Source organism: Paracoccus aminovorans (genome assembly GCF_001546115.1).
Classification (GTDB): domain Bacteria; phylum Pseudomonadota; class Alphaproteobacteria; order Rhodobacterales; family Rhodobacteraceae; genus Paracoccus; species Paracoccus aminovorans_B.
In genome coordinates, this window is the sequence record NZ_KQ955208.1 from 2,181,030 (window position 1) to 2,238,351 (window position 57,322).

Sequence of the window (57,322 nt, forward strand, 5' to 3'; positions counted from 1 at the left end):
GCCGGAAACGGAGCGAAATCATGCTGGATCTGGACCTGATCGACCGCAAGATCGTGGCGGAGCTGATGCAGGACGCCACTCTGCCCATTGCCCAGATTGCCGAAAAGGTCGGTCTGTCGCAGACGCCGTGCTGGAAGCGCATCCAGAAGCTCGAGGCGCAGGGCGTGCTGACGCGCCGGGTGGCGCTGGCCGATCCCGGCAAGCTGGGCCTGGGCATCACGGTCTTTGTCGAGATCGAGGCGCCGGACCATTCCTCGGAATGGCGCGCGGCCTTTGCCCGGGTCGTCACCGCCCTGCCCGAGATCATGGAAACCTGGCGGATGGCCGGGCGCATGGACTACATGCTTCGGGTCGCGGTGGCGGACATGCCGGACTTCGACCGCTTCTACAAGCGGCTGACGGATGCGGTGCCGATCAAGAACGTCACCTCGCATTTCTCGATGGAGCGGCTGCATTACACCACCGCCTATCCGGTCGACACCCGCAACCGCTAAGCCACCCTTGGACCCCGCGCGCGCCGCGCCCAGCTGCGGACTGCCGGCTTTCCCGAGGCGATGTGCCGGGCGGTCAGAGGAAGTGACTCGGCGCCGAGCCATTCGCGGCCGCGTCGCGAACACGCGCTGCGCGATGAGATTGCTAGCCCGTCGGTGGTGCGGTGGCTCTGGACAGCCGGGACGGCGGCGCCGTGTCCGCGACCGCGCGACCGGGCGCTTCTTCGACCTCCCGACCTTCCCGCGATGCAGCCGAATACGCAGCGGGCGTTCATAGCCTCCCGTGACGGCAACTTCCGCCAGGCCGGGGGCGCCCCAGCCGGCTGGCCGGCGCGCTCGGACGCGCTGGCGCATCACCCGCGCGGGGGCTGGCTTGCCAGCTTGAGCCGCGCCTGGGTGACGATGCTGCCCGGCGCGACCGGGGCGGTCAGCCAGACGCCGCCGCCGATGACCGCGCCCTTGCCGATGGTGATGCGGCCCAGGATGGTGGCGCCGGCATAGATCACCACGTCGTCCTCGATCACCGGATGGCGGGGCTGGCCCTTGACCAGGGCGCCGCCGCTATCGGTCTCGAAGCGCTTGGCGCCCAGCGTGACCTGCTGATACAGCCGCACATTGCGCCCGATCACCGCGGTCTCGCCGATCACCACGCCGGTGCCGTGGTCGATGAAACAGGCCGGGCCGATCTGCGCGCCGGGATGGATGTCGATGCCGGTGACGGCATGGGAATATTCCGCCATGATGCGCGCGATCATGGTCGCGCCCAGCCCGAACAGCGCATGCGCGATGCGGTGGCGCAGGGCGGCCGCGACGCCGGGAAAGCAGAAGACGATCTCGTCCAGGCTTTTCGCCGAAGGATCGCCGGCATAGGCGGCGGCGATATCGGTGTCATGCAGGTCGCGAATGCGGGGCAGGGCGGCCATGAAGCCGTTCGCCGCCTGCCGGGCGGCGCTGTGCGCGGCATCGGGCTGCGCGGTTTCGGCCAGCAGGAACTCCAGCTCGATCTGCCGCGCCAGCCGGTCGCGCAGCTGCGGCAGCATCTTGGCGACAAGGCCATCGCTGCGCTCGGGCTTCAGTCCCGAGGGACCGTAATGGCGCGGATAGAGCAGCGCCACCACGTCGGACAGGATGGCGACGATCTCGGCCTTGGCGGGCAGCCGCGGCACCGGCCGGCCGGCATAGCGGCGCTGCTGCGAGAGGAGCCGCATCAGCCGCAGCTTCTCGGCTACCTCGGCAAGATCGGGGTCGCCGGGCAATTCGGTTGCGTCCGGCAGCAGCGTCCGGCGTCGGGAAATGTCGTTCATCTTTACCAATCGGGGCGAAGGATGGGCCGGGCCGCCGCCTGGGCGGGGACAGGGGACGGGTTCGGACGCAGCGGCAGCACCTTGCGCCCGGGGGCGCCGTCGAAACATCGGTCCCAATCCTCGACGGCCAAGGCGACGGCCGCGCTCTGCGCCGCCAGTTCGTCCAGGAAGGCCCGTCCGGCGGCAAGGCTCAGGACGCGGCGCGCCTCGGGTCGGGCCAGCAGCAGCGCCAGCCGCCGTGCCGCGCCGGGCAGGCCGTCGCCCAGGTGCAGCCCGTGCCGGCGGTCCAGCACGGCCAGCCGCCACAAGAGCGGCGCCAGCGCGATGTCGAGGTTCGAGCACTCGCCTTCAGGCAGCGCCTGCAATTCGGCCTCGATCCCCAGCAGGCGCTGGCGCAGCGCGAAGACCGCGAGGTCGAGATCGCGCAGGTTGCGGGCCGCCAGCACCGCCGCCATCGCCTGCTGCGCCGCATCCGCATCCGCGATCAGCTGGCGGTGGCGGGCGCGCAGCGCCGGTTCGGCCGGGTGCAGGGGCTGGCCGGGATGCAGATCCTCGATCAGCTCCAGCATGGCGACCGGGCTTTCGATGGCCAGCACCAGCCCGGGCGCCTGCCTGATCAGCAGGCGGGTCTTGCCGGGGCTGCGCAGGGGCGCGAAATCCCGGCCGCGCAGGGCCAACGCCAGCCCGGCGCGCTGCGCGACCGGGCACAGGGGCGCGCCGCTGATTCGGAAACGGGGATGGCGTGACATCGGTTGACCCTCCGGGACTGGTCGGCTCCGACGGCCATGATCCTCGCCTATACACGACAAATCAAGACGTGTTTTTACGCGGCTCCGGTGGCATGCTGGCGGGGCGGCGGAACAGGAACCCGCCGCGCCGCCATCCTTGCGTGCCATCGGTCCGCCGCTGCCGCGCCAGGTGGAAAATGGTTTCGGATTGGGCAGCACAGCGCGGAAACCCGCCCTAATCTCGGCAGAGGCATTTAATCACTATATACTCAATCGTGTTTATGTGTATTCTGATTCTCGAAAACAGGCCGCCGCCCCGTCGGCGCGGCCCCGATTTGCGAAAGGACCGGCACATGAGCATCGAAACGCCCGACAAGATCCGGGTTCTGTGGTTTCTGCCCACGCATGGCGACAGCCGCTACCTGGGCACGGCCGAGGGTGGCCGCGCGGTGAACCTGCCCTATCTGCGCCAGATCGCGCAGGCCGCTGATGCACTTGGCTATTACGGCGTGCTGCTGCCCACCGGCCGCAGCTGCGAGGACAGCTGGGTCACCGCCGCCGCGCTGGCCTCGCAGACCGAAAAGCTGCGCTTCCTGGTCGCGGTGCGGCCGGGGCTGCAATCGCCGACGCTGGCGGCGCGGATGACGGCGACGCTGGACCGGCTGTCGAACGGCCGGCTGCTGATCAATGTCGTGACCGGCGGCGACCCGATCGAGAATGCCGGTGACGGCATCCACCTGAGCCATGCCGAACGCTATGAGGTGACCGAGGAATTCCTGAACGTCTACAAGGCTCTCCTGGCCGGCGAGACGGTGAATCACCAAGGCAGGCACCTGCAGATCGAGGACGGCAAGCTGCTGTTCCATCCGCTGCAGGAAAACGGCCCGCCGCTGTTTTTCGGCGGCTCGTCGGATGCCGCCAATGCGGTCGCCGCGCGGCAGATCGACAAATACCTGACCTGGGGCGAGCCTCCGGCGCAGGTCCGCGCCAAGATCGAAAGCGTGCGCCGCCTGGCCGAGGCCGAGGGCCGCGAGGTCAGCTTCGGCATCCGCCTGCATGTCATCGTGCGCGAGACCAATGCCGAGGCCTGGCAGGCCGCCGAGCAGCTGATCAGCAAGCTGGACGACGCCACCATCGCCACCGCCCAGGCGAATTTCGCCCGCATGGATTCGGTCGGCCAGGCGCGCATGGCGGCGCTGCACGGCGGGCGGCGCGACAAGCTGGAAATCAGCCCGAACCTCTGGGCCGGGGTGGGGCTGGTGCGCGGCGGGGCCGGCACGGCGCTGGTCGGCGATGCCGAGACCGTGGCCGAGCGCATCGACGAATACCGCCGCATCGGCATCGATACCTTCATCCTGTCGGGCTATCCGCACCTGGAAGAGGCCTACAGCTTCGGCGAGCGGGTGCTGCCGCTCCTGCCCCTGGACCATCCGCTGCCGCAGCCGCAGGTCTCGGCGCATCTCGGGCCCTTCGGCGAGACGGTGGGCAACGACCATCGCCCGGCGGCGCAGCGGCCGCAACTGGCCCTTGCCGGAGGTTGAGGCGATGAACGCGCCCCATTCCCCGGCCCTGCGCGTGGTCATCGTCGGCGGCGGCTTCACCGGCGCCGCGCTGGCCTGGCAACTGGCGCGGATGCGCCTGCCGCTGCGCCTGACCGTGGTCGAGCCGCGCGCCGAGCTGGGGCGAGGGCTGGCCTATTCCGCCACCGACCCCGCGCATCGCATCAACGTGCCGGCGCATCGCATGTCGCTCGACCCCGAGAACCGGGCGGATTTCGCCGAATGGCTGGCCGAGAATCCCGACGCTCTGGATGTCCGGGCACGGACGGGGAACGGTGACGTCTTCCCGCAGCGCGCGCTTTTCGGCCGCTACATGGCCGAGCGGCTGGCGCCGCATCTGCGCTCGGGCGCGCTGCGCCATGTCCGGGCCAGGGTCAGCGACATCCAGCGCGACGGCGAGGATTCGCTGCTGCTGATGTTGTCGGACGACAGCCGCATCCACGCCGACCTGCTGGTGCTGGCCACCGGCCACCCGGCGCCGGCCCTGCCGCGCGTGCTGTCGACCATCGCCAATGCGCCGGGGCTGATCGCCGATCCGAACGACGCCGCGCGGCTGGCGCAAGTCCCGGCCGAGGCGCGGGTGCTGATCCTGGGCGCCGCGCTCAGCGCCGCCGATGTGGTGACGACGCTGGAACGCCAGGGCCATCGCGGCCCGATCGCCTGCCTGTCGCGGCACGGGCTGCGCTCGCGCGGACACGGGCCGGTCGGCCAGGACAGCGATGCCGATTTCACCGATCCGCCGATCCGCAGCGCATCCGAGCTGCTGCGCCGGGTGCGCCACGCCATCGTCGACGATCAGGCGCGCGGGCAGGGCTGGCACGCGACCTTCGATCGCCTGCGCGAGCAGGGGCCGGTGATCTGGCAGGCCCTGGGTGACGACGGCCGCCGACGGCTGCTGCGCCACCTGCGGACCTGGTGGGACGTGCACCGCTATCGCCTGCCGCCGCAGACCGAGGCGGTGGTCGAGCGCCTGGCCGCCTCGGGCCGGCTGCGCTATCTGGCCGGGCATCTTCTGGCCGCCGAAGAGGTTGCCGCCGGCGAGCTGCGCATCGACTGGCGTCCGCGCGGCGCCCGCTCGGCGCTGAGCCAGAGCTTCGACCGCGTCATCGTCACCACCGGCCCGGCGCAGGACCGATGTATCGGCGCCAACCCGGCGCTTGGCGCGCTCGAGCGGCTGGGGCTGATCGCGCCCTGTCCGCTGGGGCTGGGCCTGGCCGTGACCGATACCTGCGTGGCGCTGTCGGCCCAGGGCCGCCCCGCCGAACAGGTGCTGGTCGCAGGCCCGCTGGCGCGCGGCCATGTCGGCGAACTTATCGGCGTCCCGGAATGCGCCGCCCATGCCCGCGAGGTCGCCCGCCGCATCGCCCGGCACGCGCTGCTGGCCCCCATCCTGCGCAGCCCCGGCCAACCGGCCCCGGCTGTCCATCCGTCCTGATCCCAGGGACCAACCGACAGGAGATCCTCATGTCCACCCTGACCATCGCCGGCTTTGCCGGCAGCTTTTCCGCGCCCTCGCGCAGCCGCGCCCTGGTGCAGGCCGCCGTCGACCTGGCCGCCGACCGCTTCGGTGCCATCGGCCATGTCTTCGACCTGGCCGACCTGGGCCCGTCGCTGGGCCATGCCCGCCGGCTGGGCGATCTGGAGCCCGAGGCGCTGGCCCATGTGACCGAGCTGATCCGCGCCGACGCGCTGGTCATCGCGAGCCCGGTCCACAAGGGCAGCTATGCGGGGCTGTTCAAGCATGTCTTCGACCTGCTCGACCCCGACATGCTGGCCGGCAAGCCGGTCCTGCTGGCCGCGACCGGCGGCGGCGACCGCCACGCGCTGATGATCGAGCACCAGCTGCGCCCGCTTTTCGGCTTCTTCGAGGCGCAGCCGCTGGCCACCGGCGTCTATGTGGCGGATCGCGAATTCGTCGGCGGCAAGCTGGCCGACGATGCCGCCCATGCGCGGCTCAGCCGGGCGGTGAACCAGTTCGCGCCTTTCCTGGCTCCCTATTCCCTGCCCGAACCGGCGGCCGACGCCGCCCCGCTGCTGCAAGCATTCTGAGAGGATCACCATGACCATCACCATCTCGCGCCGCGGCGCCATCGGACTGGGCCTGGCCGCGGCGCTGGCGCCCTTGGCCGCCCCGGGCGTGCTGCGCGCCGCCCCGGCCAAGACCCTGCGCGTCGGCTGGCAAAAGGGCGGGCTCCTGGGCCTCGTCAAGGGCTCGGGCGCCTTCGAGCAGGCGCTGGCCGACCAGGGCATCAGCGTCAGCTGGTCCGAGTTCACCTCGGGCCCGCCGCTGCTCGAGGCCTTGTCGGCCAATGCGCTGGACTTCGGCTATACCGGCAACGTGCCGCCGATCTTCGCCCATGCCGCGCGCGGCAACCTGGTCTTCGTCGGCGCCGGCGAGGGCTCGCGCGAGGGGCACGCCATCCTGGTGCCCAAGGATTCGCCGATCCAAAAGGTCGAGGATCTGAAAGGCCAGACCGTGGCCTTCAAGCGCGGCAGCTCGGCGCATTACGCCACCATCAAGCTGCTGCGCGCCGCCGGGCTGGCGCTGGACGACATCAAGCCGCAGGATCTGGCGCCGCCCGATGCCATCGCCGCCTTCGACGCCGGCGCCATCGGGGCCTGGACGATCTGGGATCCCTATTTCGCCTCGGCCGAGGCGCGCTCGAACACCCGCGTGCTGATCACGACCGAGGGGCTGGAGCCGGACTACAACTTCTATTCCGCCAATGCCGATTACGCCCGCGAAAACCCCGAGCTGATCGGCCGGCTGGTCAAGACCGTGCAGGCGGTGGGCCAGAAGGGCCAGGCCGACCTGCCGGCGACCATCGCCACCTTTTCGAAGGAAACCGGCCTGCCGGCCCCGGTCATCGAGCGCTTCCTGACCCGCAAGGGCAGCGACCTCGGGCTGGTCGGCTTCATCGAGCCGAAGCATGTCGCCTATGAACAGGCCCTGGCCGACGAGTTCCTGAAGCTGGGCATCATCCCTCGGCAGCTGGACATCGCCTCGGTGGTCTGGACGCCGACCGCGGGACAGGGGGCGTGACATGAGCCTGGCCGAAACCCTGAACGTGCAGCGCCTGGCCGGCTGGCGGCCGGGCCTGCCCTCCTCGGCGGCGCTGCTGCCCTGTGCGGTGCCGGCGGCGATCCTTGCGCTGTGGGAGATCGCCGGCGCAACCGGGCTGGTCGCGGATACGGTGCTGCCGCGCCCCTCGACCATCCTTGCGACCGGCGTGCGCATGACTGCCTCGGGCGAGCTTTTCACCCATCTCGGCGTCTCGGCGGCGCGGGCGCTGGCGGGGCTGGCGATCGGCGGCGGCATCGGCTTTGCGCTGGGGGTCGCCAACGGCGTCTCGCGCCTGTCCGAGACGCTGACCGACACCACGCTGCAGATGATCCGCAACATCCCGCACCTGGCGCTGATCCCGCTGGTGATCCTGTGGTTCGGCATCGGCGAAGGCGCCAAGCTGTTCCTGGTGGCGCTCGGGGTATTCTTCCCGATCTACCTGAACACGCTGCACGGCATCCGCAACGTCGATCCGCAGCTGATCGAGATGGGCCGCGCCTATGGCATGAACGGCCGCACCTTGTTCCGCCGCGTGGTGCTGCCCGGCGCGCTGCCCTCGATCTTCGTCGGGCTGCGCTATGGCCTCGGCATCATGTGGCTGACGCTGATCGTGGCGGAAACGCTCTCGGCCTCGTCGGGCCTGGGCTACATGGCGATGCAGGCGCGCGAATTCATGGTGCTGGACGTCGTGGTGCTGTCGATCCTGCTGTATGCGGCGCTCGGCAAGCTCGCCGACACGCTGACCCGCGCGCTGGAGCGCCGCGCCCTGAAATGGAGCCCCGCCTATGCAAGCCGCTAGCATCCTGCCCCGCGACGTCCCGATCCCGCCCATGCTGCGCGACCAGGCGGCCGGCGCCGAGGTGCAGCTGCGCGGCCTGGGCCGCAGCTTCGACGGCCAGCGCGTGCTGGCGAACCTGGACCTGACGGTGCGGCCGGGCGAGTTCCTGTCCATCGTCGGCAAAAGCGGCTGCGGCAAGTCCACGCTGCTGCGGCTGGTCGCCGGGCTGGACCAGCCCACCGCGGGCAGCGTCGCCGTGGACGGGCTGCCGGCCGAAACCGGCGGCGAGCGGGCGCGGATCATGTTCCAGGAGCCGCGCCTGCTGCCCTGGGCCTCGGTGGCCGAGAACGTCGCCCTGGGGCTGCGGCACGGGCGCGACGACCGCGCGGTGGCCGAGGCGCTGGATTCGGTGCAGCTGGCCGACAAGGCCGGGTTCTGGCCGGCGCAGCTGTCGGGTGGCCAGCGTCAGCGCGTGGCGCTGGCGCGGGCGCTGGTCAGCCATCCGGGCCTTCTGCTGCTCGACGAGCCCCTGGGGGCGCTCGATGCGCTGACCCGGCTGACCATGCAGAACCTGATCCGCGACATGCACGACCGCGCGGGCTTCACCGCGATCCTGGTGACCCATGACGTGGCCGAGGCGGTGGCGCTGTCCGACCGGGTGATCGTGCTGGGGCAGGGCGGCATTCTCAGCGAGACCCGCATCCTGCGCGTCGGCCCCGCCAAGCGCGGCAGCGCGGAACTGGCCGCCGTCGAGGCCGAGATCCTGGAGGCGATCTTTGCCGCGTGATTGCGGGCCGCGCTGCAGGGCGCGGCCCGTTCCTGCTCAGGCGTAGAGGTTGATCACCCCGACCTTTTCGTGGATGCCGTTCACGGTCTGCTTGTCGAGGCCCAGGCCCTCTGCCAGCTGGTGCAGGTATTCGGCCTCCTTGCGGTTGTCGAATTCGATCGCCATCAGCGACATCAGATAGACCTGCGGCCCGGCGCCCTCGGGCACCTCGCGCGCCAGCGCCGCGGCATCGACCGGCGCGGCCATCTGCTCGCGGATGAAGGCGCGCTCCTCCTCGTCCAGCTCGCCGAACTGGTCCATCAGCTTGGCCTTCTCGGCCTCGTCGATCTCGCCGTCGGATTTCGCGGCCTGGATCATCGCCTTCAGCATCAGCCCGGCCAGGGCGTTCTGTTCCGGCGTCGGCGCGGTCGCGGGCTCGTCCCCGGTCGCCAGCGCCTCGTTGAAGAGATCGCCGAAGCTGGAATCGTTCTGGGGCTGCGAATCCTTCTGCGCCAGCCCGGTGCTGGCGGGCGTGCCCGCCTGCGCCGCGCCGCGCTGACCCAGGAGGTCGCCCAGGATGCCGCCGAGGCCACCGGCCGCCGCACCGCCCAGAACGCCGCCCAGGCCTCCGCCGGAGCTGCTGCGCGAGCTGCTGCCGGAACCGCCCCGGCCGCCGGTCAGCTGGTCGAGGATGCCGCCAAGGCCGCCCGAGGTGCCGGCTTGCCGCGGCGAATTCGGCCCGCCATAGGCGCTGCCCGAGCCGGCGCCGCCGCGCCCGCCCAGCACCTGGCCCAGCATGTCGCCCAGGCCGCCCGAGCCCGCCCCGCGGCTGCCGCCCTGCCCGGTATTGCTGCCCAGCAGATCGTCGAGCAGCCCGCCCGACCCTTGCCGGCCGCCTTGCTGCGACCGGCTCTGGGCGTTCTTCATCATGGTGCCGATGCCCTTGGCCAGCATGACGCCGGCCGCGACGCGGGCGAGGGATTTCATCAGGCTCATCGTGATCCTCCGGAAGCGTGGCGGGGGCCCCGTGACCGGGCACCCTTCTGTCCGCAACTGCAACGCGGCCGCCCGGTTTCGGTTCCGCCCGGCCACGCCGGCAGGATGGGCGCCCCGAAAGGCCCGGCTGCCCTTGATTTTTCCCCGGCACGATTATAAGTCGCGGCGGATGTTTCACGACGGGGCTGTCGCGCGGGTGGCCCCCCGATAGGAGGCCATGATGGCAAAGGCAAAGTTTGAACGGACGAAACCGCACGTCAACATCGGGACGATCGGCCACGTTGACCACGGCAAGACGACGCTGACGGCTGCGATCACGAAATACTTCGGCGAATTCAAGGCCTACGACCAGATCGACGGCGCGCCGGAAGAGCGTGCCCGCGGCATCACGATCTCGACCGCGCATGTGGAATACGAATCGGACGCGCGCCACTATGCGCATGTGGACTGCCCCGGCCACGCCGACTACGTGAAGAACATGATCACCGGCGCGGCGCAGATGGACGGCGCCATCCTGGTGGTGAACGCCGCCGACGGCCCGATGCCGCAGACGCGCGAGCACATCCTGCTGGGCCGCCAGGTCGGCATCCCCTACATGGTCGTCTACCTGAACAAGGTCGACCAGGTGGACGATCCGGAACTGCTGGAACTGGTCGAGATGGAAGTGCGCGAGCTGCTGTCGTCCTATGACTACCCCGGCGACGACATCCCGATCATCAAGGGCTCGGCGCTGGCGGCGCTGGAAGGCCGCGACAAGGAGATCGGCGAGGATTCGATCCGCGCGCTGATCGCCGCCGTGGACGAATACATCCCGACGCCGGAGCGCGCCGTGGACCAGCCGTTCCTGATGCCGATCGAGGACGTGTTCTCGATCTCGGGCCGCGGCACCGTGGTGACCGGCCGCGTCGAGCGCGGTGCGGTGAACGTGGGCGACGAACTGGAGATCGTCGGCATCCGCGACACCAAGAAGACCACCTGCACCGGCGTCGAGATGTTCCGCAAGCTCTTGGACCGCGGGGAAGCCGGCGACAACATCGGCGCGCTCTTGCGCGGCGTCGACCGTGACGGCGTCGAGCGCGGCCAGGTGCTGTGCAAGCCGGGTTCGGTGAAGCCGCACACCACCTTCGAGGCCGAGGCCTATATCCTGACCAAGGAAGAGGGCGGCCGGCACACGCCGTTCTTCGCCAACTACCGGCCGCAGTTCTATTTCCGGACCACGGACGTGACCGGGACGGTGAAGCTGCCGGAAGGCACCGAGATGGTGATGCCGGGCGACAACCTGAAGTTCGAGGTCGAGCTGATCGCGCCGATCGCGATGGAAGAGAAGCTGCGCTTCGCCATCCGCGAAGGCGGCCGCACGGTTGGTGCCGGCGTGGTGTCGAAGATCATCAAGTGATGCTGCGGGGCGGGGCTCTGGTCCCGCCCGGTCGAGTCATCGCCGCGTGATCCGGTCCGAGAGATCGGCGGGATATCGCGGCGAGACGGGCCTGCTCCGGAGACGGGGCGGGCCTTTTGCTTTTGGCGCCGTTGCTGCCGGGGCGCTGCCCCGGACCCCGGGATATTTCAGCAAGAAAGAAGCCGGGGTGGGGGCGCGAAGCGAGAGCAAGCGCCTCTGAAAGGGGAGAGGACGCCGTCCCCTGGAGCCGGCCGGCCCCTTCTCGGCTGCAAAAGGTCCCCCGGATCTTTCTCGGGCGCCGCGAAGCCCGGGAGAGTGGAACAAGAAAGAACCGGGAAGGGTGAGCCGCAGGGAAAGTGCTGCCGGCGCCCTTGGCAGGACAAAGGGTGGAGCAGGGAAGTCCGCGGCGGCGGCTGCCTCTGTGGTGCGGCCAGGGGCGGGTTTGGCAGAGGCGCGCGTTTCAAGCGGCAGGGAAGCGCGCAAGAATTGCCATTTTCGATGACGCGCCTGTCGGTAAGGCGGCGGTGGTCCAGTTCCTGCGAACTTCCAGAGCATCGCTCCGCGCCAATGACGGCTGACGCGGGACTGGGCCTCGATGGCCGGCGTCTGTAGCGCGGGTCCGTGTCAGGTGGCGCCATGATCGGCAGGACGAGGAGAAGAGGTGGAGCACCTGAGCCTCGGCCCGGTTGGCCCCGCAGCCTGCACCAGCCTGTCCAATGCGGCAGGTCCGGCGGCCGCCGGGACTTGCGCCGTTGACCGGCGTCGGCTTCTGGACCAAACTCCGGCAAAAGCCAGGAAGATGCGATCAAGCCCATGTGCCAGATCTTTGCCGGACAGGACCCGGAACGCTATGAATCCGTGACGCGGCGGCTGCGGCTGAACGGGCAATCCACCTCGATCCGGCTCGAGCGGGCCTTCTGGCGCATCCTCGACGACATCGCCGCGCGCGAGGGCGTCTCGACCCCGGCCTTCATTTCCAAGCTGCATGCCGAGGTGCTGGAGCGCCATGGCGAGGCCCGGAACTTCACCTCGCTGCTGCGCTGCGCCTGCACCATCCACCTGGGCGAGGAGCAGACGCTGTCCCCGCATCGCATCGCCGCGGAATGATTTTCCGCCGCAATCGCGTCCTGTAGTAATCCGCTACTACCCGGCCCGCTTTCGCCGCCCCTAGTCTGGTGCCAAGGCAACCACGAAGGAGGGAAGGCGTGGCGAAATACATCCATTCCATGATCCGTGTCCTGGACGAGGCGCGGTCGGTCGATTTCTATGACCGGGTCTTTGGGCTGAAGGTCGCGGAGCGGCTGGATTTTCCCGATTTCACCCTGGTCTACCTGGCCAATGGCGAGAGCGAGACCGAGCTGGAGCTGACCATCAACAAGGACCGGACCACGCCCTATGACCTGGGCGACGGCTATGGCCATATCGCCTTTTCCGTCGACGACCTGGACGCGACCCATGCCCGGCTGACGGCCGAGGGCTTTGCGCCGCGCAAGCTGGTCGATTTCGCCCCGGGCGGCGCGGTCATCGCCCGCTTCTTCTTCATCGCGGATCCGGACGGATACCAGATCGAAGTGCTTCAGCGCGGAGGCCGCTACCTCTGACGCGACCGCATCTTGGGAGGGGTGCGGATGAAACAAACGGGAGGAGAGAATGACGAAACTGAGCAAGCAAGGCCTGAGCCGCCGCCAGCTTCTGGGTCGGGCCCTGGCCGCCGGGACGCTGTCGGTGGTGGGCGCGGGCTTCATCGCCGCGCCGGATGCGGCCTGGGCGGTCGAGGTCACGGCGATCGGCGAGACCGAGATGGCGACGCTGTTGCAGATGGCGCGCGACATCTATCCGCATGACCGGCTGGGCGACCGCTTCTATGCCGTCGCGGTCAAGTCCTATGACGCCGAGGACAAGAAGGCCCTGGTGGCCGAGGGCATCGCCGCGCTGAACGCGGCCGCGAAACAGGCGGGCTTCGCCAGCTATCTCGACGCCGGATGGGAGGCGGATCGCGTCGCCATCCTGCGCAGCATCGAGGACACGGCCTTTTTCCAGACGGTGCGCGGCGGGCTGGTGACAGGCCTCTATAACCAGAAGGAGATCTGGCCGCTGTTCGGCTATGAGGGCGAGTCCTTCTCGCACGGCGGCTACATCGACCGCGGCTTCGACGACATCGACTGGCTGTGAGGGAGGAACGATCATGGCACAGGCAGGCAAATTCGATCTGAACGACGACAGCGTCGTGGTCATCGTCGGCACCGGAGCGGGCGGCGGGGTGCTGGCCAACGAGCTGGCGCAGAAGGGCGTCAAGGTGGTGGCTCTGGAGGCCGGCGGGCGCTATCTGCCCGAGGATTACGTCAACGACGAATGGGACAGTTTCGGCCAGCTGGCCTGGACCGATCCGCGCACGACCAGCGGCGACTGGCGCGTGGCCAAGGACTTTTCCGGCCTGCCGGCCTGGATCGTCAAGGCGGTGGGCGGCACCTCGATCCATTGGGCGGGCGCCAGCCTGCGCTTTCAGGAGCATGAGTGGAAGGCGCTGTCGACCTATGGCAAGGTCGAGGGCGCGAACCTGCTGGACTGGCCGATCGACCCGGCCGAGATGGCGCCCTGGTATGACAAGGCCGAGGCCAAGCTGGGCGTCGCCGGCGTCGGCGGGCGGCCGCGGCTGCCGGGCAATAACAATTACCACGTGCTGGAAAAGGGCGCCAAGGCGCTGGGCTACAAGGAAGTCCATACCGGCAACATGGCGATCAACAGCATCGACTATGACGACCGCATGTCCTGCCAGCAGACCGGCTTCTGTTTCCAGGGCTGCAAATGGGGCGCCAAGTGGTCCGCCGCCTATACCGACATCCCGCGCGGCGAGGCGACCGGCAATCTCGAGGTGCGCGACCATGCCCATGTCGCCCGCATCCTGCACAATGACAAGGGCCGGGTCACCGGGGTCGAATATTTCGACAAGGACGGCAATCTGCAGATGCAGAAGGCGCGGCTGGTCTGCGTCGCCGGCAACAGTTTCGAAAGCCCGCGGCTGCTGCTCAATTCGCACAGCAGCATGTTCCCGGACGGGCTGGCCAACAGCTCGGGGCAGGTGGGGCGGAACTACATGCGCCACACCACCGGCTCGGTCTACGGCATCTTCGAAAAGCCGGTCAGGATGTGGCGCGGCACCACCATGGCCGGCATCGTGCGCGACGAGGCGCGCCACGACCCCTCGCGCGGCTTCGTCGGGGGCTACGAGCTGGAGACGCTGAGCCTGGGCCTGCCCTTCATGGCGGCCTTCCTGGATCCCGGCGCCTGGGGGCGCGAATTCACCACGGCGCTGGACAGCTATGAGAACATGGCCGGCATGTGGATCGTCGGCGAGGACATGCCGCAGGCCGACAACCGCGTCACCCTGTCCGAGACCAAGGACAAGTTCGGCCTGGCCGTGGCGAACGTCAATTTCAGCGACCACCCGAACGACGTCGCCATGCGCAACCATGCCTACAAGGTCGGCGAGGCGATCTACAGGAATGTCGGCGCGACCCGCACGCTGCCGACGCCGCCCTATCCCTCGACGCACAACCTGGGCACCAACCGCATGTCGGAAAAGCCCGAGGACGGCGTGGTGAACAGGTTCGGGCAAAGCCACGACATCGCCAATCTCTACGTCTCGGACGGCAGCCAGTTCACCACCGGCGCGGCGGAAAACCCGACGCTGACCATCGTGGCGCTGGCGATCCGGCAGGCGGACCATCTGGCGCGGGAAATGTCGGCCGGCAATATCTGACGCCTTGCCGGGCCGTCCCCTTTGGGGGCGGCCCCTTCGCGGCCCCGGGAAAGGCGAGGCCGCTTGGAAACTGCCGTGACCTGTCAGCAGTTGTCCTTCATCCTGCCTCGGGAAAGGAGACTGGACATGATCGACCATATCGGAATTGCGGTGTCGGACATCACGCGCGCGCGTGCCTTCTATGACGCGGCGCTGGCGGTGCTGGGGATCGGCGTCGAGATGGAGGTGACCGAGGCGATGACCGGCGGCCATGGCGCGCATCTGGGCTATGGCCGGGACGGCAAGCCGGATTTCTGGATCGGCTCGGGCAAGCCCGCCCATGGCGGCACGCATGTCGCCTTTGCCGCCCCGGACCGCGCGGCGGTGGACGCCTTTCACCGCGCGGCCATGGCGGCGGGCGGGCGCGACAACGGCGCCCCGGGGCTGCGGCCCGAATACCACCCCGGCTATTACGGCGCCTTCGTCCTGGACCCCGACGGCAACAATATCGAGGCCGTGCATCACGGAGACGCACCATGACCACCTATCACGGCGCTTGCTTCTGCGGCTCGGTCCGCTTCGAGGCCGAGGGCGACCTGGCGCAGGGCACCATGCGCTGCAACTGCCGCTTCTGCCGCAAGATGCGCTATTGGGAGATGCGGCTGCCCGACCCGGCCGGCTTTCGCATCACCCACGGCGCCGAACTGCTGGCCGAGACGCCGCGCCATGACGAGGACGGCGTGGACATGCACCACACCTTCTGTTCGCGCTGCGGCACGCGGCTGTGGACCGAGGGCAATATCCCCGAGATGGGCGGGCATTTCATCGCCGTCTGCGTCAGCGCGCTGGAGGACGTGCCCGAGGCCGAGCTGATCGCCGCCCCGGTGCATTACGCGGACGGCGCGCATGACAATTGGTGGAACCCGGCGCCCGAGACCCGGCACCTTTAGCAGACCGCCGAAGAGGTCGGCTCTCGACCCGGCATCAGACCGTGCTTCACCCTCGCCGGGGCAACGGCGGGGGTGATGATGCGCGAGAGGGACGCGGCGGGCGGCTCCTGCGACCATTTCAGCGGCCTGTCACGCCGCATGGCTTGACAGCCGGCCGATCTGCCATCAGTTCTGGTCGGCCCTGCCATACTACCCGAGGTGTGCCATGTTCAGCTGGTTCGAAAGCCGGCTCGATCCCTATCCGGCCGATCCGCCGCGCATGCCGCCCAGCGGGTTGTGGCGCTTCATCCTGCATTTCTCGCGCGGGGCCAAAGGCTATATGCTGGGCATGGCCGGTTGCTCGGCGCTGATCGCGGTCGCCGAGGTGGTGCTGTTCGGCTATCTGGGCGAGCTGGTCAACCGGCTGTCCGGCGCCGACCGCGCCGGCTTCTGGGCGGCCGAGGGCGGGCGGCTGATCCTGATGGGCGCGATCCTGGTCGTGGCGCTGCCGGTCCTGCAGGTGCTGTTCTCGCTGCTCATGCACCAGACGCTGATGGGAAACTTCCCGCAGCGCATCCGCTGGCAGGCGCATCGCTATCTGCTGCGCCAGTCGATGAGCTATTTCCAGGACGAATTCGCCGGCCGCATCGCCACCAAGCTGATGCAGACCGCGCTCGCGGTGCGCGAGGTGGCGATGAAGTTCATGGACGTGCTGGTCTATGTCGGGGTCTATTTCATCGGCGCGCTGATCCTGGCCGCCTCGACCGACGGCTGGCTGGCGCTGCCCTTTGCCGGCTGGGGCCTGCTTTACGGGCTGCTCTTGTGGTGGCTGATCCCGCGCATCGGCCGCATCAGCCAGGCGCAGGCCGATGCCCGCGCGGTGATGACCGGCCGCGTCGTCGACAGCTATACCAATATCTCGACGGTGAAGCTGTTCTCGCACAACTCCCGCGAAGAGGATTACGTCCGCGACAGCATGGACGGGTTCTTGCAAACCGTGCACGGCCAGATGCGGCTGGCCTCGATCCAGAACATCCTGCTTTCGTCGCTGAACTCGGGGCTGACCTTCGCGGTCACGGCGCTGGGGCTGTGGCTGTGGGTCGGCGGAAAGATCGACGTCGGCGCGGTCGCGGTGGCGATCCCGCTGGCGCTGCGGCTCGGCAACATGTCGCATTGGATCATGTGGGAATTCGCCGGGCTGTTCGAGAATATCGGCACGGTGCGCGACGGCATCGGCTCGCTGTCCTTGCCGCGCATGGTGACGGACATGCGCGGCGCCCGGCCGCTGGCGGTGCCCGAGGGGCGGGTGCAGTTCGACCACGTCACCTTCCGCTATGGCGCCGGCGACCGGGTCGCGCCGCGGGACGGGCTGCATGGCGCGGTGCTGGACGACCTGACGCTGACCATCGCCCCGGGCGAGCGCATCGGCCTGGTCGGCCGCTCGGGCGCCGGCAAGTCGACGCTGGTGAACCTGCTGCTGCGCTTCCACGATCTGGAAACCGGGCGCATCCTGATCGACGGCCAAGACATCGCCCAGGTCACGCAGGAATCCCTGCGCGCGGCCATCGGCGTGGTGACGCAGGACACCTCGCTGCTGCACCGCTCGATCCGCGACAATATCGCCTATGGCAGGCCGGATGCCTCCGAGGCCGAGATCCGGCGCGCCGCCGAACTGGCCGAGGCCGGCTTCATCGACACGCTGACCGATTCGCAGGGCCGGCGCGGGCTCGAGGCGCATGTCGGCGAACGCGGGGTGAAGCTGTCCGGCGGCCAGCGCCAGCGCATCGCCATCGCCCGCGTGCTGCTGAAGGACGCGCCGATCCTGGTGCTGGACGAGGCGACCAGCGCGCTCGACAGCGAGGTCGAGGCCGCGATCCAGGGCCAGCTCGACATGCTGATGCAGGGCAAGACGGTGATTGCCATCGCGCATCGGCTGTCCACCATCGCCCGCATGGACCGGCTGGTGGTGATGGAGCAGGGCCGCATCGTCGAGCAGGGCACGCATGATCAGCTGCTGGCGCAGGGCGGCATCTATGCCGGGCTTTGGGCGCGGCAGTCGGATGGTTTCCTGAAGGCCGATTGATTTCCTCTTGAACCGGCCGCGCGCCTGCCGTAATCAGACGCGCGGCTTAGGGGTTTAGCTCAGTTGGTAGAGCATCGGTCTCCAAAACCGAGGGTCGTGGGTTCGAGTCCCCCAACCCCTGCCAGCCGCAATCCCCGACATGCCGAGCGCCACACCGACGAATTCATGGCCCTGAGCATTCATCTGGGGGCGCACAAGACCGCCTCGACCCATCTGCAATATTCGCTGCGCCTGGTCGACGACCGGCTGGCCGCGGCCGGGCTGTGCTATGCCGATCCGGCCCTGCTGCGCACGGCGCCGCTGGACCTGTCGCAGATCCTGTCCGCCGGCGTCGGCTGCCCCGAGGAGCCCGCCTTCCGTGCCGCCCTGCAGGAGCGGCGCCAGGGCTGCGCCGAGCTGCTGATCTCCGAGGAGAATATCCTGGGCGGCACGCATCGCAGCCGCATGTTCTCGCGTCGCGGGCTGCTCTATCCCTTTGCGGTGCGCCGGCTGCGGCAGGTTCTGGCGCTGGCAGGAGAGCGCCAGGCCGAGCTGTATCTGGCGATCCGCGACCCGGCGGGCTTCAACGTCTCGGCCTTTTCGTTGCAGGTGCTGCTGGGCAACGAGATCGAGCTCGCCCCCTGGTTGCGCGGCCGCGATCCGGCCCGGGTCGACTGGCTGGGGCTGGTCCGGCGCCTGGCCGCGATGCCCGAGGTCGTCCGGCTGGTGGTCTGGCGCTATGAGGATTACGCGGCGCTGCGCCCCGAACTGCTGCGCCGGCTGCTGCCCGAGGGGCTGGCGCCGGCGGTGCCCGAGCCGCCGCCTTCGAACGAGGGGCTGACGCAGGCCGGCTATGACTGGTTCCTGCGCCGGGCCATGGTCGACACCGAGGCCGACCTGCGCCAGCTGGCCGCCCGCGCCCGCCGCCGCTTTCGTCGCGCCGACGGCCACGGCCCGCTGCGGCCGCTGCCGGCCGAGGATTACGCCCGTTCGGCCGAGAGCTATGCCGCCCAGGTGGCGGCGCTGCGCGGGCTGCGCAAGGTCGAGTTCCTGCAGCCGCCGGCCGCGGTCCAGATCCCGGCTTGAAATCGGGCCGTGCCCGGTCTATCTGACGCGCTGCAAGACCGAAGGGATTCCCATGGCCAACCCCGTCCAGTTCATCAGCCAGGTCCGCGCCGAAGTCGGCAAGATCACCTGGCCCACGCGGCGCGAAGTGATCACGACCACGGTGATGGTCTTCATCATGGCGACCTTGGCCTCGGTCTTCTTCTTCCTCGTCGACCTTGCGATCAAGACCGGCCTGTCGGGGCTGATCCACTTCGTCGGCAGCTGAGGGCTTGCATTGCCGGGCCGGGGGCGGTATGTCCGCCCGACCTGCCCGTGACGCGGCGTGCATCGATTCGGTCGTGCGCGCCGATTTCAATTTGGCCGAAAGCCTGCATCACGGATGCGCGATTGGCTGGGCTGGTTAAGGAATTCAATGGGTTGGCACGCCAGCCTGGAAGAAACAGGGGTCGATCGAGACATGGCAAAGCGTTGGTATTCGGTCAGCGTCCTGTCGAACTTTGAAAAGAAGGTCGCCGAGGCGATTCGTCAGGCCGTTGCCGAGAAGGGTCTCGAGGATGAGATCGACGAGGTGCTGGTCCCGACCGAGGAAGTGATCGAGATCCGCCGTGGCAAGAAGGTCACGTCCGAGCGCCGCTTCATGCCCGGCTATGTGCTGGTGCGGATGGAGTTGTCGGACAAGACCTATCACCTGGTGAACTCGATCAACCGCGTCACCGGCTTCCTGGGTGCCCAGGGCAAGCCGATGCCGATGCGCGACGACGAGGTGAACACGATCCTGCATCGCACTGGCGAGGGCGGGGCCGAGGTCGCGCCGCGCAACCTGATCCGCTTCGACGTGGGCGAGAAGGTGAACGTGACCGACGGGCCCTTCGAGGGCTTCTCGGGCATGGTCGAGGAGGTGGATGAGGTCTCGAGCCGCATCAAGGTCACCGTCTCGATCTTCGGCCGGCCGACGCCGGTCGAGCTGGAATTCACGCAGGTTGCCAAGACCGCGTGATCGTTCGCGGGAGGCTGCGTCCCTTGGGGCAAGGCCGCACCGCTAAGTCGGCCCCGTTCGGGGCGTGATGATAAGGAGAGGGCCAGATGGCCAAGAAAGTCGTCGGCAGCCTGAAGCTGCAAATCAAGGCCGGTCAGGCCAACCCGTCCCCGCCCGTCGGCCCGGCCCTGGGTCAGCGCGGCATCAACATCATGGAATTCTGCAAGGCGTTCAACGCCCGCACGCAGGAAATGGAACAGGGTTCGCCCGTTCCGGTCGTGATCACCTATTACGCCGACAAGTCGTTCACCTTCGAGACCAAGACGCCGCCCGCGTCCTTCCTGCTGAAGAAGGCCGCCGGCCTGAAGCCGGTCGGCAAGCGCAACCGCGCCAAGGGTTCGGAAAAGCCCGGCCGCGCGACCGCCGGCACCGTGACCGCCAAGCAGGTGCGCGAGATCGCCGAAGCCAAGATGAAGGACCTGTCCGCGAACGACGTCGAAGCCGCGATGCAGATCATCCTCGGCTCGGCCCGTTCCATCGGCATCGAGGTGAAAGGCTAAGTCATGGCTAAGATTTCCAAGAACAAAGCCGCCGCCCGCGCCGCCTTCGAAGGCAAGGCCAACCTGACGGTGGAAGACGCCGTCGCGCTGGTGAAAGCCAGCACCAAGGCGAAATTCGACGAGACCGTCGAGATCGCGATGAACCTGGGCGTCGATCCGCGCCACGCCGACCAGATGGTCCGCGGCGTCGTGACCCTGCCCAACGGCACCGGCAAGCATGTCCGCGTCGCCGTCTTCGCCCGTGGTCCCAAGGCCGACGAAGCCAAGGCCGCTGGCGCCGAGATCGTCGGTGCGGAAGACCTGCTGGAGACCATCCAGTCGGGCAAGATCGAATTCGATCGCTGCATCGCCACCCCGGACATGATGCCGCTGGTCGGCCGTCTGGGCAAGATCCTGGGCCCGCGCAACCTGATGCCGAACCCCAAGGTCGGCACGGTGACCATGGACGTGAAAGCGGCCGTGGAAGCGGCCAAGGGCGGCGAAGTCCAGTTCAAGGCCGAGAAGGCGGGCGTGGTCCACGCCGGCGTCGGCAAGGCCTCGTTCGACGCCGCCAAGCTGGCCGAGAACATCCGCGCCTTTGTCGATGCGGTGAACCGCGCGAAGCCCTCGGGCGCGAAAGGCACCTATCTGAAGAAGGTCTCGATCAGCTCGACCATGGGTCCGGGCGTGTCGCTGGACCTGGCTTCGGCCGCTTCGCAGTAAGCGGCAAGAATTTCGCCGGCGTCCTTTCAACGGGGGCCGGCGGATGGCGGGGCAGCGATGCCCCGTCCTGTCCGAGACGGAGGGTGCCGACCCGATACGCTATCTGGCCGGCTTAATCATCCTTCCTGAGATGGGATCAAGACCATTTTCCGAAGGTTTCTTCGGGGGATCTTGGGACCGTCACGGACCCATCCGGTCGCTGTTCGGGCGGCTGGAAAGTGAGAGCCGGGGGGAAACCCCCAACTTGGAGTGAAACCGTGGATAGAGCGCAAAAAGAAGCGGTGGTCGAGGAACTCGGCCAGATCTTTGAAGCCTCTGGCGTCGTGGTGGTTGCCCGCTACGAGGGGATGACGGTTGCCGAAATGCAGGACCTGCGCGCGCAGATGCGCGAAGCTGGTGGGTCCGTCCGCGTTGCCAAGAACAGGCTCGCCAAGATCGCCCTGGATGGAAAGCCTTGCGCCAGCATCGCCGACTATCTGACGGGCATGACCGTGCTCGCCTTTTCCGACGACCCCGTGGCTGCTGCCAAGGTCGCGGACAAATACGCCAAGGGGAACGACAAGTTCGTGATCCTGGGCGGTGCGATGGGCGACACGGCGCTTGACCCGGCCGGTGTGAAAGCCGTGGCCCAGATGCCGTCGCGGGAGGAGCTTATCGCTTCGATCGTGTCCTGCATCGGTGCCCCTGCTGCAAACATCGCGGGCGCGATCGGCGCACCTGCTTCCAACATCGCGGGCATCCTCTCGACTCTGGAAGAGCGCGAGGCCGCCTGAGGCAATCCCCGTCCCGTCGTGGGGTTGAAACCCCGACGTTGGAACACTTAATGGAAAGAACGGAAAAATGGCTGACCTGAAAAAACTCGCCGAAGAAATCGTGGGCCTGACCCTGCTGGAAGCCCAGGAACTGAAGACCATCCTGAAAGACGAATACGGCATCGAGCCGGCCGCCGGTGGCGCCGTCATGGTTGCCGGCCCGGCCGCTGGCCCGGCTGAAGCCGCCGAAGAGAAGACCGAATTCGACGTCGTCCTGACCGACGCCGGCGCCAACAAGATCAACGTGATCAAGGAAGTGCGCGCCATCACCGGTCTGGGCCTGAAAGAAGCCAAGGACCTGGTCGAAGCCGGCGGCAAGGTCAAGGAAGGCGCTTCGAAAGGCGACGCCGAAGAAATGAAGAAAAAGCTCGAAGCGGCTGGCGCCAAGGTCGAGCTGAAGTAATCGGGCCTGCACCGGATGGTGCGTGCCGATTGATTTCGGAAGAAAAGGGCAGGGTCCGGGGTTCTCCCGGTCCCTGCCGAACCTGTCTTGAAGGACGGTTTTTCGGCCGCAGGCCATGACCAGACCTTCCTTCAGGGCATGTTCGGGGTTCGGGAGCGGCGCGGTGGGACGTGCGGCACGAATTGGACCCCGCCCCTCATTCGCCGCCTTGTGCCGGTCGGGCCCCGACGACCGCCGCAAGCGAAAGACGAAAGGTAAGACCCTCTATGGCGCAAGCTTATGTCGGCCAGAAACGCATCCGGCGTTACTATGGCAATATCCGCGAAGTTCTGGAGATGCCGAACCTGATCGAGGTTCAGAAATCCTCCTATGACCTGTTCCTGCGGTCGGGCGAGGCCGAGGGCCACCAGGACGGCGAAGGCATCCAGGGCGTGTTCCAGTCGGTGTTCCCGATCAAGGACTTCAACGAGACCGCGACGCTGGAATTCGTGAAATACGAACTGGAACGCCCGAAATACGACGTGGACGAATGCCAGGCGCGCGACATGACCTATGCCGCGCCGCTGAAGGTCACCCTGCGCCTGATCGTGTTCGATGTCGACGAGAACACCGGCGCCAAGTCGGTCAAGGACATCAAGGAGCAGGACGTCTACATGGGCGACATGCCCCTGATGACGCAGAACGGCACCTTCATCGTGAACGGCACCGAGCGCGTCGTCGTGTCGCAGATGCACCGTTCGCCCGGCGTGTTCTTCGACCACGATCGCGGCAAGACCCACAGCTCGGGCAAGCTGCTGTTCGCCTGCCGCATCATTCCCTATCGCGGCTCGTGGCTCGACTTCGAATTCGACGCCAAGGACCTGGTGTTCGCGCGCATCGACCGCCGCCGGAAACTGCCGGTGACCACGCTGCTCTATGCGCTCGGCATGGACCAGGAGGGCATCATGGATGCCTTCTACGACACCGTGGACTACAAGCTGCAGCGCGCCGTCAAGGGCAAGGAATCCGGCTGGATCACCCGCTTCTTCCCCGAGCGCGTGCGCGGCACCCGTCCGTCCTATGACCTGGTGAACGCCGAGACCGGCGAAGTCATCACCAAGGCCGGCGACAAGGTGACGCCGCGCCTGGTCAAGCAACTGGCGGAAAAGGGCGACATCAACCTGCTGCTGCCCTTCGACAAGATCATCGGCCGCTTCGTGGCGAAGGACATCATCAACGAGCAGACCGGCCTGATCTATGCCGAGGCCGGCGACGAGATCACCGTCGAATACGACCGCGACGGCGAGATCTCGGGCGGCTTGCTGAAGGTGCTGCTGGACAACGGTATCGAGGACATCCCGGTCCTGGACATCGACCACGTCAACGTCGGCCCCTATATCCGCAACACCATGGCGGCCGACAAGAACCTGGGCCGCGAAGGCGCGCTGATGGATATCTATCGCGTCATGCGCCCGGGCGAGCCGCCGACCGTCGAGGCCGCCTCGACCCTGTTCAACAGCCTGTTCTTCGACAGCGAGCGCTACGACCTTTCGGCCGTGGGCCGGGTCAAGATGAACATGCGCCTGGACCTGGACGCGCCGGACACCCAGCGCACCCTGCGCCATGAGGACATCGTCGCCTGTATCCGCGGGTTGGTGGAACTGCGCGACGGCAAGGGCGAGATCGACGACATCGACCACCTCGGCAACCGCCGGGTGCGCTCGGTCGGCGAGCTGATGGAGAACCAGTATCGCATCGGCCTGCTGCGCATGGAGCGGGCGATCCGCGAGCGCATGTCGGGCGTCGAGATCGACACCGTCATGCCGCAGGACCTGATCAACGCCAAGCCCGCGGCGGCGGCGGTGCGTGAATTCTTCGGCAGCTCGCAGCTGTCGCAGTTCATGGACCAGACCAACCCGCTGTCGGAAGTGACGCACAAGCGTCGCCTGTCGGCGCTTGGCCCGGGCGGTCTGACCCGCGAGCGTGCCGGCTTCGAGGTGCGCGACGTTCACCCGACCCATTACGGCCGGATGTGCCCGATCGAGACCCCGGAAGGCCAGAACATCGGCCTGATCAACAGCCTGGCGACCTTTGCCCGCGTGAACAAATACGGCTTCATCGAGACGCCCTATCGCCGCGTCATCGAGGGCAAGGTCACCGACGACGTGGTCTACATGTCGGCGACCGAGGAGATGCGCCACACCATCGCCCAGGCGAACGCGACGCTGGACGAGGGCGGCAAGTTCGTCGACGAGTTGATCTCGACCCGCCAGTCGGGCGACTTCATGCTGAACCCGGTCGAGGCGGTGGACCTGATCGACGTGTCGCCGAAACAGCTGGTATCGGTCGCGGCGGCGCTGATCCCCTTCCTGGAAAACGACGACGCCAACCGCGCGCTGATGGGCTCGAACATGCAGCGCCAGGCGGTTCCGCTGCTGCGGGCCGAGGCGCCCTTCGTCGGCACCGGCATGGAAGCAACCGTGGCGCGCGATTCCGGGGCGGCCATCATGGCCCGTCGCGGCGGCATCATCGACCAGGTCGACGCGCAGCGGATCGTTATCCGGGCGACCGAGGACCTGGGCGCGGGCGACGCCGGCGTGGACATCTATCGTCTGCGCAAGTTCAAGCGCTCGAACCAGTCCTCGACCATCAACCAGCGTCCGCTGGTCAAGGTGGGCGACCGCGTGGTCAAAGGCCAGGTCGTGGCCGACGGTCCCTCGACCGATCAGGGCGAACTGGCGATCGGCCGCAACGTGGTCGTGGCCTTCATGCCCTGGAACGGCTACAACTACGAGGACTCGATCCTGATCTCGGAGCGGATCCACCGCGACGACGTGTTCACCTCGATCCATATCGACGAATACGAAGTGGCGGCCCGCGACACCAAGCTGGGGCCGGAAGAGATCACCCGCGACATCCCGAATGTCGGTGAAGAGGCGCTGCGCAACCTCGACGAGGCTGGCATCGTCTATATCGGCGCCGAGGTCGGTCCGGGCGACATCCTGGTCGGCAAGATCACCCCGAAGGGTGAATCGCCGATGACGCCGGAAGAAAAGCTGCTGCGCGCCATCTTCGGCGAAAAGGCCAGCGACGTGCGCGACACCTCGCTGCGTCTGCCGCCGGGTGCCTATGGCACCATCGTCGAGGTCCGGGTGTTCAACCGCCACGGCGTCGACAAGGACGAGCGTGCGCTGCAGATCGAGCGCGAGGAAGTCGAGCGCCTGTCGCGCGACCGCGACGACGAGCTGGCGATCCTGGAGCGCAACATCTATGCGCGCCTGAAATCGCTGATCATGGGCAAGGAAGTCGTCAAGGGGCCGAAAGGCGTCCGCGCCGGCGTCCTGGTCGATGAGGACGTGCTGGGCCAGCTGAGCCGCGGCCAGTGGTGGCAGCTTGCCGTCGCCGACGAGGAGACCGCCAAGGAAGTCGAGGCGCTGAACCAGCAGTTCGACAGCCTGAAGCGCGCGCTGGACAACCGTTTCGACGACAAGGTCGAGAAGGTGCGCCAGGGCGACGACCTGCCTCCGGGCGTGATGAAGATGGTCAAGGTCTTTGTCGCCGTGAAGCGCAAGCTGCAGGCGGGCGACAAGATGGCCGGCCGTCACGGCAACAAGGGCGTGGTGTCCAAGGTGGTTCCCATCGAGGACATGCCTTTCCTGGCCGACGGCACGCCCGTGGACCTGGTGTTCAACCCGCTGGGCGTGCCGTCGCGCATGAACGTCGGGCAGATCCTGGAAACCCACATGGGTTGGGCCGCGCGCGGCCTGGGCATCAAGATCGACGAGGCGCTGCAGGACTATCGCCGCAATGGCGATCTGACGCCGGTGCGCGAGGCGATGAAGAACGGCTATGGCGACGAGTTCTATGCCGAGACCTTCAGCGACATGGACGACGACCGGCTGGTCGAACACGCCGATGCCGTGCGTGGCGGCGTGCCGATCGCCACGCCGGTCTTCGACGGTGCGAAAGAAGCCGACATCAATGACGCGCTGCGGCGGGCCGGTTTCGACACCTCGGGTCAATCCGTGGTGTTCGACGGCCGCACCGGCGAGCAGTTCGCCCGCAAGGTCACCGTCGGGATGAAATACGTCCTGAAGCTGCACCACCTTGTCGACGACAAGATGCACGCCCGTTCGACCGGTCCCTACAGCCTCGTGACCCAGCAGCCGCTGGGCGGCAAGGCGCAGTTCGGCGGTCAGCGTCTGGGTGAGATGGAGGTCTGGGCGCTGGAAGCCTATGGCGCCGCCTATACCCTGCAAGAGATGCTGACGGTCAAGTCGGATGACGTGGCCGGCCGGACCAAGGTCTATGAGAGCATCGTCAAGGGCGAGGACAATTTCGAGGCCGGCGTGCCGGAATCGTTCAACGTTCTGGTCAAGGAGGTCCGGGGTCTGGGCCTCAACATGGAACTCCTGGATGCGGAGGATGAGGAGTGAGGGGGCGACCCCTCATCTCCTCCACCGCGCCCCTCATTAGGATTTGAAAATGAACCAGGAACTTGCCACCAATCCCCTGAACCCGCTGGCTGCGCCGCGGCAGTTCGACGAAATCAAGATCTCGCTGGCCTCGCCCGAGGAAATCCTCGCCTGGTCCTATGGCGAGGTGAAGAAGCCCGAGACCATCAACTACCGCACGTTCAAGCCCGAGCGTGACGGGTTGTTCTGCGCGCGTATCTTTGGCCCGATCAAGGATTACGAATGCCTGTGCGGCAAATACAAGCGCATGAAATATCGCGGCTTGGTCTGCGAGAAATGCGGCGTGGAAGTCACGCTGCAAAAGGTCCGGCGCGAGCGCATGGGCCATATCGAGCTGGCCGCGCCGGTCGCGCATATCTGGTTCCTGAAGTCGCTGCCCTCGCGCATCGGCCTGATGCTGGACATGACGCTGCGCGATCTTGAGCGCATCCTGTATTTCGAGAACTACGTCGTGATCGAGCCGGGTCTGACGGACCTGTCCTATGGCCAGCTGCTGACCGAGGAAGAGTTCCTGGACGCGCAGGACCAGTATGGCGCCGACGCCTTCACCGCCAATATCGGCGCCGAGGCGATCCGCGAGATGCTAGCCAACATCGACCTGGCCGCCACCGCCGAGCAACTCCGCGAGGAGCTGAAAGAGGCGACCGGCGAGCTGAAGCCCAAGAAGATCATCAAGCGGCTGAAGATCGTCGAATCGTTCCTCGAGTCGGGCAACCGGCCCGAGTGGATGGTGCTGACCGTCATTCCGGTCATCCCGCCGGAACTGCGCCCGCTGGTACCGCTGGACGGCGGCCGCTTCGCGACCTCGGACCTGAACGACCTGTATCGCCGGGTCATCAACCGCAACAACCGCCTGAAGCGGCTGATCGAACTGCGCGCGCCCGACATCATCGTCCGCAACGAAAAGCGGATGCTGCAAGAGTCGGTCGATGCGCTGTTCGACAACGGCCGCCGCGGCCGCGTCATCACCGGCAACAACAAGCGTCCGCTGAAATCGCTGTCGGACATGCTGAAGGGCAAGCAGGGCCGCTTCCGCCAGAACCTTCTGGGGAAACGGGTCGACTTCTCGGGCCGTTCGGTGATCGTGACCGGGCCGGAGCTGAAGCTGCACCAGTGCGGGCTGCCGAAGAAGATGGCGCTCGAGCTGTTCAAGCCGTTCATCTATTCGCGGCTCGAGGCGAAGGGACTGTCGTCCACCGTCAAGCAGGCCAAGAAGCTGGTCGAGAAGGAACGCCCCGAGGTCTGGGACATCCTGGATGAGGTGATCCGCGAGCATCCGGTGCTGCTGAACCGCGCGCCGACGCTGCACCGCCTGGGCATCCAGGCCTTCGAGCCGATCCTGATCGAGGGCAAGGCGATCCAGCTGCACCCGCTGGTCTGTTCGGCCTTCAACGCCGACTTCGACGGCGACCAGATGGCCGTGCACGTCCCGCTGTCGCTTGAGGCGCAGCTGGAAGCGCGCGTGCTGATGATGTCCACGAACAACGTGCTGTCGCCCGCCAACGGCGCGCCGATCATCGTTCCGTCGCAGGACATGGTTCTGGGCCTGTATTACACGACCATGGAACGCGAGGGCATGAAGGGCGAAGGCATGGTCTTCGCGAACCTGGAAGAGGTCGAGCATGCTCTGGCCTCGGGTTCCGTGCATCTGCACGCCCGCATCACCGCCCGCCTGCCGCAGATCGACGAGAACGGCAACGAGGTCATCAAGCGCTTCGAGACCACGCCGGGCCGTCTGCGCCTGGGCTCGCTCTTGCCGAAGAACGCCAAGGCGCCCTTCGAGCTGGTGAACCGCCTGCTGCGCAAGAAGGACATCCAGAACGTCATCGACACCGTCTATCGCTACTGCGGCCAGAAAGAGTCGGTGATCTTCTGCGACCAGATCATGGGCCTGGGCTTCCGCGAGGCCTTCCGCGCCGGCATCTCGTTCGGCAAGGACGACATGGTGGTGCCGCCGACGAAATGGGAACTGGTCGAGGAAACCCAAGACCAGGTGAAGTCCTTCGAGCAGCAATATCTCGACGGTCTGATCACCCAGGGCGAGAAGTACAACAAGGTCGTGGACGCCTGGTCGAAGTGCAACGACAAGGTCACCGACGCGATGATGAAGACCATCTCGGCCACCAAGAAGGACGAGAAGGGCGCGGAGCTTGAGCCGAACTCGGTCTATATGATGGCGCATTCGGGCGCCCGGGGCTCGGTCAGCCAGATGAAGCAGCTGGGCGGGATGCGCGGGCTGATGGCCAAGCCGAACGGCGAGATCATCGAGACGCCGATCATCTCGAACTTCAAGGAAGGCCTGACCGTTCTTGAATACTTCAACTCGACCCACGGCGCCCGGAAGGGTCTGTCGGACACCGCGTTGAAGACGGCGAACTCGGGCTATCTGACCCGTCGTCTGGTCGACGTGGCGCAGGACTGCATCATCCGCGAGCATGACTGCGGCACCGATCGCGCGATCACCGCCTCGGCGGCGGTCAACGACGGCGAGGTGGTCAGCCCGCTGAGCGAGCGCGTTCTGGGCCGTGTCGCGGCCGATGACGTGCTGGTGCCGGGCGAGGATGTCGTGATCGTTCGCAAGAACGAGCTGATCGACGAGCGCAAGGCGGACGAGATCGAGCAGGCCGGCGTGCAGTCGGTCCGCATCCGCTCGGCCCTGACCTGCGAGTCGGACGACGGCATCTGCGCGCTCTGCTATGGTCGCGACCTGGCGCGCGGCACGCTGGTCAACATCGGCGAGGCCGTGGGCATCATCGCGGCGCAGTCGATTGGCGAGCCGGGCACGCAGCTGACGATGCGGACCTTCCACATCGGCGGCATCGCCCAGGGTGGCCAGCAGTCCTTCGTCGCCGCGGCGCAGGAAGGCACGATTGCGTTCGAGAACGAAAGCACGCTGGAAAACGCCAATGGCGAGCTGATCGTGATGAGCCGCAACATGCAGCTGCACATCAAGTCGGCCACCGGCGAGACCCTGGCCAGCCACAAGCTGTTCTACGGCAGCAAACTGTTCGTGCGCGACGGCGATGCCGTGGCCCGCGGCCAGAAGATGTTCGAATGGGACCCCTATACCCTGCCGATCATCGCTGAGAAGGCCGGTGTCGCGAAATATGTCGACCTGCTGTCGGGGATCTCGGTCCGCGACGAGACCGACGACGCGACCGGCATGACGCAGAAGATCGTCACGGACTGGCGCTCGGCCCCGAAAGGCAACGAGCTGAAGCCCGAGATCATCATCGTCGATGCCGATGGCGAGCCGGTGCGGAACGAACAGGGCAACCCGGTCACCTATCCGATGTCGGTCGACGCGATTCTGTCGGTCGAGGACGGCCAGGAGATCAAGGCCGGCGACGTGGTGGCGCGGATCCCGCGCGAAGGCGCCAAGACCAAGGACATCACCGGGGGTCTGCCCCGCGTGGCGGAACTGTTCGAGGCCCGTCGCCCCAAGGATCACGCGATCATCGCCGAGCTGGATGGCTATGTGCGCTTCGGCAAGGACTACAAGAACAAGCGCCGCATCGCCATCGAGCCCGCCGACGACACGCTGGCTCCGGTCGAATACATGGTGCCGAAAGGCAAGCACATCCCGGTGCAGGAAGGCGACTTCGTGCAGAAGGGTGACTACATCATGGACGGCAACCCGGCGCCGCATGACATCCTGCGCATCATGGGGATCGAGGCCTTGGCCGACTATCTCATCGACGAGGTGCAGGACGTCTATCGACTGCAGGGCGTGAAGATCAACGACAAGCACATCGAGGTGATCGTTCGCCAGATGCTGCAGAAGATCGAGATCCTGGATTCGGGCGACACCACGCTGCTGAAGGGCGAGCACATCGACCGCGAGGAATTCGAGGAAGAGAACGCAAAGATCGAAGCCAAGGGCGGCCGTCCGGCCGTGGGCGAGCCGGTGCTGCTGGGCATCACCAAGGCGTCGCTGCAGACCCGCAGCTTCATCTCGGCCGCCTCGTTCCAGGAAACCACGCGGGTGCTGACCGAAGCCGCCGTGCAGGGCAAGCGCGACAAGCTGGTCGGCCTCAAGGAGAACGTCATCGTCGGCCGGCTGATCCCGGCCGGGACCGGCGGCGCCACCGCCCGCGTCAAGCGCATCGCCAGCGAGCGCGACAACGAGGTGATCGAGGCCCGCCGCGCCGAGGCCGAAGCCACCGCCGCGCTGATCGCGCCGGAGGAAACCTCGGTGGAGCAGGCCGGCGAGTGATCGCCCGCTGACGACGAACCGAAAGGCCCGGCCTCGCGCCGGGCCTTTTGCTTGCCGCCCGCCATCCGCAGGTCGCGATTGCGCAAGGCGCGGCGAGCGGATAACGATGGGGCAGGTAACCGGGCGGTGTGCGAGGGTGGCTTGATGCGCGCGGCAGTCAATCAGAAGATCCGCATCAATGTCCTGCGCCTGTCGGGCCTGGCCCTGCTGCCGGCCATCCTGGCGATCAACCCGGTCCTGGGCCTGCAGGGTTTCGGGCACGAGGCCATCGAATCCCTTGGCATCCTGCTGTTGCTGGTGGGGGTGCTGGGCCGGTTCTGGTCGATCCTCTATGTCGGCGGCGCCAAGAACCGGCGGGTGATGCAGGACGGCCCCTATTCGATGACCCGCAATCCGCTGTATTTCTTCTCGACCGTGGCGGCGACGGGGATGGGGCTGATGTTCGGCGCGGTCAGCCTGGCGCTGCTGATCGGCGGCATGGTCGGGCTGATCCTGTGGATCACCGCGCGGCGCGAAGCCGGCTTCCTGTCGCAGCACTTCGGCGCGGAATACGATGCCTATGCGGCGCGCACGCCGTTCTTCCTGCCCGATCCGCGGCTGTTCCGCACCGGGCGGACCGCCCGGTTCGACACGGCGACGCTGCGCCGCAACCTGTTCGACGCGCTGGTCTTCCTGAGCTTCATTCCGATCGTCGAGTTGGTGGACCAGTTGAAGCTGAGCCTCGGCTGGTCGCTGCTGTCGCTCTGGTAGCCCCCGCCTCATCGCCAAGCCGCACCGCCCGGAGCCATGCTGACCCCCGACCTGCCCCCTGCCAGCGCGCCGGCCGCCGCCCGGCCGCCCGTCCCGGATCCCGCGCAGGGGCAGGCCGACAACCTGCGCGCCATCGGGATCATGATGCTCAGCATGGCGGCTTTCACCTGCAACGATGCGGTGATGAAGGCGGTCACCCAGACCCTGCCGCTGTATGAATCGATGACATTGCGCGGCGGCATCGTGGTGGCGATCATGCTGGTCATCGCGCGGGCGCAGGGCGGGCTGCGCCTGCGGGTGCCGCGCGGCGACCTGCTGCCGCTGGCGGTGCGGACGCTGGCCGACCTGAGCTCGACCGTGCTTTACCTTGTGGCCTTGCAGCACATGGCATTGGCGAACCTTTCGGCCATTATGCAGGCGCTGCCCCTGGCAGTGACGCTGGCGGCGGCGGTGTTCTTTCACGAAAGATTGGGCTGGCGGCGGCTATCGGCCATCGGCATCGGGCTGGTCGGGGTCTTGCTGATCCTGCGGCCGGGCACCGGCGCCTTCGACATCTGGTCCGCGCTGGTCGTGCTGGCGATGCTGCTGATCGTCGCGCGGGACATCGTCACCCGGCTGTTCTCGGTCCATGCCGGGTCGTCCACGATCGCTTTCTACGCCGCGATCTCGGTGATGCTGACCGGCGCGGTGCTGGCAACCGGCGAGACGTGGCGCACCCCGACCGCGGGCGAACTGGCGCTGCTGCTGCTGTCGGCCGGATTCCTGAGCGTCGGCTACCTGACCGCGGTGGCCAGCATGCGGGTGGGCGAGATTTCGGTTGTCGCGCCCTTCCGCTATACCTCGCTGGTCTGGGCCATCATGCTGGGACTCGTGGTGTTCGGCGACTGGCCGGACCTGTGGACCTGGGCCGGCTCGGCGTTGGTGGTCGGGGCGGGGATCTATACCATCCTGCGCGAGCGGAAAGTGAAGGGAATGTCGTGATGCGTGTGCAGATGCTGGGCCTGTGCCGGTTTTCCTATCTCGGCGGCCGGGGATTCCAGGTGGCGCATGAGACGCTGGAGCAGCGGCGCGCCTTCCTCTACGACCCCGAACGGCTGGCGCGGCGCTGGTTCTGGTTCGAGAACCTGGTGCTGCCCGGGCTGCTGGCCCAGACCGACCCGGATTTCACCTTGGTGCTGATGACCGGCCCGGACCTGCCCGAGCCCTGGCTGTCGCGGCTGCGCGAACTGGTCGAGATCATGCCGCAGGCCCGGCTGGCGCTGATCCCGCCGATGGAGAAGCACCTGGAGGCCTGCCTGGCCGCCGTCGCCCCGCATATCGACCCGGGCGCCGATGTGGTCGGGCATTTCCGCCAGGATGACGACGATGCCGTGGCCGTCGACTACATCCGCGACGCGCGCCGGGATTTCACCGCGCTGCGCCCGCTTTGGGAACGCCGGCGGCGGCTGTCCTGCGACTACTCGCGCGGGCTGGTGCTGAAGGCGACGCAGGACGGCATCTCGGTCGAGCCGCGGATGATCTACAATGCCGTGGCGGCGCTGACCGTCTATCTGCCGCCCGATGCGCAGCGCAGCGTGATGCATTTCCCGCATTGGAAGATCGGCCTGTCGATGCCCGGCGTGATGCTGCCCGGCAAGGCGATGTTCGTGCGCTTCCTGAACCACGACAACGACTCGGGCGCGATCGGCGCCGGCTATCCCTGGGAGGCCGAAACCGAGGATTGGGCCGGGCTGCTGGCCGACCGCTTCCGCATCGATCTTGCGACGCTGGACCGCGCCGCGCGCGATTTCGGCCTGCCCGGCGCCGACCGGCCGCGCTGGGGCGTCTGACCGGCGCCGGGGCAGGGGCGCGGCACGGGGCGGCTGTTGACTCGTCCCGGAATTCCCCATATACGCCGCACACCCGGCAAAAGACCGTCCGGGTGGCCAGAACCTTCATCGGTCACGATCCGGGCCGGAACTGCCCCGATCCTCTGGAAATTACCCGTCCCGCCCCCAGCCCGGGGACAGGATGGGTCGTGGCGTTTCACGATTCGCGTGATTCGCTGTCGAGAAGTGGCGCAGCAATCGCTGCGAGTATTGACGAAAGCAAGACGGGGAACCGAATGCCGACGATCCAACAGCTGATCCGCAAACCGCGGCAGCCCAAGGTGCAGCGCTCGAAGTCGCAGCACCTTCAATCCTGCCCGCAGAAGCGGGGCGTATGCACGCGCGTCTATACCACGACGCCGAAGAAACCGAACTCCGCCATGCGGAAGGTCGCCAAGGTGCGGCTGACGAATGGCTTCGAGGTGATCTCCTATATCCCGGGCGAAAAGCACAACCTGCAGGAACACAGCGTCGTGCTGATCCGCGGTGGCCGGGTAAAAGACCTTCCGGGTGTCCGTTACCACATCCTGCGCGGTGTGCTGGATACCCAGGGCGTCAAAGACCGTCGTCAACGCCGTTCGAAATACGGCGCGAAGCGTCCGAAGTAAGGAGATCCGCATATGTCTCGTCGTCACGCCGCTGAGAAGCGCGAAGTCCTGCCCGACGCCAAATATGGCGATCGCGTGCTGACCAAATTCATGAACAACCTGATGATCGACGGCAAGAAATCCGTCGCCGAGCGCATCGTCTACAGCGCCCTTGACCGCGTTCAGGGCAAGCTGAAGCGCGAGCCCATCGAGGTGTTCCACGAAGCCCTCGACAACGTGAAGCCTTCGGTCGAAGTGCGTTCGCGTCGCGTCGGTGGTGCCACCTACCAGGTTCCGGTCGAAGTGCGTCCGACCCGCCGCGAGGCTCTGGCCATCCGCTGGCTGATCACCGCTGCGAAGAACCGCAACGAACACACCATGGAAGAGCGTCTGGCCGGCGAGCTGGCCGATGCGGTCAACGGCCGCGGCACGGCCGTGAAGAAGCGTGAAGACACGCATAAAATGGCCGACGCCAACAAGGCGTTCAGCCACTACCGCTGGTAAGGGAAGGCTATCATGGCACGCGAATACCCGCTGGAGCGGTATCGGAACTTCGGGATCATGGCCCACATCGATGCGGGCAAGACCACGATGACCGAACGCATCCTGTTCTACACCGGCAAGAACCACAAGATCGGCGAGACGCATGACGGCGCCTCGACGATGGATTGGATGGAGCAGGAAGCCGAGCGCGGCATCACCATCACCTCGGCGGCGACGACGACCTTCTGGCAGCGCCATGAAGACACCGACTTCATCGAGGACCAGTCGCAGCGCAACCGCTTCAACATCATCGACACCCCCGGCCACGTCGACTTCACCATCGAGGTCGAGCGTTCGCTGGCGGTTCTGGACGGCGCGATCTGCCTGCTGGACGGCAACGCCGGCGTCGAGCCGCAGACCGAAACCGTGTGGCGTCAGGCTGACCGCTACAAGGTTCCGCGCATCGTCTTCGTCAACAAGATGGACAAGATCGGCGCCGACTATTTCAACTGCGTGCGCATGGTCAAGGACCGCACCGGCGGCACCCCGTGCCCGATCGCCCTGCCGATCGGCGCCGAGGACACGCTGGAAGGCATCATCGACCTGATCAAGATGGAAGAATGGGTCTGGAAGGGCGAGGATCTGGGCGCAAGCTGGGTCCGTCAGCCGATCCGGGCCGAGCTTCAGGATCTGGCCGAGGAATGGCGCGGCAAGATGATCGAGCTTGCCGTGGACATGGACGACGCGGCCATGGAAGCCTATCTGGAAGGCAACGAACCGGACGAGCCGACCCTGCGGGCGCTGATCCGCAAGGGCACGCTGTCGCTGTCGTTCTTCCCGATGATGGCCGGCTCGGCCTTCAAGAACAAGGGCGTGCAGCCGCTGCTGAACGCCGTGGTCGACTTCCTGCCGGCGCCGACCGACGTTCCCGCTTATCTGGGCTTCGCCCCGGGCGACGAGACCGAGACCCGCAACATCGAGCGTTCCGCCTCGGACGAGCAGCCCTTCTCGGCGCTGGCGTTCAAGATCATGAACGACCCCTTCGTCGGCTCGCTGACCTTCACGCGCATCTATTCGGGCGCGCTGAAGAAGGGCGACCAGATGCTGAACGCGACCAAGGGCAAGCGCGAGCGCGTCGGCCGGATGATGGTGATGCACGCCATCAACCGCGAAGAGATCGACGAGGCCTTCGCCGGCGACATCATCGCGCTGGCCGGTCTGAAGGACACCACCACGGGCGACACGCTGTGCGACCCGAACAAGCCGGTGGTGCTGGAGACCATGACCTTCCCCGAGCCGGTGATCGAGATCGCCGTCGAGCCGAAGTCGAAGGCCGACCAGGAAAAGATGGGCCTGGCCCTGCAGCGCCTGTCCGCCGAGGACCCGTCCTTCCGCGTCGAGACCGACATCGAGTCGGGCCAGACCATCATGAAGGGCATGGGCGAACTTCACCTCGACATCCTCGTGGACCGCATGAAGCGCGAGTTCAAGGTCGAGGCGAACATCGGCGCGCCGCAGGTGGCCTATCGCGAGACCATCTCGCGCGAAGCCGAGATCGACTACACGCACAAGAAGCAGACCGGCGGTACCGGCCAGTTCGCGCGCGTCAAGCTGGTCATCACCCCGACCGAGCCGGGCGAGGGCTACTCGTTCGAATCGAAGATCGTCGGCGGTGCGGTGCCGAAGGAATACATCCCCGGCGTCGAAAAAGGCATCAAGTCCGTCATGGACTCGGGCCCGCTGGCCGGCTTCCCGGTGATCGACTTCAAGGTGGCGCTGATCGACGGTGCCTTCCATGACGTCGACTCCTCGGTCCTGGCCTTCGAGATCGCCGCGCGTGCCGCCATGCGTGAAGGTCTGAAGAAAGCCGGCGCCAAGCTGCTGGAACCGATCATGAAGGTCGAAGTCGTGACGCCGGAGGAATACACCGGCTCGATCATCGGCGACCTGACCAGCCGTCGCGGCATGGTGCGCGGCCAGGATACCCGCGGCAACGCCAATGTCATCGACTCCATGGTGCCGCTGGCCAACATGTTCGGCTACATCAACAACCTGCGCTCGATGTCCTCGGGCCGCGCGGTGTTCACCATGCTGTTCGACCATTACGAGGCCGTGCCGCAGAACATCTCGGACGAGATCCAGAAGAAATACGCCTGATCGGGATGGCGGGGCTTCGCGCCCCGCCTTTCCTCGTGAAACACAAAGACTAGGGAGCCCTGCTCATGGCAAAGGCAAAGTTTGAACGGACGAAACCGCACGTCAACATCGGGACGATCGGCCACGTTGACCACGGCAAGACGACGCTGACGGCTGCGATCACGAAATACTTCGGCGAATTCAAGGCCTACGACCAGATCGACGGCGCGCCGGAAGAGCGTGCCCGCGGCATCACGATCTCGACCGCGCATGTGGAATACGAATCGGACGCGCGCCACTATGCGCATGTGGACTGCCCCGGCCACGCCGACTACGTGAAGAACATGATCACCGGCGCGGCGCAGATGGACGGCGCCATCCTGGTGGTGAACGCCGCCGACGGCCCGATGCCGCAGACGCGCGAGCACATCCTGCTGGGCCGCCAGGTCGGCATCCCCTACATGGTCGTCTACCTGAACAAGGTCGACCAGGTGGACGATCCGGAACTGCTGGAACTGGTCGAGATGGAAGTGCGCGAGCTGCTGTCGTCCTATGACTACCCCGGCGACGACATCCCGATCATCAAGGGCTCGGCGCTGGCGGCGCTGGAAGGCCGCGACAAGGAGATCGGCGAGGATTCGATCCGCGCGCTGATCGCCGCCGTGGACGAATACATCCCGACGCCGGAGCGCGCCGTGGACCAGCCGTTCCTGATGCCGATCGAGGACGTGTTCTCGATCTCGGGCCGCGGCACCGTGGTGACCGGCCGCGTCGAGCGCGGTGCGGTGAACGTGGGCGACGAACTGGAGATCGTCGGCATCCGCGACACCAAGAAGACCACCTGCACCGGCGTCGAGATGTTCCGCAAGCTCTTGGACCGCGGGGAAGCCGGCGACAACATCGGCGCGCTCTTGCGCGGCGTCGACCGTGACGGCGTCGAGCGCGGCCAGGTGCTGTGCAAGCCGGGTTCGGTGAAGCCGCACACCACCTTCGAGGCCGAGGCCTATATCCTGACCAAGGAAGAGGGCGGCCGGCACACGCCGTTCTTCGCCAACTACCGGCCGCAGTTCTATTTCCGGACCACGGACGTGACCGGGACGGTGAAGCTGCCGGAAGGCACCGAGATGGTGATGCCGGGCGACAACCTGAAGTTCGAGGTCGAGCTGATCGCGCCGATCGCGATGGAAGAGAAGCTGCGCTTCGCCATCCGCGAAGGCGGCCGCACGGTTGGTGCCGGCGTGGTGTCGAAGATCATCAAGTGATGCTGCGGGGCGGGGCTCTGGTCCCGCCCGGTCGAGTCATCGCCGCGTGATCCGGTCCGAGAGATCGGCGGGATATCGCGGCGAGACGGGCCTGCTCCGGAGACGGGGCGGGCCTTTTGCTTTTGGCGGAGCTAGGATGAAGGGGCCAGCGCGAGGGACTGAAGAGAGAGGCCGGTCCTACAAGTCATCTTTGACCCGTTTGATCCTAAATGTTCGCTATTCCGGCCCCGCTGAACACAGCGCGAATGTGCTCCTCGGTTCTGCCCCGGTCAATATCATGCTGCTTCAAAACCGCTGCGCGCCACGCATGAGCATCCTTGCGAACAGCCGCTTGATATTCTTCGGGCCTCCAATGGGTTGACAAGTCGATCCCATGTCGTGCGAAGATTGCTAGCAGCTTGTCAGCGTTGTGAAAGGCGATGCCGCGTTCCGCTATGTCTGTGCCGTCGTTGCGCAAAGGCCGTGCGAAGCTCTGGATCACTGGCGCATATTCCAGCTTGCGGCAGCGTGGCGCCAGTTGCATTTGGGCAAGTGTACTGAGCGGTCGGCGGCGCAGCACTAGAATCTCTTGGTCGACCCGACCCAGCAATTGCCGTCCGTGCATGGCCGAGCCCTCGGCGAAGATCAACAGCTTCGCGCCAGCGTAAAGCGCCATTTGCCGGCGAATGCTTTCATGCCGACAATCAAGGATAGTCACGCCCGCGCGTTGCAGCGCCGCAGTCAGCGCCGTCTCGCCTGCGGCCGCCCCGTTGCCGCGCGCCAGTTCATCCAAGCGCGGGACATAAAGTGCTTTGCTCTCGGCTTGTTCCAGGCGGCTAAGTCGCGGCAACTCGTCCAGAAGGTCTAGATACCATGGCTCTACGGGTTCGTTACCTAATGTTTCGGCCTGCGGGTTGAGCTGCTCCCCGGAAATCGGACAGTGACGGAAGCTACGATCTGACGTTTGCTGGTCTCCAAGAACGAGGAGATCAGGAATGCGGAAACGCAGAAACCATGACGCGGGCTTCAAGGCGCGCGTGGCGCTCGAGGCCGTTAAGGGCGAGCGCACTGTGTCAGAGCTGGCGGGCGAATACGGCGTGCATCCGACGATGATCCATCAATGGAAGAAGGCGCTGCTCGACGGAGCTGCGGATATCTTCGAGCGCGGCGGCAAGAAGCCCTCGACGGAGGTGGATGAAGAGACGGTCCGATCACTGCATGCCAAGATCGGGGAGCTGGCTGTCGCCAACGATTTTTTGTCACGAAAGCTCAAGCCGTGGACCGGAAAGTGAGGCGTGGGATGATCGAACGGAACCACCCGGCGCTGTCCATCGGGGCGCAGTGCCGCCTGCTGTCGATCTCGCGCTCGTCGTTCTACCACGAGCCGGCTGGAGAGACGGATCAGAACCTCGGCCTGATGCGGCTGATCGACCGGCAGTTCCTCGACACGCCGTTCTATGGGGTTCGCCAGATGACCTGGCACCTGCAGAACGAAGGCCATGGCGTGAACCAGAAGCGCATTCGGCGGCTCATGCGACTTATGCGCCTGATGCCGATCTATCAGAAGCCCAACACCAGCAAGCCGAGGAAGGGCCACAAGACCTGGCCCTACCTGCTGGGCGGGCTGCGGGTGGATCGTCCCGGCCAGGTCTGGTGCGCCGATATCACCTACCTGCCGATGCGGCGCGGCTTCCTGTATCTGGTGGCCATCATGGACTGGTTCACACGCAAGGTTCTGGCCTGGCGCATCTCGAACACGCTGGAGGCCGACTTCTGCGTTGAGGCGCTGAAGGAGGCCATCCACCGCTTCGGCGCGCCGGGGATCATGAACACTGACCAGGGCAGCCAGTTCACGTCCTTCGCCTGGACAGATCGGCTAAAGCGCGTCGGCACCCGCATCTCGATGGACGGCAAGGGGCGGTGCATCGACAATGTCTTCATCGAGCGCCTGTGGCGGTCCCTGAAATACGAATGCGTCTACCTGCATGCCTGGGAAACGGGGTCACAGGCCAAGGCTGCCATTGGCCGATGGATCACCTTCTACAACCACCAGAGGCCCCACACCGCCCATGGTGGACGGCCACCCGCCGTGGTTTACTTCAACAATATCGAAATCGATCAGCAAGCGCAGGCAGTAGCTTAAATATCCCCGAAAACTGTCCAAGGATCGGGGAGTAGCTCAGGTAGACATACAGTTGCGTCGCGATGCAGGGGGCGGTTACAAAGCCTATCTGGTCAGGAGGCAGGCCCAGCCAGGCCATGACAGACCAGAAAAAGGGCGGCACATCGCTAGCTACCTTGCCAGGCGGAAGCGTGAACAAGACTCGCGCTTCCGGATGCCTGTAAAGACCCAAAGGCAGCCGGCTGACATGCTCGGCTACCAAGTGGCCGAAGTGAAAGAAACAGCGCCCGCCCCATATTACTGCCTCGCTTATCCGCGGGCCGCGCCGCCAAGTCGAACGGGCATTCCTGTCGCGATACTGGCCGTGCACACGGTGTCTCACGATCGGCATATTCTCGAAATCGGACCATACCGGTCCTCCGTCGAATAGCAGGTTGCTATTGTAGAACCGCGTAGCTGGGACAAGCCGGATATCTGCAACTGTTAAACCAGGGGGGACTGCGAGACCCGGCCGAGCCCCGCGCCAGTCGGCGACGGGCTCGGTGCAAGTTGGCCGATGCCGCGATCCGGGCCACCACGCTAGAAACCGACTTCGTGTAAGGCGTGGAGTGCCCCCACTGAAGTGGTCCACCCACTGGGATAGAAATATCCTGTTCAGGAGGACCATCAGATGGCAGGCAAGCGAGACAAACCGGAAGACATCGTTCTGAAGCTTCGACAGATTGAAGTGCTTCAGCGACAGGGAATGGCAATTTCCGACGCGGTGCGGCAGATCGGCGTGACCGAGCCGACGTATTATCGCTGGCGCAAGCAGTATGGCGGCATGAACCGGGATCAGCTGAAGCGTCTCAAGGAGCTTGAGGCGGAGATCCAGCGGTTGCGGCGCGCGGTGTCAGATCTGACCTTGGACAAGATGATCCTGAGCGAGGCTGCACGGGGAAACTTCTAAGCCCTTCGCGCCGTCGCCAGTGCATTGACCATGTGCGGCAGGCGCTCGGCATATCCGAGCGCCGCGCCTGCCGCATCCTCGGGCAGCACCGCTCGACGCAACGCAAGGTTCCTTGCGGCGCCCCGGACGAAGAACGGCTGACGGAAGACATCATCACGCTCGCTCGCACCTACGGGCGATATGGCTATCGGATGATCACCGGATTGCTGAACAACGCCGGTTGGCATGTAAATCATAAACGCGTGGAACGGATATGGTGGCGTGAAGGGCTGAAGGTCCCGCAAAAGCAGGCAAAGAAGGGTCGGCTCTGGTTGAACGACGGGTCCTGCGTCCGTCTCCGGCCGGAGCACCCGAACCACGTCTGGTCCTATGATTTCGTTCAGGACCGGACACATGACGGACGGCTGTTTCGGACGCTCAATATCATCGACGAATTCACGAAGGAGGCGCTGGTGATCCGTATAAACCGCAGGCTCAATTCCACCGACGTAATCGACGCCCTCACGGATCTGTTCATCTTGCGTGGCCCGCCTGCGTTCATAAAGTCCGACAATGGCGCGGAATTCATTGCCAAGAAGGTGCAGGGCTGGATCGGCGCAGATGGTGCCAAGACCGCGTTCATCGAGCCGGGTTCACCCTGGGAGAACGGGTAGTGCGAGAGCTTCAACGCTCGATTCCGCGACGAACTCCTGGATGCAGAAGTCTTCTATTCGCTCAGGGAGGCCCAGATCCTCATCGAGCGATGGCGCCGCCACTACAACACTGTCAGGCCGCACAGCTCCCTGGGATACCGCCCACCCGCACCGGAAGCCGTCATCCCAATAGACCAGCGGCCGACGATGCACTAACAATCAACCCGGACCACTCGGTGGGGGCAGTCCAGGCGGCGTCTCGACCCGCCGCGTGGACGAACTGTGCAGGCCATGGGTCTCAGCGGCATCTCGAAGAGCACGGTTGTGTCATCGGCATGCAATCGTTCCGCCCCGAGAACATGGGCACGGATCAGATCGTGGAGGGGTTGCAGCCGACCTGATCGGCGAGGGTGGACAGGCTGATCTCGACGCCCTCCTTCGCGTAGCGTTCGGCCTGTCTGTTCAGGGGTTGGTGCTGGCCGCATCGCCGTGGTCCCTCGGACCAGTGGCGTTCCCATGGCTCGATCTCGAACAGCACCATGGCCAGCAGATTGGGACCGGCCCAGCCCCGCGGTGTCGGATGGAACGGTGCCGGCGGCTGGCTGATCTTCTCGCAGTCGCGGCAGGTGAACTTCTCGCGGACGGTCTGGATCACCTTCCACTGCCGGGGAATCACCTCCAGCGCCTCGGTGATGTCCTCGCCCATCTTCACGATGCGCGCAGATCCACGAGCCGGGTGCAGCAGGTCGGGGCCTCGACCACCACGCGCTCACGGGGCAGATGATCCGGGAACGGCTTGCGGGCCGGGCGGCCGCGTTCGAATGCCGTGACCGTGGTCCTGGAAGCGGCGGCATCCGCCTTTGCACGATCCTGTTCAAGGTCCGTCTCGAGGTCCTCAGGCTGCATCTCGAGTTGTTCGATCAGCCGGGCATGACGTTCGGCACTGTGGCCATATCGATCGCGCCGGAGTTTGGCGATCTGGAGCCGCAGGTGCCGGATCATCTCCTCGGCGGCCGAGACGACGGCCTGGGCCTGGATCAGTTCGCTCCTGGCGGCGACCAGAGCGCCCTCCGCGGCAGATGCGCGGGCCTCTGCCGCGGCAAGGCGGCGCGCAGGACAGCGATCTCCGAAGGGGTCTCCGACATGCCGAAGACTTGCCCCATGTCGATATAATGCCAATGAAACAAGGGGATTGTAGCGCATCACCCGATGCAGGCCGCTGTGTCCAGCGTGGATTGCGCCAGTCGATGTTCGCGGCCTCACTCGAACCAGTGGCGTTCGTCCGCTCACTCCGGAAGAGAGCCGAGCTGCGCCACCGAGACCGGAACGGCCGAGCCATTCTGGCTCACCGGCCAGATGAACGTCCCGGCCTCCAGCCGCTTCACATAGGGCGACATCCCGACGCCATCGTGCCAGAGCAGCTTGATCAGGTCGCCCTTGCGTCCCCGGAAGCAGAAGATCTCTCCGCCGTGCGGATCACGCCCCCAGGCTGTTCATCCCGCACCGCATGTCGGTCACACCACTCGCGATCCAGACCTTCACTCCGGCAGGCAATCATCGAGGATCCAGCACGCCCAACAGCGCTGCGAGATGCGCTGGAGCCAGAGACGCAGGGATCGTCATGCGGCGCCCGTTCGTCAGCGTGATGTCGATCCGACCGTCGTCGGCTTCCCACGAGGGTTGCCCCGCCGACGCGGGCGACCCACCCTCCATCACCAAGGGCACGAAACCACTGCCAGGAACCGGTGCAGCAAGAGCCCCGCTACGATACTCGCGCCGTCAGATCGAAAGCAGCGAACGCGAAATCCCATACCGGCGGGCCGTCGCCGAGCCCTGCCGGTAGCCGCGCAGGCTCTCGTCCACGATCCGCAACTTGTCCTCGTCTGACCAGTGCCGGCGACGACCGATCCCATCGGCCGCAAAGATCTCGATCGGGGAAACAACTGAAGCGCATGACATAAGGCAATGCCTTGCGACCATTTGATCAATCACAGCAGACGGCCCTCACCGCAGGCACATTCCGATCCTACCATCACCACCCTCCTTGCCCCCCACCGCATCCCGCCCTAACCTCCGCGCCATGCAGACCGGCGGTGCCATCACCCTTTCGCAACCCGCGCGCTTCCCGGGCCCGCCGCCGGACAGCGCCGATGCCGTCATCATCGGCGGCGGCATCGCCGGCGTGATGACCGCGCTCTACCTCGCCCGCGCCGGCCAGCGCGTCGTGCTTTGTGAAAAGGGCCGCATCGCCGGCGAGCAAAGCTCGCGCAACTGGGGCTGGGTGCGCCAGCAGGGACGCGACCCGGCCGAACTGCCGATCATGATCGAATCGCTGCGGCTCTGGGACAGCCTGAACCAGCAGTTGCGCGAGGCGGTCGGCCTGCATCGCACCGGCACCACCTATCTCGCCAACACCCCGGCCGATCTGGACAATTTCGAAAGCTGGCTGCCGCATGCCCGCCAGCACGGGCTCGACACCCGCATGATGACCCGGGCCGAACTCGACGCGCTGCTGCCGAATGCCGCCGGCTGGCTCGGCGCGCTGCATACCGCCAGCGACGCCCGGGCCGAGCCATGGACCGCCGTTCCCGCCATCGCCGCGCTGGCCGCCTCCGAGGGCGCTAGCCTGCACGAGGATTGCGCCGTGCGTGGCATCGAAACCGCCGCCGGCCGCGTCTCGGGCGTTGTGACCGAACACGGTCCTGTTGCCGCGCCGCTGGTGCTGCTGGCCGGAGGCGCCTGGTCAGGGCTTTTTGCCGGCAATGCCGGGCTGCGCCTGCCGCAGCTTTCCGTGCGCGCCACTGTTGCTGCGACCGGGCCGATGCCCGAGTTCTTTCCCGGCAATGCCGCCGATTCCGGCTTTGCCTTCCGTCGCCGCGCCGATGGCGGCTATACGCTGGCGCAGGGCATCGGCCATGATTTCTGGACCGGCCCGGCGGCCTTTCGCAACCTCGTGGCCTATCTGCCGCAGATCCGCCGCGACCTGCGCCACACCCGGCTGCAACTGGCGGCGCCCTCGGGCTATCCGGACGGCTGGGCTACGCCGCGACGCTGGGCGCTGGACCGGGAAACCCCGTTCGAACGGATGCGGGTGCTGGATCCCGCGCCGAACCTTGGCCGCATCGCCCGGCTCTCGGACGATTTCGCGGCGGCCTTCCCGGCCCTGGGCCGGCCGGTGATCGCCCGCGCCTGGGCCGGGATGATCGACGTTTTGCCCGATCAGGTGCCGGTCCTGGACGAAAGCCCGGTGCCGGGTCTGTTCGTCGCCACCGGACTGTCCAGCCACGGTTTCGGCATCGGACCGGGCGTCGGGCGGGTCATGGCCGACCTGATGACCGGCCGGCCGGCGGGCCATGACCTGACCCGCTTCCGCTATGGCCGCTTCGGCGATGGCTCCAGGATCGAGCTCGGATTCTCGATCTGACGGTGCACGCCCGGTGTACGCGCGGTGTACGCCTGCGGCACGCGGATCACCGCGAAAATCCCGGCAATTGCCGGGGTTTCTGCATTCCGGGCCCGGGGCGGTGCACCGCGCAACGCACGCCGCCGTTGCGCGGCCTTGCGGTGCGGAGCGAAAGGCGTAACCTTCGGCGCGAAGGAGAGTGTCCCATGCCCGTCAAGAACCGCTTTGCCGAACTGCTGCCCGAGATCACCGCCTGGCGCCGCGACTTTCACGAGAACCCAGAGCTGGACTATGACGTCCATCGCACCGCCGGCCGCGTCGCCGAGCTTCTGCGCGCCTTCGGCGTGGACGAGGTGACCGAGGGCATCGGCCGCACCGGCGTCGTGGGCGTGATCAAAGGCCGTTCGGACAGCCAGGGCAGGGTGATCGGGCTGCGCGCCGACATGGACGCGCTGCCGATCGCCGAAAAGACCGGCGTGGATTATGCCTCGAAAAATCCGGGGGTTATGCATGCCTGCGGCCATGACGGCCACACCGCCATGCTGCTGGGCGCGGCGAAATACCTGGCCGAGACGCGCAATTTCGACGGTCGTGCCGTGGTCATCTTCCAGCCCGCCGAAGAGGGCGGCGGCGGCGGGCGCGCCATGGTCGAGGACGGGCTGGTCGAGCGCTGGGGCATCCAGGAATTCTATGGCATGCACAACATGCCCGGCTATCCGGTCGGCAGCTTCGCCATCCGCGAGGGCGCGATGATGGCCGCCACCGACCAGTTCGACATCGTGGTGACCGGCAAGGGCGGCCATGCCGCCAAGCCGCATGAGGCGATCGACACCACGCTGGTCGCGGCGCAGATCATCGTGGCGCTGCAATCGGTGGTCTCGCGCAACGTCGACCCGCTGAAAAGCGGCGTGATCTCAGTCTGCGTGGTGCAGACCGACTCGACCGCCCATAACGTCATTCCCCAGGTCGTGACGCTGAAAGGCACCGCCCGCAGCCTCGCTCCCGAGGTGCGCGACCAGCTCGAGGACGGCATCGCCCGCATCGCCACCAACACCGCCGCCGCCTTTGGCGCCCAGGCGGAGGTTCAATATGAACGCGGCTATCCGGTGACGATGAATGATCCGCAATCCACTGTTTATGCGGCGGAAGTCGCGCGATCTGTGGCGGGTGACGTGAATACCGAGATGGCGCCGCTGATGGCGGGCGAGGATTTCAGCTATATGCTGAATGCGCGGCCCGGCGCCTATATCTTCGTCGGCAATGGCGACACCGCGATGGTGCATCATCCGGCCTACAACTTCGACGACAATGCGATTCCGGCCGGTTCGAGCTGGTATGCCGGCATGGCCGAGGCGCGGATGCCGCTGGGCTGAACCCTTGCGCCGGGGGCTGTCTGCCCCCGGACCCCCGAGGATATTTCGGCAAGAAAGAAGCAGGGGGCGCGCGGCCCCCTTGTCCGTCAGAAATGGATGGCGCGGCCATAGGCCGAGAGCACGGATTCGTGCATCATCTCGGACAGGGTCGGGTGCGGGAACACCGTCTCCATCAGCTCGGCTTCGGTGGTTTCCAGCGTGCGGCCGACGACATAGCCCTGGATCAGCTCGGTGACCTCGGCGCCGACCATGTGGGCGCCCAGCAACTCGCCGGTCTTGGCGTCGAAGACGGTCTTGATCAGTCCCTCGGGTTCGCCGAGCGCGATGGCCTTGCCGTTGCCGATGAAGGGGAAGCGGCCGACCTTGATCTCGTAACCCGCTGCTTTCGCTTTCTCTTCGGTCAGGCCGACCGAGGCGACCTGCGGGTTGCAATAGGTGCAGCCGGGGATCGAGTTCGGCTTGATCGGGTGCGGGTGCTGGCCGGCGATCAGCTCCGCGACCATGACGCCTTCATGGCTGGCCTTGTGCGCCAGCCAGGGCGCGCCGGCCACGTCGCCGATGGCATAGAGTCCCTCGACACCGGTGCGGCAATATTCGTCGGTGACGACATGGGTGCGGTCGATCTTGGCGCCCAGCTTTTCCAGCCCGAGGTTTTCGACATTGCCGACGATGCCGACGGCCGAGATCACCGTGTCGAAGTCCTGCGTCTCGGTCTTGCCGTCCTTCTCGATATGGGCGGTGACCTTGCCGGGGGCGCGGTCCAGCTTCTTGACCGTGGCCTTTTCCAGGATCTTCATGCCCTGCTTGACGAATTGCTTCTTGGCCAAGGCGGAGATCTCGGCATCCTCGACCGGCAGCACGCGGTCCATGACCTCGACCACGGTGGTGTCGGCGCCCAGCGTGTTGAAGAAGCTGGCGAATTCGATGCCGATCGCACCCGAGCCGATCACCAGCAGCTTCTTGGGCATCCGCGGCGGTTGCAGCGCGTGCTTGTAGTTCCAGACCAGGTCGCCGTCCGCTTCCAGCCCCGGCAGGTTGCGGGCGCGGGCGCCGGTGGCGAGCACGATGGCCTTGCCGGTGACCTCCTCGGCCCCCTTGTCGGTCTTGACCGACAGCTTGCCGGGGGCGGTCAGCGTCGCCTCGCCCATGATGACGGTGACCTTGTTCTTTTTCAGCAGGTGGCCGACGCCGCCGGCGAGCTGTTTCGCCACGCCGCGCGAACGCTGCACCACGGCGCCGAGATCATAGCCGATCTTGTCGGCGGAGAGGCCGAATTCCTTGGCGCGGTGCATCAGGTGGAACACCTCGGCCGAGCGCAACAGCGCCTTGGTCGGGATGCAGCCCCAGTTCAGGCAGATGCCGCCCAGATGCTCGCGTTCGATCACCGCGACCTTCAGGCCCAGCTGCGCGCCGCGGATGGCGCAGACATAGCCGCCCGGGCCGGAACCGATCACCACCATGTCGAAGCCTTGCGCCATGGAATTCCCCCTCTGGAAAAAGATAGTTCAGCGTTAAACCATTTTTCAGACATCCACAAGCGACAGCTTGCCGGAGACCAGCGCGGCATAGCCGCCGGCCTGCATCACGCGGATTTCCGCCGGAGTCGGGTTGCGGCCCAGAGCCGCGTTGCGCCAGGGGAAGCGGCCGAATTTCGCGATCGTGTCGCGGTGGATCTGCGCGTGGCGCAGGCTTTCGCCGGGCATGAATTCCTGGAACAGCGCCACGGCGCGGTCCTGGTCGGCCAGGTCCTCGGAATGCTCGAAGGGCATGAAGAAGAACTGCCGCGCCGGCAGGCCGATGCGCCGGGGAAAGCCGCGGTCCAGCGCGGCGCGGGCCAGGTCGCGGGCCAGCGGGTCGGTCGCGAAGGCGCGGGCGTCCTCGCGGAACAGGTTGCGCGGGAACTGGTCGGTCAGGATCAGCGCGGCCAGCGCGCCCTCGGGCGTTGCGGCCCAGGCGGGGGCCAGTTCGGCGGCGCGTTCCCATATCGGCAGGAAGCGCTGGCGGATGGTTTCGTCCAGCAGATCCGAGCGGACATACCAGCCGGTTTCGCCGACCTCATCGAGCCAGAAGCGGTTGATCGCTTGCGGGGTGACGGTTTCGGTCATGCTCGGCCCTCCGTTTCCGCAGGATGGTTGCAGAGCCGGCCGGCCGCCGCAACCCCGTCAGTCGGGGCGCGGCGGGCCGTCGTCGGGGCCGGCGGTCTCCAGCGCCGCCTCGACCGCGATGGGGGTGGCCGAGGGGGCGATGACCGCAAAGCTCTGGTCCAGCATCGGCGCCGGGCGGCGGGTGCGGCGATAGAAGGTATAAAGCGCCAGCAGCGCCAGCAACGCGGCGATATAGACCCAGAATCCGTCCGGGCCCAGCCAGGACATCAGCCAGCCGGTGATCAGCGGCCCGGCCATGGCGCCGAGCCCGTTGATGAACAGCAGCCCGGCCGAGGCCGCCGCCATGTCGCTGTTGTCGAGGAAGTCGTTGGTATAGGCCAGCAGCAGCGAATAGACCGGGTTGGCGACGCCGCCGACCACGGCCGCCGCCAGCAGCAGGCCCCAGATCCCGGGCTGCAGCAGCACCGTCGCGCCCGCCACCGCCGTGCCCAGAATCGCCAGCCCCAGCACGATCAGCCGCCGGTCGCCGTGGTCGGAAAGCCAGCCCACCGGATATTGCAGCAAGAGGCCGCCCGCATAGATCGCCGCGACGAAGGCCGAGATCTCGCGCACCGACAGGCCCTTCATCGAGCCCCAGACCGAAGCCATGCCGAACAACGCCGAGAACACCCCGCCCATCAGGAACATGCCGATGCAGCCCAGCGGCGAGGCGGCGAAAAGGTCGCGAAAGCTCATCCGCTTCAGCGTGGCGAATTGCGGCGCCGGCTGGCGCGACAGCAGGATCGGCAGGAAGGACAGGCTGACCAGCACCGAGGGGATCACGAACAGCAGGTAGCCCGCCGGGTCCGCCGTGTTCATCAGCAGCTGCGCCGTGATGATGCCCAGCATCTGCATGATCATGTAGGCCGAGAGCGCCTGGCCGCGCGTCTCGTTGCTGGTCGAGGCGTTGAGCCAGCTTTCCGCGGTGATGTAGACGCCCGAAAAGCAGAAGCCGATCAAGAGCCGCATCGCCGCCCAGGCCAGCCATTCGGGCGCCGCCGCATAAAGGATCAGCACCGAGGAGATCAGCGAGCCGAGCGCCGCGAAGACCCGGACGTGGCCGACGCTGCGGATCATCTGCGGCACCACGCGCGAACCCAGCAGGAAGCCGCCGAAATAGGCCGCCATCACCACCGACATCTGCGTGGTCGAGATGCCCTCGATCTTGCCGCGCACGCCCAGCAGGGTGCCCTGCATGCCATTGCCGACCATCAGCAGAAGGATGCCCAGCAACAGCGGCCAGGTGGTGCGCAGAACGGTCAGCATCATTCCCTCGACGGTATCAGAAGCGAGGCATCGCCATAGCTGAAGAAGCGATAGCCCGATTCGACGGCATGGCGATAGATGGAGCGGATGCGATCCTGGCCCATCAGGGCTGAGACCAGCATCAGCAGCGTCGATTTCGGCAGGTGGAAATTCGTCATCAGCGCATCCGTCACCCGGAAGCGATAGCCCGGATAGATGAAGATTTCGGTCACGTCGCGGAACGGCCTCACCAGTCCCTCGGGCGTGGCCGCCGATTCGATCAGCCGCAGCGCCGTGGTGCCGACCGGGATCACCCTGCCGCCGGCGGCGCGGGCGGCGTTGATCGCGGCGGCGGCCTCAGCCGTGACCTCGCCCCATTCGCCGTGCATCTTGTGGGTGGTCACGTCCTCGACCTTGACCGGCAGGAAGGTGCCGGCGCCGACATGCAGCGTGACATGGGCGAAGCGCACGCCGCGCGCGCGCAGCGCCGCCAGCAGCGGCTCGTCGAAATGCAGGCTGGCGGTGGGGGCGGCGACGGCGCCGGAATGGCGGGCCCAGACGGTCTGGTAATCGGTCCGGTCGGCCTCGTCCGGCGCGCGCAGCGCGGCGATATAGGGCGGCAGCGGCATGGCGCCGACCTGGGCCAGCGCGGCGTCGAAGGCCTCGCCGGTTGTGTCGAAGCGCAGCCGCAGCCCGGCCTCGCCGATCTCGGCCACCTCGGCCGACAGCGCGTCCGAGAAGCGGATCACCTCGCCCTGCTTCAGCTTGCGCAGGGGCTTCGCCAGCGCGTTCCAGCCGTCGGCGGCGGGCTCCAGCAGCGTGATCTCGACCTTGGCCACCGCATCGCCCTGCGGCGTGGCGCGCCGGCGGGTGCCGGTCAGCCGTGCCGGGATGACCTTGGTGTCGTTCAGCACCAAAAGATCGCCCGGCCCCAGCAGTTCGGCCAGGTCGGCCACATGCAGGTCGCGGATCACGTCCCCCTGGGCCAGCAGCAACCGCGCCGCGGACCGTGGCCGCGCAGGGCGGGTCGCGATCAGCCCCTCGGGCAGGTGGAAGTCGAAATCCTCAAGTCTCATGCCCCGGGTTCTGTCCCTGCCGCGCCGGGGCGTCAAGCCGGCCCGCGCGGCGATGAAGCCAAAGTGAAAAACTCGGGCTTTACTTCGCTGAGCGAATCTGTCAGTTATAGCCAAATCTCAGGTGAACCCATGATCGTCTGCCACTGCACCCAGATTTCCGACCACGACATCAAGGCGGCTGTCGACTGGATGCGGGCCTCGGACCCCGAGACGATCATCACCCCCGGCAAGATCTATCACGCGCTTGGCAAGCGCGCGGATTGTGGCGGCTGTATGCCCTTGTTTCTGGACACCATGCGCGGATGCGATAATCTGGCCGTGCCCCCGATCCTGCGGGGGCTGAAAGCCACGCGCAAAGGGGAAAGCCATGAAGGGCGACGCCAAGGTCATCGAGTATCTCAACGCAGCGCTTCGGTCTGAGCTTACCGCGGTCAGCCAGTATTGGCTGCATTATCGGCTGCAACAGGATTGGGGTTTCGGCAAGATTGCCGACAAGTCGCGCGCCGAATCCATTGAGGAAATGAACCACGCCGATCGCCTGATCGAGCGAATCATCTTCCTGGAAGGCCATCCCAACCTGCAGAAGCTGGACCCGCTGCGGATCGGCCAGAACCTCAAGGAGACCCTCGAGTCGGACCTGGCGGCCGAGCATGACGCCCGCACGCTCTATATCGAGGCGCGCGAATACTGTTCCAACGTCGGCGATTATGTCAGCAAGAACCTGTTCGATGATTTGCTGACCGACGAGGAAGGCCATATCGACTTCCTCGAGACCCAGCTGGATCTCTACGCCTCCATCGGCGAACAGAACTATGGCCTGCTGAACGCCAAGTCGGCCGACCAGGCCGAGTGACGGCACGCGAATCTCGCGCTTCAGGGGGCCCTCGCGGCCCCCTTTAATGTTTCAGCCCAGCCAATCCGTCGCCAGCGCCGGCAGCTCGTCGAAATGGCGCAGCATCGCCTCGGGCGCCAGCCGCGACAGGCCTTCGCCCTCGGGGCCGAAGGCGACCAGCGCCACCCGCACCCCGGCAGCCGAGGCGGTCTTGCGGTCGGTCTCGGTATCGCCGACCAGGAAAGAACGCGCGACCTCGCCGCCCGCGCCCTCGACGGCGGCGCGATAGGGCCGGGGGTCGGGCTTGCGCACCGGCAGCGTGTCGGCGCCGATCATCGCGGCGAAACGCTCGCGGATGCCCAGCTCGCGCAGCAGCACCTCGGCCAGGGCAGAGGGCTTGTTGGTGCAGACCGCCAGCCGGTGGCCGGCGTCGGCCAGCCGGTCCAGCGCCGTCTCGGTGCCGGGGTAAAGCCGGGTATGGGTGGCGATGGCCGCGCCGTAATGGCCCAGCAGGCGCGGATAGTCCTCCTCCTCGGCGCCCGGGGGCAGCAGCGTATCGGCGGGAAGCCGCCCATAGCCGGCGCGCAGCATGGCCCTTCCGCCGTGAAAGGCGATCAGCGCATCCGCGACCGGGTCCAGCAGGTCGCCCAGCCCGCGGCTTTGAAAACAGGCGTTTGCCGCCGCGATCAGGTCGGCCGATGTATCGGCCAGCGTGCCGTCCAGGTCGAAGACCACCGTTCCCGCCATGTTGTAACCTTCCGTCAAGATGTTTGATCCGCCGGGGCCTTTCCCCATCCCCGTCCTCTAGGTAGAACGCCCGGCAAGGACAAGAAACAGGCAAGAGGGCAGTATGACCGAGAAACCCGTCGCGCTGATCGTGCTGGCCGCCGGACAGGGCAGCCGCATGCAGTCGGACTTGCCCAAGGTGCTGCACCGCCTGGGCGGCGTGCCGCTGGTCGGTCATGCCCTGGCTGCCGGCCGCAGCCTGGCGCCCGAAACCGTGGTGGTCGTCGCCGGCCATGGCGCCGCGCTGGTCCAGAAGGCGGTCGCGACGCTGGACCCCGAGGCGCAGATCGCCCTGCAAGAGGAACAGCTGGGCACCGCCCATGCCGTGCGCCAGGCCCTGCCGCTGCTTGAAGGCTTCGAGGGCCGGGTGCTGGTGCTTTACGGCGACACGCCCTTCATCGCCGAGGAAACGCTCGGCATGCTCGCCAGCCATGCCTCGGACGTGATCGTGCTGGGCTTCGAGGCCGCCGATCCCGGCCGTTATGGTCGCCTCGTCACCGGCCCGGACGGTCTGGAGCGCATCGTCGAATACAAGGACGCCGACGAGGCCACGCGGGCGATCCGGCTGGTGAACTCGGGCGTGCTGGCCGCCGACGCCGCGACGCTGCGCGAGATCCTGCCGCAGATCGGCAACCGCAACGCGGCGGGGGAATATTACCTGACCGACCTGCCGGGTCTGGCGCGTGCCGCCGGGCTGCGCGTCGATGTCGTCACCTGCGACGAAGCCGAGACGCTGGGCATCAACACCCGCGCCGAGCTGGCCGCCGCCGAGGCCGCCTTCCAGGCCCGCGCCCGCGCGCAGGCGCTGGAGGACGGGGTGACGCTGACTGATCCGGCAACGGTCTGGTTCGCGCTCGACACCTGCATCGGCCGCGACGCGGTGATCGGGCAGAACGTGGTCTTCGGCCCCGGCGTGACCGTCGAAAGCGGCGCCGAGATCCTGCCCTTCTGCCATCTCGAGGGCTGCCATGTCAGCGCCGGCGCCACCGTCGGCCCCTTTGCCCGGCTGCGGCCCGGGGCGGAGCTGGGCGGCGACGTGCATGTCGGCAATTTCGTCGAGATCAAGAATTCGGTGCTGGACGAGGGCGTCAAGGTCGGCCACCTGACCTATCTCGGCGATGCCCATGTCGGCGAGGCGACCAACATCGGCGCCGGCACCGTGACCTGCAATTACGACGGCGTCGGCAAGCACCGGACCGAGATCGGCGCCCATGCCTTCATCGGCTCGGACACCATGCTGGTGGCGCCGGTGCGGGTGGGGGCGCGGGCGATGACCGGCTCGGGCTCGGTCATCACCGAGGACGTGCCGGACGATGCGCTGGCGCTGGGCCGCGCGAAACAGGTGACGAAGCCCGGCCTCGCCACCCGGCTGATGCAGGCGCTGCGCCAGAAAAAGGGGAGTTGAGCCATGTGCGGCATCATCGGAATCCTGGGACAGCACGAGGTCTCGCCGCAGCTGGTCGAGGCGCTGAAGCGGCTGGAATATCGCGGCTATGACAGCGCCGGGGTGGCGACGGTGGACGACGCCGGCCGGCTGGATCGGCGCCGGGCGGTGGGCAAGCTGGTCAACCTCTCGGACCGGCTGGTGCATGAGCCGCTGACGGGACACGCCGGCATCGGACACACCCGCTGGGCCACGCATGGCGCCGCGACCGAGGTGAACGCCCATCCCCATCGCCGCGGCCCGGTCGCCGTGGTGCATAACGGCATCATCGAGAACTTTCGCGAACTGCGCGACGAGGTGATCGCGCTGGGCCTGCAGCCGGAATCGCAGACCGACACCGAAACCGTGGCGCTGCTGACCGCCTGGCACATGGCGCAGGGCCTGGATGCGGCCGAGGCGGCGCGCGCGACGCTGGCGCGCCTGCATGGCGCCTTTGCCCTGGCCTTCCTGTTCGAGGGTGAGCCCGACCTGATGATCGCCGCCCGCAAGGGCAGCCCGCTGGCCGTGGGCCATGGCGAGGGCGAGATGTTTCTGGGCTCGGACGCCATCGCGCTGGCGCCCTTTACCGACCGCATCACCTATCTCGAGGACGGCGACCACGCCATCATCCGCCGCTCGGGTGCCGAGATCTTTAACGCCGAGGGCCGCCCCGCCAATCGCGAGATCCAGCAGATTGACGTCGGCGCCACCCAGATCGACAAGGGCGGCTATCGGCATTTCATGGCCAAGGAGATCGCGGAACAACCGGTTGTTTTGGGCGATGCGCTGAACCACTACATCAAGGGGGATCGCATCGTCCTGCCCGATGCGCTGGATTTTCGCGACGTGGACCGGCTGACGCTGGTCGGCTGCGGCACCGCCTATTATGCCGCCCATGTCGCGCGCTACTGGTTCGAGACGCTGGCCGGATTGCCCTGCGACCTGGATGTGGCATCCGAGTTTCGCTATCGCGAGCCGCCGCTGTCGCCGAACAGCTGGGCGCTCTTCGTCAGCCAGTCGGGCGAGACGGCGGATACGCTGGCGGCGCTGCATTATGCCCGCGACAAGGTGGCGCGCACGGTCGGCGTGGTGAACGTCGGCACCTCGGCCATCGCCCGCGATGCGGATATCGCCCTGCCGACCCTGGCCGGGATCGAGGTCGGCGTGGCTTCCTCCAAGGCCTTCACCTGCCAGCTTGCGGTGCTGGCGGTGCTGGCGCTGAAGGCGGCGCGCGACCGCGGGCGGCTGGACGAGGCGCAGCTTGCCGCGCATCTTGCCGACCTGCGCAGCCTGCCGGGGCTGCTGAACCAGGCGCTGGCGCTCAGCGACACCTGCCGCCGTCTGGCTGGCTGGCTGTCCGAGGCGCAGGACGTGCTGTATCTGGGGCGCGGCCCGCTTTACCCGGTCGCGCTGGAGGGCGCGCTGAAGCTGAAGGAACTGAGCTATATCCACGCCGAGGGCTATGCCTCGGGCGAGCTGAAGCACGGGCCGATCGCGCTGATCGACCGCAATGTGCCGGTGGTGGTGTTGGCGCCGCGCGACGGGCTGTTCGACAAGACCGTCTCGAATATGCAGGAGGTCATGGCGCGGCACGGGCAGGTGCTGCTGATTTCGGACCCGGAGGGGATCGAGGCGGCGGGGCAGGGCTTCAAGGCGGCCTTGGCGATGCCCACGGGCGGCGGGATGTTCCAGCCGATCCTCTATGCGCTGCCGATGCAATATCTGGCCTATCACACGGCGGTCGCCAAGGGCACCGATGTGGACCAGCCGCGCAATCTGGCGAAATCGGTGACGGTGGAATAGGGCGGAAACGGCAGTCGGGCGACCGGCTGCCGTGCGGCCGTTCAGGCGGCCTTGACCAGCACGATATCGCTGCTGCGGCGCTGCGCGGCCGGCAGCGCCTGATACAGCGCATGGTCGGGCACGACCAGCAGCCGGGCCGAGTTGCCTTCTTTCGCCGCTTTCAGGTTCTGGGCGCTGGTCTTTTCCAGATTCCCCAGCGCGATCGGCAGGGTCGAGGCGATGAACAGCGATTTCGCCTCGAACACCCGGGCGACATAGCGGTCGAAGCCCTCGATGGTCCAGGTCGTGGCGGCGCCGTCGCCCTCGGCATTGACGATCAGCGCCAGCGACCAGGCGCCTTGCGCGTCCGTGGTCGCCTCGACCTTCTGGGTCACGACGCGCACGCCGTCGTCGAACACGTCCGATCCGTTCAGCGTCGCGACGATCTTGCCCCCGGCGATGGGGGCCAGGGTGGCATCGGTCAGGACGCCCCCGACAATGGCCTTGTTCGGCATTTCTTGCTCCTGTGCTCTCACGGCCCGGCATTATCCCGGCGATTCGCGCGGGTTGCGGGCCGGGGCGAAGCAACGCGCCGTCAGGCCGGCACGTCCTCGGCCAGCACGCCCCGGCTTTGCCGCCACAGGTCGGGCGTGGTGCCCTCGGTCTCGCGGAAGACGCGGATCAGGTGCGAGGCGTCGCAGAAACCGGTCTCCTCGGCGATGCGGGTGACGGTGCGGTCGGTGCGCGCGAGCAGCATCCGCGCCTGCGCCAGCCGGATGCGGATCGAGGCATCGGCGGGCGGGATGCCCAGATCGGCGTTGAAATGCCGTTCCAGCTTGCGCCGGCCGACGCCCAGGTCGCGGGCGATGCGGGCGATGGGCAGGGGCGCGTGCAGGTTCTGCTGCATCGCCAGCAGGGCCCGGCGCACCAGCGGGTCGCGGGCGTGCAGCTCCAGCGGCAGGCCCGGCTGCGGGCGGTCGCCCTCCATCGGCTCGTCGATCATCAGGATCGACAGCGCCTTGCGCGCCGCCGCCCGGCCCAGGTGGCGGTCGATCAGGAAGGCCGCCAGATGCGCCGCGCTGACCCCGCCCGAGCAGGAAAGCCGGTCGCGGTCTACCACGAAGATCTGGTCCGAGACCGGGCGCATCTTTTCGAATTCCGACAGGAAATCCTGGTGATGGAACCAGCTGACGCAGCAGCGATAGCCGTCCATCAGCCCGAAGCGCGCCATCGAGAACACCGCGGTGCAAAGCCCGGCCAGCGGCACCCGCGCCTGCGCCGCGCGCTTCAGGAAGGCGCCCTGTTCCGGCGAGAGGCCCGGGCCGCCGTCGATCAGCCCGCCGACCGCGACGATATAGTCAAAGCGCGTCGGGTCGCCCAGCCGCTCGTCCGGCTCGATGCGGATGCCGCAGGAGCTTTGCACCGGCGCCATGTCGGCCGAGAGCACGCGCCAGCGGCAGCGGATCGGCCGCGAGCCGTCGCCGTCG

At 66.9% G+C, this 57,322-nt stretch carries 50 protein-coding genes, 1 tRNA gene and 2 pseudogenes (1 of these 53 running past the window's edge); 40 read left to right on the forward strand and 13 right to left on the reverse strand.

Features of this window, described 5'->3' with window-relative positions; all coding sequences use genetic code 11:
• The first annotated feature begins 20 nt into the window (after positions 1–20).
• Positions 21–494, forward strand: a complete 474-nt coding sequence (locus ASV56_RS11140; RefSeq protein WP_062562035.1) for an Lrp/AsnC family transcriptional regulator — start codon at positions 21–23, stop codon at positions 492–494.
• A 350-nt stretch (positions 495–844) separates the two neighbouring features.
• On the opposite strand, the gene ASV56_RS11145 is transcribed toward ASV56_RS11140, so the two are convergent.
• Positions 845–1,795 (reverse strand): serine O-acetyltransferase, encoded by a 951-nt coding sequence (locus ASV56_RS11145; protein ID WP_082724789.1) that lies wholly within the window; start codon positions 1,793–1,795, stop codon positions 845–847.
• A 2-nt stretch (positions 1,796–1,797) separates the two neighbouring features.
• Positions 1,798–2,544 (reverse strand): glutathione S-transferase family protein, encoded by a 747-nt coding sequence (locus ASV56_RS11150; RefSeq protein ID WP_062562036.1) that lies wholly within the window; start codon positions 2,542–2,544, stop codon positions 1,798–1,800.
• Positions 2,545–2,876: 332 nt separating this feature from the next.
• On the opposite strand from ASV56_RS11150, the gene ssuD reads away from it, so the two are divergent.
• From ssuD to ASV56_RS11180, 6 genes are read left to right on the forward strand one after another with little or no spacing between them, the layout of a single operon-like run.
• On the forward strand, positions 2,877–4,064 hold the full coding sequence (gene ssuD, locus ASV56_RS11155) for an FMNH2-dependent alkanesulfonate monooxygenase (RefSeq protein ID WP_062562037.1): 1,188 nt from the start codon (positions 2,877–2,879) through the stop codon (positions 4,062–4,064).
• A gap of 4 nt (positions 4,065–4,068) precedes the next feature.
• Positions 4,069–5,517 (forward strand): FAD/NAD(P)-binding protein, encoded by a 1,449-nt coding sequence (locus tag ASV56_RS11160; protein ID WP_062562038.1) that lies wholly within the window; start codon positions 4,069–4,071, stop codon positions 5,515–5,517.
• 29 nt (positions 5,518–5,546) lie between these two features.
• Positions 5,547–6,131, forward strand: coding sequence for an NAD(P)H-dependent oxidoreductase (locus tag ASV56_RS11165; protein ID WP_062562039.1), 585 nt, complete (start codon positions 5,547–5,549; stop codon positions 6,129–6,131).
• 10 nt (positions 6,132–6,141) lie between these two features.
• Complete coding sequence (locus ASV56_RS11170; RefSeq protein WP_062562040.1) at positions 6,142–7,125, forward strand: aliphatic sulfonate ABC transporter substrate-binding protein; 984 nt, start codon at positions 6,142–6,144, stop codon at positions 7,123–7,125.
• A 1-nt stretch (position 7,126) separates the two neighbouring features.
• On the forward strand, positions 7,127–7,945 hold the full coding sequence (locus tag ASV56_RS11175) for an ABC transporter permease subunit (RefSeq protein ID WP_082724790.1): 819 nt from the start codon (positions 7,127–7,129) through the stop codon (positions 7,943–7,945).
• Complete coding sequence (locus ASV56_RS11180; protein ID WP_216635381.1) at positions 7,932–8,711, forward strand: ABC transporter ATP-binding protein; 780 nt, start codon at positions 7,932–7,934, stop codon at positions 8,709–8,711. Before ASV56_RS11175 ends, ASV56_RS11180 begins: the two co-directional genes overlap by 14 nt.
• A 36-nt stretch (positions 8,712–8,747) precedes the next feature.
• On the opposite strand, the gene ASV56_RS11185 is transcribed toward ASV56_RS11180, so the two are convergent.
• The gene (locus ASV56_RS11185; protein ID WP_062562041.1) at positions 8,748–9,686 is read right to left on the reverse strand and encodes a DUF533 domain-containing protein; all 939 of its coding nucleotides are present in this window, start codon (positions 9,684–9,686) and stop codon (positions 8,748–8,750) included.
• Between the two features lie 220 nt (positions 9,687–9,906).
• Here ASV56_RS11185 and tuf (ASV56_RS11190) point away from each other — a divergent pair, with 220 nt between their 5' ends.
• From tuf (ASV56_RS11190) to tuf (ASV56_RS11310), 25 genes are all read left to right on the forward strand, one after another.
• A complete protein-coding gene (gene tuf, locus ASV56_RS11190; RefSeq protein WP_062562058.1) occupies positions 9,907–11,082 on the forward strand; it encodes an elongation factor Tu in 1,176 nt (391 codons plus the stop codon).
• 813 nt (positions 11,083–11,895) lie between these two features.
• The gene (locus tag ASV56_RS11195) at positions 11,896–12,189 is read left to right on the forward strand and encodes a ribbon-helix-helix domain-containing protein (protein WP_036744834.1); all 294 of its coding nucleotides are present in this window, start codon (positions 11,896–11,898) and stop codon (positions 12,187–12,189) included.
• 98 nt (positions 12,190–12,287) lie between these two features.
• Positions 12,288–12,683 (forward strand): VOC family protein, encoded by a 396-nt coding sequence (locus ASV56_RS11200; protein WP_062562042.1) that lies wholly within the window; start codon positions 12,288–12,290, stop codon positions 12,681–12,683.
• Positions 12,684–12,732: 49 nt separating this feature from the next.
• Positions 12,733–13,254, forward strand: a complete 522-nt coding sequence (locus ASV56_RS11205; protein WP_062562043.1) for a Twin-arginine translocation pathway signal — start codon at positions 12,733–12,735, stop codon at positions 13,252–13,254.
• 13 nt (positions 13,255–13,267) lie between these two features.
• Positions 13,268–14,842, forward strand: a complete 1,575-nt coding sequence (locus ASV56_RS11210) for a GMC family oxidoreductase (protein ID WP_062562044.1) — start codon at positions 13,268–13,270, stop codon at positions 14,840–14,842.
• A gap of 126 nt (positions 14,843–14,968) precedes the next feature.
• A complete protein-coding gene (locus ASV56_RS11215) occupies positions 14,969–15,361 on the forward strand; it encodes a VOC family protein (RefSeq protein WP_062562045.1) in 393 nt (130 codons plus the stop codon).
• Entirely contained in the window at positions 15,358–15,771 is a 414-nt protein-coding gene (locus ASV56_RS11220) for a GFA family protein (protein ID WP_062562046.1), read from the forward strand. Before ASV56_RS11215 ends, ASV56_RS11220 begins: the two co-directional genes overlap by 4 nt.
• Before the next feature lie 205 nt (positions 15,772–15,976).
• Complete coding sequence (locus tag ASV56_RS11225) at positions 15,977–17,833, forward strand: ABC transporter ATP-binding protein (protein ID WP_062562047.1); 1,857 nt, start codon at positions 15,977–15,979, stop codon at positions 17,831–17,833.
• Positions 17,834–17,881: 48 nt separating this feature from the next.
• A tRNA-Trp gene (locus ASV56_RS11230) sits at positions 17,882–17,957 on the forward strand.
• Positions 17,958–17,998: 41 nt separating this feature from the next.
• On the forward strand, positions 17,999–18,898 hold the full coding sequence (locus ASV56_RS11235; protein ID WP_062562048.1) for a hypothetical protein: 900 nt from the start codon (positions 17,999–18,001) through the stop codon (positions 18,896–18,898).
• Positions 18,899–18,950: 52 nt separating this feature from the next.
• The gene (gene secE / locus ASV56_RS11240; protein ID WP_026155309.1) at positions 18,951–19,145 is read left to right on the forward strand and encodes a preprotein translocase subunit SecE; all 195 of its coding nucleotides are present in this window, start codon (positions 18,951–18,953) and stop codon (positions 19,143–19,145) included.
• Between the two features lie 192 nt (positions 19,146–19,337).
• Entirely contained in the window at positions 19,338–19,877 is a 540-nt protein-coding gene (nusG, locus tag ASV56_RS11245) for a transcription termination/antitermination protein NusG (RefSeq protein WP_062562049.1), read from the forward strand.
• 86 nt (positions 19,878–19,963) lie between these two features.
• Positions 19,964–20,416: a 50S ribosomal protein L11 gene (rplK, locus tag ASV56_RS11250; protein ID WP_017999541.1), complete on the forward strand. Its 453-nt coding sequence runs from the start codon at positions 19,964–19,966 to the stop codon at positions 20,414–20,416.
• A 3-nt stretch (positions 20,417–20,419) separates the two neighbouring features.
• Positions 20,420–21,118, forward strand: a complete 699-nt coding sequence (gene rplA, locus ASV56_RS11255) for a 50S ribosomal protein L1 (protein ID WP_062562050.1) — start codon at positions 20,420–20,422, stop codon at positions 21,116–21,118.
• A gap of 257 nt (positions 21,119–21,375) precedes the next feature.
• On the forward strand, positions 21,376–21,891 hold the full coding sequence (rplJ, locus tag ASV56_RS11260) for a 50S ribosomal protein L10 (RefSeq protein WP_026155310.1): 516 nt from the start codon (positions 21,376–21,378) through the stop codon (positions 21,889–21,891).
• 67 nt (positions 21,892–21,958) lie between these two features.
• On the forward strand, positions 21,959–22,333 hold the full coding sequence (gene rplL / locus ASV56_RS11265) for a 50S ribosomal protein L7/L12 (RefSeq protein ID WP_062562051.1): 375 nt from the start codon (positions 21,959–21,961) through the stop codon (positions 22,331–22,333).
• 266 nt (positions 22,334–22,599) lie between these two features.
• Positions 22,600–26,748, forward strand: a complete 4,149-nt coding sequence (gene rpoB / locus ASV56_RS11270; RefSeq protein ID WP_062562052.1) for a DNA-directed RNA polymerase subunit beta — start codon at positions 22,600–22,602, stop codon at positions 26,746–26,748.
• 49 nt (positions 26,749–26,797) lie between these two features.
• Positions 26,798–31,003 (forward strand): DNA-directed RNA polymerase subunit beta', encoded by a 4,206-nt coding sequence (gene rpoC / locus ASV56_RS11275; RefSeq protein ID WP_062562053.1) that lies wholly within the window; start codon positions 26,798–26,800, stop codon positions 31,001–31,003.
• Positions 31,004–31,147: 144 nt separating this feature from the next.
• Positions 31,148–31,753: a methyltransferase family protein gene (locus ASV56_RS11280; protein ID WP_062562054.1), complete on the forward strand. Its 606-nt coding sequence runs from the start codon at positions 31,148–31,150 to the stop codon at positions 31,751–31,753.
• 36 nt (positions 31,754–31,789) lie between these two features.
• Positions 31,790–32,734 (forward strand): DMT family transporter, encoded by a 945-nt coding sequence (locus ASV56_RS11285; protein ID WP_062562055.1) that lies wholly within the window; start codon positions 31,790–31,792, stop codon positions 32,732–32,734.
• Positions 32,734–33,582: a putative rhamnosyl transferase gene (locus ASV56_RS11290; protein WP_062562056.1), complete on the forward strand. Its 849-nt coding sequence runs from the start codon at positions 32,734–32,736 to the stop codon at positions 33,580–33,582. Before ASV56_RS11285 ends, ASV56_RS11290 begins: the two co-directional genes overlap by 1 nt.
• A gap of 275 nt (positions 33,583–33,857) precedes the next feature.
• Positions 33,858–34,229: a 30S ribosomal protein S12 gene (gene rpsL, locus ASV56_RS11295; RefSeq protein ID WP_010399029.1), complete on the forward strand. Its 372-nt coding sequence runs from the start codon at positions 33,858–33,860 to the stop codon at positions 34,227–34,229.
• 12 nt (positions 34,230–34,241) lie between these two features.
• Entirely contained in the window at positions 34,242–34,712 is a 471-nt protein-coding gene (rpsG, locus tag ASV56_RS11300; RefSeq protein ID WP_017999551.1) for a 30S ribosomal protein S7, read from the forward strand.
• Between the two features lie 12 nt (positions 34,713–34,724).
• On the forward strand, positions 34,725–36,848 hold the full coding sequence (fusA, locus tag ASV56_RS11305) for an elongation factor G (RefSeq protein WP_062562057.1): 2,124 nt from the start codon (positions 34,725–34,727) through the stop codon (positions 36,846–36,848).
• 65 nt (positions 36,849–36,913) lie between these two features.
• Positions 36,914–38,089: an elongation factor Tu gene (tuf, locus tag ASV56_RS11310; RefSeq protein WP_062562058.1), complete on the forward strand. Its 1,176-nt coding sequence runs from the start codon at positions 36,914–36,916 to the stop codon at positions 38,087–38,089.
• 205 nt (positions 38,090–38,294) lie between these two features.
• Here the strand turns inward: tuf (ASV56_RS11310) and ASV56_RS22720 are convergent, their stop codons facing one another.
• Positions 38,295–39,137: a glycosyltransferase 61 family protein gene (locus ASV56_RS22720; protein WP_082724791.1), complete on the reverse strand. Its 843-nt coding sequence runs from the start codon at positions 39,135–39,137 to the stop codon at positions 38,295–38,297.
• On the opposite strand from ASV56_RS22720, the gene ASV56_RS11325 reads away from it, so the two are divergent.
• Together ASV56_RS11325 and ASV56_RS11335 are read left to right on the forward strand one after the other, a co-directional pair.
• Positions 39,064–40,211 (forward strand): IS3 family transposase gene (locus ASV56_RS11325; protein ID WP_437435906.1). Its coding sequence is split into 2 segments (ribosomal slippage): positions 39,064–39,319 and positions 39,319–40,211, totalling 1,149 coding nucleotides; the frame shifts between segments, so codons are not numbered across the junction. The genes ASV56_RS22720 and ASV56_RS11325 overlap by 74 nt on opposite strands.
• 649 nt (positions 40,212–40,860) lie before the next feature.
• A pseudogene (locus tag ASV56_RS11335) lies at positions 40,861–41,987 on the forward strand (IS3 family transposase).
• Between the two features lie 101 nt (positions 41,988–42,088).
• Here the strand turns inward: ASV56_RS11335 and ASV56_RS22725 are convergent.
• Positions 42,089–42,916: pseudogene (locus ASV56_RS22725) on the reverse strand (IS66 family transposase zinc-finger binding domain-containing protein); the annotation flags it as partial.
• A gap of 141 nt (positions 42,917–43,057) precedes the next feature.
• Positions 43,058–43,231, reverse strand: coding sequence for an IS66 family insertion sequence element accessory protein TnpB (gene tnpB / locus ASV56_RS24425; protein WP_367577094.1), 174 nt, complete (start codon positions 43,229–43,231; stop codon positions 43,058–43,060).
• A gap of 620 nt (positions 43,232–43,851) precedes the next feature.
• Between tnpB and ASV56_RS11360 the strand changes: the two genes are divergently transcribed.
• On the forward strand, positions 43,852–45,195 hold the full coding sequence (locus ASV56_RS11360; protein ID WP_062562063.1) for an NAD(P)/FAD-dependent oxidoreductase: 1,344 nt from the start codon (positions 43,852–43,854) through the stop codon (positions 45,193–45,195).
• A 185-nt stretch (positions 45,196–45,380) separates the two neighbouring features.
• On the forward strand, positions 45,381–46,547 hold the full coding sequence (locus ASV56_RS11365; protein WP_062562064.1) for a M20 aminoacylase family protein: 1,167 nt from the start codon (positions 45,381–45,383) through the stop codon (positions 46,545–46,547).
• Positions 46,548–46,633: 86 nt separating this feature from the next.
• Here ASV56_RS11365 and lpdA read toward each other — a convergent pair whose 3' ends face one another.
• Genes lpdA through queA form a run of 4 tightly spaced genes read right to left on the reverse strand, consistent with a single transcriptional unit; the run spans position 46,634 to position 51,012 of the window.
• On the reverse strand, positions 46,634–48,025 hold the full coding sequence (gene lpdA, locus ASV56_RS11370) for a dihydrolipoyl dehydrogenase (protein WP_062562065.1): 1,392 nt from the start codon (positions 48,023–48,025) through the stop codon (positions 46,634–46,636).
• Positions 48,026–48,070: 45 nt separating this feature from the next.
• Positions 48,071–48,652 carry a DUF924 family protein gene (locus tag ASV56_RS11375; RefSeq protein WP_062562066.1) on the reverse strand — a complete coding sequence of 194 codons (582 nt, stop codon included), beginning with the start codon at positions 48,650–48,652 and terminating at the stop codon, positions 48,071–48,073.
• A gap of 57 nt (positions 48,653–48,709) precedes the next feature.
• Positions 48,710–49,957, reverse strand: coding sequence for an MFS transporter (locus tag ASV56_RS11380; RefSeq protein WP_062562329.1), 1,248 nt, complete (start codon positions 49,955–49,957; stop codon positions 48,710–48,712).
• Complete coding sequence (gene queA / locus ASV56_RS11385; RefSeq protein WP_062562067.1) at positions 49,957–51,012, reverse strand: tRNA preQ1(34) S-adenosylmethionine ribosyltransferase-isomerase QueA; 1,056 nt, start codon at positions 51,010–51,012, stop codon at positions 49,957–49,959. The genes ASV56_RS11380 and queA overlap by 1 nt, the downstream gene beginning before the upstream one ends.
• Before the next feature lie 129 nt (positions 51,013–51,141).
• Between queA and ASV56_RS22735 the strand changes: the two genes are divergently transcribed.
• Both ASV56_RS22735 and bfr read left to right on the forward strand, forming a co-directional pair.
• Complete coding sequence (locus ASV56_RS22735; RefSeq protein WP_081614927.1) at positions 51,142–51,432, forward strand: (2Fe-2S)-binding protein; 291 nt, start codon at positions 51,142–51,144, stop codon at positions 51,430–51,432.
• Positions 51,380–51,865 carry a bacterioferritin gene (gene bfr / locus ASV56_RS11390; RefSeq protein ID WP_017998519.1) on the forward strand — a complete coding sequence of 162 codons (486 nt, stop codon included), beginning with the start codon at positions 51,380–51,382 and terminating at the stop codon, positions 51,863–51,865. The genes ASV56_RS22735 and bfr overlap by 53 nt, the downstream gene beginning before the upstream one ends.
• 51 nt (positions 51,866–51,916) lie before the next feature.
• On the opposite strand, the gene ASV56_RS11395 is transcribed toward bfr, so the two are convergent.
• Positions 51,917–52,591 (reverse strand): HAD-IA family hydrolase, encoded by a 675-nt coding sequence (locus tag ASV56_RS11395; protein WP_062562068.1) that lies wholly within the window; start codon positions 52,589–52,591, stop codon positions 51,917–51,919.
• 103 nt (positions 52,592–52,694) lie between these two features.
• Between ASV56_RS11395 and glmU the strand changes: the two genes are divergently transcribed.
• Together glmU and glmS are read left to right on the forward strand one after the other, a co-directional pair.
• Positions 52,695–54,035, forward strand: coding sequence for a bifunctional UDP-N-acetylglucosamine diphosphorylase/glucosamine-1-phosphate N-acetyltransferase GlmU (gene glmU, locus ASV56_RS11400; RefSeq protein ID WP_062562069.1), 1,341 nt, complete (start codon positions 52,695–52,697; stop codon positions 54,033–54,035).
• A 3-nt stretch (positions 54,036–54,038) separates the two neighbouring features.
• Complete coding sequence (gene glmS, locus ASV56_RS11405; protein ID WP_062562070.1) at positions 54,039–55,856, forward strand: glutamine--fructose-6-phosphate transaminase (isomerizing); 1,818 nt, start codon at positions 54,039–54,041, stop codon at positions 55,854–55,856.
• 41 nt (positions 55,857–55,897) lie between these two features.
• Here glmS and ASV56_RS11410 read toward each other — a convergent pair whose 3' ends face one another.
• Both ASV56_RS11410 and ASV56_RS11415 read right to left on the reverse strand, forming a co-directional pair.
• Complete coding sequence (locus ASV56_RS11410; RefSeq protein ID WP_062562071.1) at positions 55,898–56,350, reverse strand: hypothetical protein; 453 nt, start codon at positions 56,348–56,350, stop codon at positions 55,898–55,900.
• 80 nt (positions 56,351–56,430) lie between these two features.
• Positions 56,431–57,322, reverse strand: the 3' portion of a protein-coding gene (locus ASV56_RS11415; RefSeq protein ID WP_062562072.1) for a GlxA family transcriptional regulator. Its footprint extends 125 nt past the window's final position; only the last 892 of its 1,017 coding nucleotides appear in the window; its start codon lies off the right edge, out of view — the gene reads right to left on this strand; the stop codon is at positions 56,431–56,433.

Bases quoted from the DNA above. Each gene is read 5' to 3' on its own strand.
- ASV56_RS11195 (WP_036744834.1), top strand. From the start codon at position 11,896: ATGTGCCAGATCTTTGCCGGACAGGACCCGGAACGCTATGAATCCGTG.
- ASV56_RS11210 (WP_062562044.1), top strand. From the start codon at position 13,268: ATGGCACAGGCAGGCAAATTCGATCTGAACGACGACAGCGTCGTGGTC.
- ASV56_RS11170 (WP_062562040.1), top strand. From the start codon at position 6,142: ATGACCATCACCATCTCGCGCCGCGGCGCCATCGGACTGGGCCTGGCC.
- rplK (WP_017999541.1), top strand. From the start codon at position 19,964: ATGGCCAAGAAAGTCGTCGGCAGCCTGAAGCTGCAAATCAAGGCCGGT.
- rpsG (WP_017999551.1), top strand. From the start codon at position 34,242: ATGTCTCGTCGTCACGCCGCTGAGAAGCGCGAAGTCCTGCCCGACGCC.
- ASV56_RS11220 (WP_062562046.1), top strand. From the start codon at position 15,358: ATGACCACCTATCACGGCGCTTGCTTCTGCGGCTCGGTCCGCTTCGAG.
- ASV56_RS11175 (WP_082724790.1), top strand. From the start codon at position 7,127: ATGAGCCTGGCCGAAACCCTGAACGTGCAGCGCCTGGCCGGCTGGCGG.
- ASV56_RS11140 (WP_062562035.1), top strand. From the start codon at position 21: ATGCTGGATCTGGACCTGATCGACCGCAAGATCGTGGCGGAGCTGATG.
- ASV56_RS11145 (WP_082724789.1), bottom strand. From the start codon at position 1,795: ATGAACGACATTTCCCGACGCCGGACGCTGCTGCCGGACGCAACCGAA.
- rpoB (WP_062562052.1), top strand. From the start codon at position 22,600: ATGGCGCAAGCTTATGTCGGCCAGAAACGCATCCGGCGTTACTATGGC.
- glmS (WP_062562070.1), top strand. From the start codon at position 54,039: ATGTGCGGCATCATCGGAATCCTGGGACAGCACGAGGTCTCGCCGCAG.
- ssuD (WP_062562037.1), top strand. From the start codon at position 2,877: ATGAGCATCGAAACGCCCGACAAGATCCGGGTTCTGTGGTTTCTGCCC.
- ASV56_RS11290 (WP_062562056.1), top strand. From the start codon at position 32,734: ATGCGTGTGCAGATGCTGGGCCTGTGCCGGTTTTCCTATCTCGGCGGC.
- ASV56_RS11235 (WP_062562048.1), top strand. From the start codon at position 17,999: ATGGCCCTGAGCATTCATCTGGGGGCGCACAAGACCGCCTCGACCCAT.
- rplA (WP_062562050.1), top strand. From the start codon at position 20,420: ATGGCTAAGATTTCCAAGAACAAAGCCGCCGCCCGCGCCGCCTTCGAA.
- rpsL (WP_010399029.1), top strand. From the start codon at position 33,858: ATGCCGACGATCCAACAGCTGATCCGCAAACCGCGGCAGCCCAAGGTG.
- ASV56_RS11225 (WP_062562047.1), top strand. From the start codon at position 15,977: ATGTTCAGCTGGTTCGAAAGCCGGCTCGATCCCTATCCGGCCGATCCG.
- ASV56_RS11395 (WP_062562068.1), bottom strand. From the start codon at position 52,591: ATGGCGGGAACGGTGGTCTTCGACCTGGACGGCACGCTGGCCGATACA.
- ASV56_RS11410 (WP_062562071.1), bottom strand. From the start codon at position 56,350: ATGCCGAACAAGGCCATTGTCGGGGGCGTCCTGACCGATGCCACCCTG.
- secE (WP_026155309.1), top strand. From the start codon at position 18,951: ATGGCCAACCCCGTCCAGTTCATCAGCCAGGTCCGCGCCGAAGTCGGC.
- queA (WP_062562067.1), bottom strand. From the start codon at position 51,012: ATGAGACTTGAGGATTTCGACTTCCACCTGCCCGAGGGGCTGATCGCG.
- ASV56_RS11365 (WP_062562064.1), top strand. From the start codon at position 45,381: ATGCCCGTCAAGAACCGCTTTGCCGAACTGCTGCCCGAGATCACCGCC.
- ASV56_RS11165 (WP_062562039.1), top strand. From the start codon at position 5,547: ATGTCCACCCTGACCATCGCCGGCTTTGCCGGCAGCTTTTCCGCGCCC.
- ASV56_RS11280 (WP_062562054.1), top strand. From the start codon at position 31,148: ATGCGCGCGGCAGTCAATCAGAAGATCCGCATCAATGTCCTGCGCCTG.
- ASV56_RS11180 (WP_216635381.1), top strand. From the start codon at position 7,932: ATGCAAGCCGCTAGCATCCTGCCCCGCGACGTCCCGATCCCGCCCATG.
- ASV56_RS11285 (WP_062562055.1), top strand. From the start codon at position 31,790: ATGCTGACCCCCGACCTGCCCCCTGCCAGCGCGCCGGCCGCCGCCCGG.
- nusG (WP_062562049.1), top strand. From the start codon at position 19,338: ATGGCAAAGCGTTGGTATTCGGTCAGCGTCCTGTCGAACTTTGAAAAG.
- ASV56_RS11375 (WP_062562066.1), bottom strand. From the start codon at position 48,652: ATGACCGAAACCGTCACCCCGCAAGCGATCAACCGCTTCTGGCTCGAT.
- bfr (WP_017998519.1), top strand. From the start codon at position 51,380: ATGAAGGGCGACGCCAAGGTCATCGAGTATCTCAACGCAGCGCTTCGG.
- ASV56_RS11205 (WP_062562043.1), top strand. From the start codon at position 12,733: ATGACGAAACTGAGCAAGCAAGGCCTGAGCCGCCGCCAGCTTCTGGGT.
- tuf (WP_062562058.1), top strand. From the start codon at position 9,907: ATGGCAAAGGCAAAGTTTGAACGGACGAAACCGCACGTCAACATCGGG.
- ASV56_RS22735 (WP_081614927.1), top strand. From the start codon at position 51,142: ATGATCGTCTGCCACTGCACCCAGATTTCCGACCACGACATCAAGGCG.
- tuf (WP_062562058.1), top strand. From the start codon at position 36,914: ATGGCAAAGGCAAAGTTTGAACGGACGAAACCGCACGTCAACATCGGG.
- glmU (WP_062562069.1), top strand. From the start codon at position 52,695: ATGACCGAGAAACCCGTCGCGCTGATCGTGCTGGCCGCCGGACAGGGC.
- lpdA (WP_062562065.1), bottom strand. From the start codon at position 48,025: ATGGCGCAAGGCTTCGACATGGTGGTGATCGGTTCCGGCCCGGGCGGC.
- fusA (WP_062562057.1), top strand. From the start codon at position 34,725: ATGGCACGCGAATACCCGCTGGAGCGGTATCGGAACTTCGGGATCATG.
- ASV56_RS11360 (WP_062562063.1), top strand. From the start codon at position 43,852: ATGCAGACCGGCGGTGCCATCACCCTTTCGCAACCCGCGCGCTTCCCG.
- rpoC (WP_062562053.1), top strand. From the start codon at position 26,798: ATGAACCAGGAACTTGCCACCAATCCCCTGAACCCGCTGGCTGCGCCG.
- ASV56_RS11150 (WP_062562036.1), bottom strand. From the start codon at position 2,544: ATGTCACGCCATCCCCGTTTCCGAATCAGCGGCGCGCCCCTGTGCCCG.
- ASV56_RS11215 (WP_062562045.1), top strand. From the start codon at position 14,969: ATGATCGACCATATCGGAATTGCGGTGTCGGACATCACGCGCGCGCGT.
- ASV56_RS11160 (WP_062562038.1), top strand. From the start codon at position 4,069: ATGAACGCGCCCCATTCCCCGGCCCTGCGCGTGGTCATCGTCGGCGGC.
- ASV56_RS11380 (WP_062562329.1), bottom strand. From the start codon at position 49,957: ATGCTGACCGTTCTGCGCACCACCTGGCCGCTGTTGCTGGGCATCCTT.
- rplL (WP_062562051.1), top strand. From the start codon at position 21,959: ATGGCTGACCTGAAAAAACTCGCCGAAGAAATCGTGGGCCTGACCCTG.
- ASV56_RS11185 (WP_062562041.1), bottom strand. From the start codon at position 9,686: ATGAGCCTGATGAAATCCCTCGCCCGCGTCGCGGCCGGCGTCATGCTG.